The 56,076-nt window shown below is 68.6% G+C and carries 57 protein-coding genes; 41 read left to right on the top strand and 16 right to left on the bottom strand.

Annotation, left to right across the window (positions count from 1 at the left end):
* Nucleotides 1–246: 246 nt before the first annotated feature.
* The 5 genes from RX333_RS10245 to RX333_RS10225 all read right to left on the bottom strand — a co-directional run bounded on the left by RX333_RS10245 (nt 247) and on the right by RX333_RS10225 (nt 3,896).
* A complete protein-coding gene (locus tag RX333_RS10245) occupies nt 247–705 on the bottom strand; it encodes a carbon monoxide dehydrogenase subunit G (protein WP_316014843.1) in 459 nt (152 codons plus the stop codon).
* 60 nt (nt 706–765) lie between these two features.
* Nucleotides 766–2,145: a short-chain fatty acyl-CoA regulator family protein gene (locus RX333_RS10240; RefSeq protein ID WP_316014842.1), complete on the bottom strand. Its 1,380-nt coding sequence runs from the start codon at nt 2,143–2,145 to the stop codon at nt 766–768.
* 76 nt (nt 2,146–2,221) lie between these two features.
* Nucleotides 2,222–2,509 carry a hypothetical protein gene (locus RX333_RS10235; protein ID WP_316014841.1) on the bottom strand — a complete coding sequence of 96 codons (288 nt, stop codon included), beginning with the start codon at nt 2,507–2,509 and terminating at the stop codon, nt 2,222–2,224.
* Nucleotides 2,506–3,192, bottom strand: a complete 687-nt coding sequence (locus RX333_RS10230) for a PspA/IM30 family protein (RefSeq protein WP_316014840.1) — start codon at nt 3,190–3,192, stop codon at nt 2,506–2,508. Before RX333_RS10230 ends, RX333_RS10235 begins: the two co-directional genes overlap by 4 nt.
* A 104-nt stretch (nt 3,193–3,296) precedes the next feature.
* The gene (locus RX333_RS10225; RefSeq protein ID WP_316014839.1) at nt 3,297–3,896 is read right to left on the bottom strand and encodes a TetR/AcrR family transcriptional regulator; all 600 of its coding nucleotides are present in this window, start codon (nt 3,894–3,896) and stop codon (nt 3,297–3,299) included.
* Nucleotides 3,897–4,071: 175 nt separating this feature from the next.
* Here RX333_RS10225 and RX333_RS10220 point away from each other — a divergent pair, with 175 nt between their 5' ends.
* The 11 genes from RX333_RS10220 to RX333_RS10170 all read left to right on the top strand — a co-directional run bounded on the left by RX333_RS10220 (nt 4,072) and on the right by RX333_RS10170 (nt 11,933).
* Nucleotides 4,072–5,604 carry an acyl-CoA carboxylase subunit beta gene (locus tag RX333_RS10220; protein ID WP_316014838.1) on the top strand — a complete coding sequence of 511 codons (1,533 nt, stop codon included), beginning with the start codon at nt 4,072–4,074 and terminating at the stop codon, nt 5,602–5,604.
* Nucleotides 5,605–5,721: 117 nt separating this feature from the next.
* Nucleotides 5,722–6,513: a hypothetical protein gene (locus RX333_RS10215; RefSeq protein WP_316014837.1), complete on the top strand. Its 792-nt coding sequence runs from the start codon at nt 5,722–5,724 to the stop codon at nt 6,511–6,513.
* Entirely contained in the window at nt 6,510–6,881 is a 372-nt protein-coding gene (locus RX333_RS10210; RefSeq protein ID WP_316014836.1) for a hypothetical protein, read from the top strand. The genes RX333_RS10215 and RX333_RS10210 overlap by 4 nt, the downstream gene beginning before the upstream one ends.
* A complete protein-coding gene (locus RX333_RS10205; protein ID WP_316014835.1) occupies nt 6,878–7,126 on the top strand; it encodes a Rho termination factor N-terminal domain-containing protein in 249 nt (82 codons plus the stop codon). Before RX333_RS10210 ends, RX333_RS10205 begins: the two co-directional genes overlap by 4 nt.
* A gap of 63 nt (nt 7,127–7,189) precedes the next feature.
* Nucleotides 7,190–7,396 (top strand): hypothetical protein, encoded by a 207-nt coding sequence (locus tag RX333_RS10200; RefSeq protein WP_316014834.1) that lies wholly within the window; start codon nt 7,190–7,192, stop codon nt 7,394–7,396.
* 105 nt (nt 7,397–7,501) lie between these two features.
* Nucleotides 7,502–7,699, top strand: coding sequence for a hypothetical protein (locus tag RX333_RS10195; RefSeq protein ID WP_316014833.1), 198 nt, complete (start codon nt 7,502–7,504; stop codon nt 7,697–7,699).
* Between the two features lie 105 nt (nt 7,700–7,804).
* A complete protein-coding gene (locus tag RX333_RS10190; protein WP_316014832.1) occupies nt 7,805–7,981 on the top strand; it encodes a hypothetical protein in 177 nt (58 codons plus the stop codon).
* A 33-nt stretch (nt 7,982–8,014) separates the two neighbouring features.
* Nucleotides 8,015–8,359: a hypothetical protein gene (locus RX333_RS10185; protein ID WP_316014831.1), complete on the top strand. Its 345-nt coding sequence runs from the start codon at nt 8,015–8,017 to the stop codon at nt 8,357–8,359.
* The gene (locus RX333_RS10180; RefSeq protein ID WP_316014830.1) at nt 8,356–8,514 is read left to right on the top strand and encodes a hypothetical protein; all 159 of its coding nucleotides are present in this window, start codon (nt 8,356–8,358) and stop codon (nt 8,512–8,514) included. The genes RX333_RS10185 and RX333_RS10180 overlap by 4 nt, the downstream gene beginning before the upstream one ends.
* A 48-nt stretch (nt 8,515–8,562) precedes the next feature.
* A complete protein-coding gene (locus RX333_RS10175; protein ID WP_316014829.1) occupies nt 8,563–10,557 on the top strand; it encodes an acetyl/propionyl/methylcrotonyl-CoA carboxylase subunit alpha in 1,995 nt (664 codons plus the stop codon).
* A gap of 134 nt (nt 10,558–10,691) precedes the next feature.
* Nucleotides 10,692–11,933: a hypothetical protein gene (locus RX333_RS10170; protein ID WP_316014828.1), complete on the top strand. Its 1,242-nt coding sequence runs from the start codon at nt 10,692–10,694 to the stop codon at nt 11,931–11,933.
* Nucleotides 11,934–11,937: 4 nt separating this feature from the next.
* Here the strand turns inward: RX333_RS10170 and RX333_RS10165 are convergent, their stop codons facing one another.
* Nucleotides 11,938–12,375 (bottom strand): DUF4174 domain-containing protein, encoded by a 438-nt coding sequence (locus tag RX333_RS10165; RefSeq protein ID WP_316014827.1) that lies wholly within the window; start codon nt 12,373–12,375, stop codon nt 11,938–11,940.
* 57 nt (nt 12,376–12,432) lie between these two features.
* Between RX333_RS10165 and RX333_RS10160 the strand changes: the two genes are divergently transcribed.
* From RX333_RS10160 to upp, 22 genes are all read left to right on the top strand, one after another.
* Entirely contained in the window at nt 12,433–13,323 is an 891-nt protein-coding gene (locus RX333_RS10160; protein ID WP_316014826.1) for an aldo/keto reductase family oxidoreductase, read from the top strand.
* Nucleotides 13,324–13,334: 11 nt separating this feature from the next.
* Nucleotides 13,335–15,452, top strand: coding sequence for a methylmalonyl-CoA mutase (gene scpA, locus RX333_RS10155; protein ID WP_316014825.1), 2,118 nt, complete (start codon nt 13,335–13,337; stop codon nt 15,450–15,452).
* Entirely contained in the window at nt 15,452–15,745 is a 294-nt protein-coding gene (locus tag RX333_RS10150) for a hypothetical protein (RefSeq protein WP_316014824.1), read from the top strand. Before scpA ends, RX333_RS10150 begins: the two co-directional genes overlap by 1 nt.
* 11 nt (nt 15,746–15,756) lie before the next feature.
* Nucleotides 15,757–16,242 carry a GNAT family N-acetyltransferase gene (locus RX333_RS10145; RefSeq protein WP_316014823.1) on the top strand — a complete coding sequence of 162 codons (486 nt, stop codon included), beginning with the start codon at nt 15,757–15,759 and terminating at the stop codon, nt 16,240–16,242.
* 36 nt (nt 16,243–16,278) lie between these two features.
* Nucleotides 16,279–18,552 (top strand): NADP-dependent malic enzyme, encoded by a 2,274-nt coding sequence (locus RX333_RS10140; RefSeq protein ID WP_316014822.1) that lies wholly within the window; start codon nt 16,279–16,281, stop codon nt 18,550–18,552.
* 4 nt (nt 18,553–18,556) lie between these two features.
* Entirely contained in the window at nt 18,557–19,258 is a 702-nt protein-coding gene (locus tag RX333_RS10135; protein ID WP_316014821.1) for a hypothetical protein, read from the top strand.
* A 24-nt stretch (nt 19,259–19,282) separates the two neighbouring features.
* Nucleotides 19,283–21,166 carry a propionyl-CoA synthetase gene (locus RX333_RS10130; RefSeq protein ID WP_316014820.1) on the top strand — a complete coding sequence of 628 codons (1,884 nt, stop codon included), beginning with the start codon at nt 19,283–19,285 and terminating at the stop codon, nt 21,164–21,166.
* Nucleotides 21,163–21,501, top strand: coding sequence for an Hpt domain-containing protein (locus RX333_RS10125; protein WP_316014819.1), 339 nt, complete (start codon nt 21,163–21,165; stop codon nt 21,499–21,501). The genes RX333_RS10130 and RX333_RS10125 overlap by 4 nt, the downstream gene beginning before the upstream one ends.
* A 51-nt stretch (nt 21,502–21,552) precedes the next feature.
* Entirely contained in the window at nt 21,553–22,932 is a 1,380-nt protein-coding gene (locus RX333_RS10120; RefSeq protein ID WP_316014818.1) for a sigma-54 dependent transcriptional regulator, read from the top strand.
* 129 nt (nt 22,933–23,061) lie between these two features.
* Entirely contained in the window at nt 23,062–24,063 is a 1,002-nt protein-coding gene (locus RX333_RS10115) for a BMP family ABC transporter substrate-binding protein (RefSeq protein ID WP_316014817.1), read from the top strand.
* 217 nt (nt 24,064–24,280) lie between these two features.
* Nucleotides 24,281–25,267 carry a BMP family ABC transporter substrate-binding protein gene (locus RX333_RS10110; RefSeq protein ID WP_316014816.1) on the top strand — a complete coding sequence of 329 codons (987 nt, stop codon included), beginning with the start codon at nt 24,281–24,283 and terminating at the stop codon, nt 25,265–25,267.
* A 53-nt stretch (nt 25,268–25,320) separates the two neighbouring features.
* Nucleotides 25,321–25,770 carry a VOC family protein gene (locus tag RX333_RS10105; protein WP_316014815.1) on the top strand — a complete coding sequence of 150 codons (450 nt, stop codon included), beginning with the start codon at nt 25,321–25,323 and terminating at the stop codon, nt 25,768–25,770.
* The gene (locus tag RX333_RS10100) at nt 25,767–27,281 is read left to right on the top strand and encodes an ABC transporter ATP-binding protein (protein ID WP_316014814.1); all 1,515 of its coding nucleotides are present in this window, start codon (nt 25,767–25,769) and stop codon (nt 27,279–27,281) included. The genes RX333_RS10105 and RX333_RS10100 overlap by 4 nt, the downstream gene beginning before the upstream one ends.
* A 351-nt stretch (nt 27,282–27,632) precedes the next feature.
* Nucleotides 27,633–28,730 (top strand): ABC transporter permease, encoded by a 1,098-nt coding sequence (locus RX333_RS10095; protein ID WP_316014813.1) that lies wholly within the window; start codon nt 27,633–27,635, stop codon nt 28,728–28,730.
* Nucleotides 28,723–29,721 (top strand): ABC transporter permease, encoded by a 999-nt coding sequence (locus tag RX333_RS10090; protein ID WP_316014812.1) that lies wholly within the window; start codon nt 28,723–28,725, stop codon nt 29,719–29,721. Before RX333_RS10095 ends, RX333_RS10090 begins: the two co-directional genes overlap by 8 nt.
* On the top strand, nt 29,721–30,107 hold the full coding sequence (gene cdd / locus RX333_RS10085; protein ID WP_316014811.1) for a cytidine deaminase: 387 nt from the start codon (nt 29,721–29,723) through the stop codon (nt 30,105–30,107). The genes RX333_RS10090 and cdd overlap by 1 nt, the downstream gene beginning before the upstream one ends.
* Nucleotides 30,104–30,895: a purine-nucleoside phosphorylase gene (locus RX333_RS10080; RefSeq protein WP_316014810.1), complete on the top strand. Its 792-nt coding sequence runs from the start codon at nt 30,104–30,106 to the stop codon at nt 30,893–30,895. The genes cdd and RX333_RS10080 overlap by 4 nt, the downstream gene beginning before the upstream one ends.
* The gene (deoC, locus tag RX333_RS10075; protein ID WP_316014809.1) at nt 30,892–31,653 is read left to right on the top strand and encodes a deoxyribose-phosphate aldolase; all 762 of its coding nucleotides are present in this window, start codon (nt 30,892–30,894) and stop codon (nt 31,651–31,653) included. Before RX333_RS10080 ends, deoC begins: the two co-directional genes overlap by 4 nt.
* On the top strand, nt 31,653–32,960 hold the full coding sequence (gene deoA, locus RX333_RS10070; protein WP_316014808.1) for a thymidine phosphorylase: 1,308 nt from the start codon (nt 31,653–31,655) through the stop codon (nt 32,958–32,960). The genes deoC and deoA overlap by 1 nt, the downstream gene beginning before the upstream one ends.
* A complete protein-coding gene (locus RX333_RS10065) occupies nt 32,960–34,171 on the top strand; it encodes a phosphopentomutase (RefSeq protein WP_316014807.1) in 1,212 nt (403 codons plus the stop codon). Before deoA ends, RX333_RS10065 begins: the two co-directional genes overlap by 1 nt.
* Nucleotides 34,168–35,154: an adenosine deaminase gene (add, locus tag RX333_RS10060; protein WP_316014806.1), complete on the top strand. Its 987-nt coding sequence runs from the start codon at nt 34,168–34,170 to the stop codon at nt 35,152–35,154. Before RX333_RS10065 ends, add begins: the two co-directional genes overlap by 4 nt.
* The gene (gene upp, locus RX333_RS10055; protein ID WP_316014805.1) at nt 35,151–35,783 is read left to right on the top strand and encodes a uracil phosphoribosyltransferase; all 633 of its coding nucleotides are present in this window, start codon (nt 35,151–35,153) and stop codon (nt 35,781–35,783) included. The genes add and upp overlap by 4 nt, the downstream gene beginning before the upstream one ends.
* 36 nt (nt 35,784–35,819) lie before the next feature.
* Here upp and RX333_RS10050 read toward each other — a convergent pair whose 3' ends face one another.
* Entirely contained in the window at nt 35,820–36,269 is a 450-nt protein-coding gene (locus RX333_RS10050; RefSeq protein ID WP_316014804.1) for a nuclear transport factor 2 family protein, read from the bottom strand.
* 100 nt (nt 36,270–36,369) lie between these two features.
* On the opposite strand from RX333_RS10050, the gene RX333_RS10045 reads away from it, so the two are divergent.
* Nucleotides 36,370–37,311: a DUF5996 family protein gene (locus RX333_RS10045; protein WP_316014803.1), complete on the top strand. Its 942-nt coding sequence runs from the start codon at nt 36,370–36,372 to the stop codon at nt 37,309–37,311.
* Between the two features lie 7 nt (nt 37,312–37,318).
* Here the strand turns inward: RX333_RS10045 and RX333_RS10040 are convergent, their stop codons facing one another.
* The gene (locus RX333_RS10040; RefSeq protein WP_316014802.1) at nt 37,319–37,999 is read right to left on the bottom strand and encodes an NAD(P)-dependent oxidoreductase; all 681 of its coding nucleotides are present in this window, start codon (nt 37,997–37,999) and stop codon (nt 37,319–37,321) included.
* Between the two features lie 46 nt (nt 38,000–38,045).
* Complete coding sequence (rpoH, locus tag RX333_RS10035) at nt 38,046–38,945, bottom strand: RNA polymerase sigma factor RpoH (RefSeq protein WP_316014801.1); 900 nt, start codon at nt 38,943–38,945, stop codon at nt 38,046–38,048.
* A 182-nt stretch (nt 38,946–39,127) separates the two neighbouring features.
* Between rpoH and RX333_RS10030 the strand changes: the two genes are divergently transcribed.
* On the top strand, nt 39,128–41,302 hold the full coding sequence (locus tag RX333_RS10030) for a transglycosylase domain-containing protein (protein WP_316014800.1): 2,175 nt from the start codon (nt 39,128–39,130) through the stop codon (nt 41,300–41,302).
* Here the strand turns inward: RX333_RS10030 and RX333_RS10025 are convergent.
* Entirely contained in the window at nt 41,299–42,306 is a 1,008-nt protein-coding gene (locus tag RX333_RS10025) for an RluA family pseudouridine synthase (RefSeq protein WP_316014799.1), read from the bottom strand. The two genes, RX333_RS10030 and RX333_RS10025, sit on opposite strands and share 4 nt — an antisense overlap.
* Here RX333_RS10025 and RX333_RS10020 point away from each other — a divergent pair.
* Nucleotides 42,305–42,616, top strand: a complete 312-nt coding sequence (locus RX333_RS10020) for a DUF6476 family protein (protein ID WP_316014798.1) — start codon at nt 42,305–42,307, stop codon at nt 42,614–42,616. The two genes, RX333_RS10025 and RX333_RS10020, sit on opposite strands and share 2 nt — an antisense overlap.
* Before the next feature lie 6 nt (nt 42,617–42,622).
* Here RX333_RS10020 and RX333_RS10015 read toward each other — a convergent pair whose 3' ends face one another.
* Nucleotides 42,623–42,928, bottom strand: a complete 306-nt coding sequence (locus RX333_RS10015; protein WP_316014797.1) for a hypothetical protein — start codon at nt 42,926–42,928, stop codon at nt 42,623–42,625.
* 79 nt (nt 42,929–43,007) lie between these two features.
* Between RX333_RS10015 and RX333_RS10010 the strand changes: the two genes are divergently transcribed.
* The 5 genes from RX333_RS10010 to RX333_RS09990 all read left to right on the top strand — a co-directional run bounded on the left by RX333_RS10010 (nt 43,008) and on the right by RX333_RS09990 (nt 48,544).
* The gene (locus tag RX333_RS10010) at nt 43,008–44,810 is read left to right on the top strand and encodes an aminopeptidase P family protein (protein WP_316014796.1); all 1,803 of its coding nucleotides are present in this window, start codon (nt 43,008–43,010) and stop codon (nt 44,808–44,810) included.
* An 86-nt stretch (nt 44,811–44,896) separates the two neighbouring features.
* Entirely contained in the window at nt 44,897–45,241 is a 345-nt protein-coding gene (locus RX333_RS10005; protein WP_316014795.1) for a DUF427 domain-containing protein, read from the top strand.
* Nucleotides 45,238–45,861 (top strand): LysE family translocator, encoded by a 624-nt coding sequence (locus RX333_RS10000; RefSeq protein ID WP_316014794.1) that lies wholly within the window; start codon nt 45,238–45,240, stop codon nt 45,859–45,861. Before RX333_RS10005 ends, RX333_RS10000 begins: the two co-directional genes overlap by 4 nt.
* Before the next feature lie 65 nt (nt 45,862–45,926).
* Entirely contained in the window at nt 45,927–47,594 is a 1,668-nt protein-coding gene (locus RX333_RS09995; RefSeq protein ID WP_410056064.1) for a chloride channel protein, read from the top strand.
* Nucleotides 47,591–48,544: a Gfo/Idh/MocA family oxidoreductase gene (locus RX333_RS09990; protein WP_316014793.1), complete on the top strand. Its 954-nt coding sequence runs from the start codon at nt 47,591–47,593 to the stop codon at nt 48,542–48,544. The genes RX333_RS09995 and RX333_RS09990 overlap by 4 nt, the downstream gene beginning before the upstream one ends.
* 16 nt (nt 48,545–48,560) lie before the next feature.
* Here the strand turns inward: RX333_RS09990 and RX333_RS09985 are convergent, their stop codons facing one another.
* From RX333_RS09985 to RX333_RS09965, 5 genes are all read right to left on the bottom strand, one after another.
* Entirely contained in the window at nt 48,561–49,913 is a 1,353-nt protein-coding gene (locus tag RX333_RS09985; RefSeq protein ID WP_316014792.1) for a TrkH family potassium uptake protein, read from the bottom strand.
* A gap of 77 nt (nt 49,914–49,990) precedes the next feature.
* Nucleotides 49,991–51,829, bottom strand: coding sequence for a M3 family oligoendopeptidase (locus tag RX333_RS09980; RefSeq protein WP_316014791.1), 1,839 nt, complete (start codon nt 51,827–51,829; stop codon nt 49,991–49,993).
* A 206-nt stretch (nt 51,830–52,035) separates the two neighbouring features.
* Nucleotides 52,036–52,575, bottom strand: a complete 540-nt coding sequence (locus RX333_RS09975) for an OmpA family protein (RefSeq protein ID WP_316014790.1) — start codon at nt 52,573–52,575, stop codon at nt 52,036–52,038.
* Between the two features lie 235 nt (nt 52,576–52,810).
* Nucleotides 52,811–53,212, bottom strand: coding sequence for an OmpA family protein (locus tag RX333_RS09970; RefSeq protein ID WP_316014789.1), 402 nt, complete (start codon nt 53,210–53,212; stop codon nt 52,811–52,813).
* 146 nt (nt 53,213–53,358) lie between these two features.
* On the bottom strand, nt 53,359–54,045 hold the full coding sequence (locus tag RX333_RS09965; protein WP_316014788.1) for a molecular chaperone DjiA: 687 nt from the start codon (nt 54,043–54,045) through the stop codon (nt 53,359–53,361).
* Between the last annotated feature and the right edge of the window lie 2,031 nt (nt 54,046–56,076).

The raw sequence follows: 56,076 nt of genomic DNA, 5'->3' as shown, positions 1-56,076 counted from the left end.
GAGCGGAAAACGCGTAGCGGGCGGCGGCCATTAACCGGTCTCCCGCGAAATCTGGCGGAGCATTTGCTCAAGTCAATGATTTTAAACGGAAAACGACAAGGCAGCGAAGTCCGCCGCGTTAACCTTTTCCCGGCGGGGAAAGGGCAAACCTAGCCAACCCGCCAATCCGGAGCCTTCTCAGGGCTCCACCGGCTTTCCCCGCGGGGAAATGGTCAGTGCTCTTGCCCCATTCCCCGTGGGGAAGGGTCAGGCGGTTCCGCTTTCCGCCCCCTCGACCCGGTTCTTGAAGGTCTCGAAGAACTGGTCGGCCATCTTCTTGGCGAAGCCGTCGACGATCCGGCTGCCGAGCTGCGCCAGCTTGCCGCCCACCTTGGCATCGACCGTGTAGGCAAGTTCGGTCCCCTCGGGCACCTCCGCCAGCGCCACGTCCGCAGCACCCTTGGCGAAGCCCGCGGCCCCGCCCTTGCCCTCGCCCACGATGCGGTAACTGACGGGAGCCACGACATCTTCGAGCCGCACGGCACCCTTGAAGGTCGCCTTCACCGGCCCGACCTTCTGCACGACCGTCGCCTCGAACCCCTCCTCCGGCGATCCGGTCAGCTCCTGGCAGCCGGGGATGCAATCCTTCAGCACCTCGGGGTCGTTGAGCGCAGCCCAGACCGTGTTGCGATCCGCCGCGATGGTGCGCGTGCCGGTCAGTTCCATGATGCTCTCCCCGAATGTTTGCGGGGCGAATCTAGATGCGACGCCCGGTCGCGGCAAGCCTCAGCCGAGCGAGTAGGGCAGCACCCCGCGCGCGTCGGGGTCGATATGCACCTCCCGCTCCAGCGGCGGCACGGCCCGCTGGTGGCAGGCCTCGCGCGGGCAGATGCGGCACGATACGCCGATCGGCTCGAACGCCGAAGGGTCGCCCAGCGGCAGGCCGTCGGCGTAGACGAGCGCGCCCGCATGCTCGATCTCGCAGCCGAGCGCGATGGCCTGCCGCCGCACCGGCGCGCCGAAGGCGGCGGCCCCGCGCGACACGTCATGGGCCAGGCATAGATAACGAGACCCGTCCGGCGTCTCCGCCAACTGCCGCAGGAACCGGCCCGGTTGCTCGAATGCGCGATGGACGTTCCACAAGGGGCACGCCCCGCCGAACCGGGCGAATTGCAGCCGCGTGGCCGAATGCCGCTTGGTGATCGTGCCCGCCGGATCGACCTTGGCGAAGAAGAATGGCACGCCCCGCGCACCGGGCCGTTGGAGGGTCGAGAGCCGGTGCCCCACCTGCTCGACCGAAGCGCCGAAGCGGGCTGAGAGCCGTTGCAGGTCGTGCCGCATATCCCGCGCTGCTTCCGCGAACTGGGCATAGGGCATCAGCGCCGCCCCCGCGAAATAGTTGGCGAGCCCAACCCGAGCGATGGCCCGCGCGCTGTCCGAGGTGAAGCGGGCGAGGTCCAGCGTCGCGTCGATCAGCTCGCCATGCGCGATCAGCCCGATCTGGTGCAGTACCTGGAACAGCCGCGTCGCGGGGTCCGCCTCGGCCGCGATGGTCAGCGTGGTGCCGTCGAAGCGGCGCAGCGCGCCCCCCTCCAGCCGCAGCCCGATCCCGCGCCCCTCCAGCCAAGCGGCCGCGTCGGACAGCCGGTCGGCATGGGGCAGGTGGCGCGCGGCGAAGCCTTCCGCAGCCCGGTCGATCGCGTCGATATAGTTGTCGCAGTAATGAAAGAAATCGCGCACCTCTTCCCACGGCTGGGGGATCAGGCCGGTATGCGCGAGCTTTTCGTCCAGTGTCGCCAGACGTTCGGTTGCCTCGCGGTGCTGTCGGTGCAGGGCGAGGAAGGCGCGTGCGAGGTCCGGCGCGTTGCCCGCCACCAGCGACAGGTCCGCGGGCGCGACCTCGCCCAGGCCCGGATCGGCCAGCGCCTCGCGCATGTCGGTGGCGAGCCGGTCGGCCTCGCCCGCGTCGAGCGTGGCGATGTCGTAGGAGAACTCGCGCGCCAGCGACAGCAGCACGGTGGAGGCCACGGGGCGATGGTTGTTCTCCATCTGGTTGAGGTAGCTGAGCGAGACGCCGAGCCGCTGTGCGAACGCCTTCTGCGTCAGCCCCTCGCCCCGGCGGATGTCGCGCAGCGTGCCGCCCGCGTAGATCTTGGTTCGTGCCATCGGACAGCCTGCCGTCTGGGGGTTTGCAAAGCCCTTGATGCGCTTTGCAAACCCCGGTTTCAAGCGGCGCGTCGCGTCAGGCGCCGCGGTCCGAGCGGTCGGCGACGAACTCCTCCAGCATTCGGTCGTCGCGCGCCTCCTCCAGCCGGGTCAGGCGATCCTCGCGGATGCGTGCATCGATACGGTATTTCACGAGGTTGACGAGGCTGAGCGTCAGCAGGAACACCCCCATCCCCCAGAAACCCTTCGTCGACAGGTTTACCGGGGCAAGCCAGATCGAGAGGGCCAGCATGCCGTAGGCGGTTGCCACGCCTGCCATGTTGAACAAAGTCATCGCGTTGTTGCCGGTGTCGCGTTGTGTCATTTCTCATCTCCTTGCTTGGATTTCAGGCGGGCGAGCACGTCGCTGGCCCGGGTGGTGGAGGGCGCGCCGAACCCGGCCTCGCCCAGTCTGTCTGTGACTGTGCCGCCGTCGAGGTCGCGGTCGATCTCGTCGAGGATCTCGGCCTGCTCGAACGGGTCGTCCTGGCCCAGCACACGCGCGATGAGCTCCTCGGCCTCGGCGACATGCGGGGTGGTCGCACCGCGCCCGAGCTGCCGCTGCGCGCGGCGCTCACGGTCCACGGCGCGGGCGCCGATCGCGCCCTGCTTGAGGTCGATGATCCGGCGGTTGGCCTTGTCGAGACTATGCCGCAGCCGGGTGATCTGCCCGTCGAGCCGGTCGAGGGTGCGGGCGCGGACCGCGCGCTCGTTCTCCATGTCGGCGATGGCCCCGGCGGCCTGCGTGGCGAGGTCCTCGCGGTTCGCGGCCAGTGCCGCTTCGGCCCGCGTGGTCAGGTCCGCGATGCGGGCGTCGAGATCGTCGGCGGCGCGCGACTCGACCCGCTGACGCTGCACGAGGGTGGCGAGCGTGGTCCGGGCCGTGCGGAAACCCGCCTGTGCCTCGCGGATCTTCTGGTCGATCAGCTCGATGGCGTATTCGTCGGTCAGCCGCTCCTCCGCACGGGCGTTCGCCCCGCGCCAGAGCGTTTCAATCATCCTCAGCATATCTGCGCCTCCTGTTGAACGTTGTTCACAAAGCGCAGATGGGGAGGCTTGAACGCCGTTCAACCCGACGATTGAACAGCGTTCAAATGACGTGACGTCCGATGTCAGTCCGCGGCGGCCTCGCACCCGGCGCGGACGATGAAGGAGATCGCCTCCGGCAGATCGTCCCGCCGAACGCCCGAGATGCGGCCTTCCACCCCCAAGAGGACCAGCCCGTGAATGGAAGAGAAAAGGGCGCGGGTCAGCATCTCGATCCGGGTCGGGTCGGCGGACCTCGCCAGCTCGCGCAGCGGCAGCGCGATGAGATCGAACAGAGCTGCGAGAGCCGTGCCATAGGCGGGCGGCACATCGTCGTCGGCCCGCATCTCCACGTCGAACAGGGCGCGCCAGCGGCGCGGATTGGCGAGAGCGTAGTCTAGATAGGCTTCGGCCATCGTCACCATTCGGTCGGGCGGCGGTGCGTCGGCGACCGTGGTCACCGCGGCCTGGATCTGTGCGCCCATCGCGGTGAAGGTGCGCAGGTTCACGGCCAGCGCGAGGGCGTGGAGATCGGGAAAGATCGTGTAGATCGACCCGACCGCGCAGCCCGCGCTCTCGGCAAGATCGCGGGCCCGAAGGCTGGCGAGACCCTCGGCGGCGATCTGCGCCTCGGCGGCGTCGATCAGGCGGGTGCGCAACTCGGCGCGGCGGTCGCTGGTGGACATGAGCTCTCCTCCATGAGCGTCGTTCATAATCGGATCGAGCGTGCATGCAATGAGTTCGCAGTTTCGCAATTCGCGGATGGTGCGCTGCAAACACTCTGCAAATTCGCGCGATAGCCGTGGACGCGGGATGCCCGTGCTGTCTAGGCTGCCGCAAAGGTCAATTGCGGAGTCCGCCATGAAAGACATCCTCGAACAGCTCGAAGCCCGCCGGGACGAAGCGCGCTTGGGCGGCGGTCAGGCCCGCATCGACCGCCAGCACGCCAATGGCAAGCTGACCGCGCGCGAACGGCTGGACGTGCTGCTCGATCCGGGCAGTTTCGAGGAATACGACATGTTCGTCGCCCACCGCGCGACGGATTTCGGGATGGAAAAACAGAAATATCCCGGCGACGGGGTCGTGACCGGCTGGGGCACGATCAACGGGCGGCAGGTCTATGTCTTCAGCCAGGATTTCACGGTGCTGGGCGGCTCGCTCTCCGAAACCCACGCGCAGAAGATCTGCAAGATCATGGACATGGCGATGCAGAACGGCGCACCGGTGATCGGGCTGAACGATTCGGGCGGCGCGCGCATTCAGGAGGGCGTCGCCTCGCTCGCCGGCTATGCCGAAGTGTTCCAACGCAATATCGAGGCCTCCGGCGTCATTCCGCAGATTTCGGTCATCATGGGGCCCTGCGCGGGCGGGGCGGTCTATTCGCCCGCGATGACCGACTTCATCTTCATGGTCCGCGATTCGTCCTACATGTTCGTCACTGGCCCTGACGTCGTGAAGACGGTGACGAACGAGACCGTGACGGCCGAGGAGCTTGGCGGCGCGTCCACGCACACCGCCAAGTCCTCGGTCGCGGATGCCGCCTTCGAGAACGACGTGGAGGCGCTGGCCGAGGTGCGGCGGCTGGTCGACCTGCTTCCGCTGTCGAACCGGGAAAAGCCGCCCGTCCGGCCCAGCTTCGACGCGGCGGACCGGATCGACAGCAGCCTCGACACGCTGATCCCGGACAACGCGAACACGCCCTACGACATGACCGAGCTGATCGTGAAGCTGGCGGACGAGGGCGATTTCTTCGAGATGCAGGCGGCCTACGCCAAGAACATCCTGACCGGCTTCATCCGGCTGGAGGGGCGCACGGTCGGCGTGGTCGCCAACCAGCCGATGGTGCTGGCCGGCTGCCTCGACATCGCGGCGAGCCGCAAGGCCGCGCGCTTCGTCCGGTTCTGCGACTGTTTCGAGATCCCGCTGCTGACGCTGGTGGACGTGCCCGGCTTCCTGCCCGGCACCAGCCAGGAATGGAACGGCGTCATCAAACATGGGGCGAAGCTGCTCTACGCCTATGGCGAGGCGACGGTGCCCAAGGTCACGGTCATCACGCGCAAGGCCTATGGCGGGGCCTACGACGTGATGGCGTCCAAGCACATCAAGGCGGACGTCAACTACGCCTGGCCCACGGCGGAGATCGCTGTGATGGGCGCGAAGGGCGCGGCGGAGATCATCTACCGCTCCGAACGCGACGATGCCGAGAAGATCGCGCAGCGCACGACCGAATACGAGGCGGCCTTCGCCAACCCGTTCAAGGCGGCGGAGAAGGGCTTCATCGACGAGGTCATCATGCCGCACTCGACCCGGCGCCGCATCACGCGCGCCTTCGCGGCCCTGCGGGGCAAGCGCCAGTCGATGCCTTGGAAGAAGCACGACAACATCCCGCTTTGATCGCGGAATGCCGTGCCCGACCCTTCGGTCGGGCTGATCGCCGGGCGACCGGCTCAACCGCTCGCGTTCGGTCTTGATGGGGCGACGCGGCGCAGAGCAGAGACGAGGAGAGAGACCATGCGTCTTCACCGAACCTGCCTTGCGGGCCTCGCGCTCGCGGCTGCGCCGTGCGCTGGAGCTTTCGCGCAGACCTTCACCATTTCCGGTGGGCTGACCGCCGACTTGGAGGAGATCGTCTGGATCGAAAACCTGGAGGGTGGCGGCACACATGCGGAACTGCGCGTGACGCCGAATTTCGATCCCGAGCCGTTCGGCCCGCGCCCGCCTGCGGACGTGGTCGAGCCGCAGCAGGAACTGTGCGAGATCGTCTGGCCGCAGATCGCGGGCGAGGCGGGCGGCATGGGGATCACCCGGCTCGACGTGCGCTGGGGCTGGACGCCGGAACAGCAGGACGGGCCGTTCACCATCTCCCGCTCGCACACCAACCGCTTCGACGTGTCGGACGGCACCTGTCAGGCGCTGGAGCCGCGGGACCGGACGTTGGTTACGCCGCGGTCGGGGCCGGAAGTGCGCTGGCTACGATCGTCCGCCGCTCAGGACCGGCAGCTCGACGGGATCGGGCTCAACGTGTTCTACCGCCTGCCCGAACCGCTGTCGGCCTATTCGGACGATCAGCTCGACGCGATGGCGCAGGAGCTGTGTGTGACCGAGGCGACCGACATCGTCGCGCGCAGGCACGCGGGCTATGACAGCATCCGCTACGAATGGGCCGCGATCGCCTTCGAGGAGCAGCTCGCCCCGAACAGCACCGAGAGCCGTCGTTTCGTCTGGTTCCTGAACGAACAGTATGCCTGCGAAGCGTCCCTGTCAGAAAGCGAGATCGAAGAGATCCGGGCGGCGATGCGGTGACGCGGACGGGCTGGCATATGGAGCGGAGCGCGGATCGGCTGGTCCTGTCGCGCCGGGCGCAGGCCCGGTTCGACGTGGCGGCGACAGCCAGCTTCCCGTCCGCGCGGCGCGGGCGGCTCGCGCACCAGATCCGACAGGATCTGTGGCGGCGTCTGCGCGATCTTCGCGGCTTCGCGCCAGTCGTCGAGGTGACGGGACGCGGGCCGTTGACCGTGCGGGCCGGAGGCTCCGTCGCAGGGCGGGTGCCGCCGGGGACCGAGGCGACCATCGCCGACATGCTCACCGACCCGGCCCTGCGGGCGCGCTGGATGTCCCAGGCCGCGCCGCGCGCTACCTCTCCCTCACCCAGCGAAGGAGAGGGATCATGACCAAGGATCACGGGCCGTCCATCAAGGATGACGAGAAATACGAGGCGCTGCGCGACGAGGGCTATTCCAAAGGGAAGGCCGCGGCCATCGCCAATTCGGGGAAGGACGCGTCGGAGAAGGGCGGCAGCAACCCGCCCTACGAGGAGTGGACGAAGGACGAGCTCTACGACCGGGCGCAGGAGCTCGAGATCGAGGGGCGATCGAACATGAGTAAAGAAGAGTTGATCGATGCCCTGCGAAGCTGAGCGGAACGGCATGGGGGGCGCGGCGTTAACCCTGTTCAACGCCAGTTCCAAGGAGAGTTTCCCATGGCCATCATTCGCACCACAGCCATTCTGGGCATCGTCGCACTCGCCGCTGCCTGCACCCCGGATCAGCAGCGCGGCGCGCTGGGCGGCGCAGCCGTCGGCGCCGCGGTCGGCGCGGGCACCGCAGCCGTCACCGATCGCGACATCTCCGACGGGGCCGTCGGCGGCGCGGCCGTCGGTGCAGCCGTCGGTGCCGCATCCAACTGATGCGCTTCGGCCCGCGCGCGGACACGGCGCGCGGGCCATCGCGGCGAACCAAATCGCCACTTGTCCGTTGACTTGTCGTGACCTGACAACGCAACGGAGTTTCCAATGTCTGAATTCAATACCATTCGCGCCGCTGTCCTCGCGCTCGTCGCGGCAGCTGCCCTGTCGGCTTGCGAAGTCGCGGCGGGGGCCGCGGTCGGGGCCGGTGTCGGCGCCGTGGGTGCCGAAGCGACCGGCAACGATGTCGAAGATGGCGCCGCCGTCGGGGCGATCGTCGGCGGAACCGCTGGCGCGCTCAACTGACGTTGCGTCGTCCGCGCGCCCGGACGGCGCGCGGACGCATTTTGCGAACCAAGATCGCGCTCATCCGTTGCATTCTCGTCCGACGACAACGCAACGGAGTTATTCATGTCCAAATTCTACACCATCCGCGTGGGCGCGGTCGCCCTCATCTCGGCCTTCGTCCTGGCCGCGTGCGAGCCGACCCCGACCGCCGTGGTCGACCCCCAGCCCGTGGGCGACGATGTCGAAGATGCCGCCGATGCCGCGAGCGTCACGGGCGCGTCGACGGGCGTCACCAACTGATCGGAGCGGGGCCGCCCCGCAAGGAGCGGTCCCATGCTGAAACATCGTGGCTTCCCCGGACGTCTTCGGGGAACCGATTACCAGTTCGTCCTGCGCCGGGCCAATCCATCCGGCGCCACCGAACTCAAGGCCCGCGAACGCTATCGCGACCGCCGACCCGATGACCGGGCGGCGGACGAGGCGTTCCTCTCCGCCCTTTGGGATCATTTCGGCGACGCGCCGTTCGAGCGCGGCAACCTCGATGCCGGGCGGCTGTCCTGGCTGCTGGGGCGCGAGGTCGTGCCTGCCGAGGATGCGTTCGATCCCAAGTCCTACGATGCCCTTTTGCGTATCGACGAGGCCGTGGCCCGTCGCAGTTTTCCGGAGGTGTTCCAATGAGAGTGTACCTGTTTCTCGCCGCGCTGCTGGCGCTGCCCGCCTGCAACGATTTCGGTGCCGGTGTCGGTATCAGTTCGGGCGGCGGCGTGAGCGTCGGCGCCTCGGGCCGCAGCTCGAACGGCACCCGCGGCGCGATCTCCTTCCCCGTTAACTAACCGTCAATCCGGCCGCCACGCCGAATGCCCGCTGAAGAGGCCCGACCCATGTTCAAGAAGATCCTGATCGCCAACCGCGGTGAAATCGCCTGTCGCGTCATCAAGACGGCGCGCAAGATGGGGATCGCCACCGTGGCGGTCTATTCGGACGCGGATCGCGATGCGCTGCACGTCCAGATGGCCGACGAGGCGGTGCATATCGGCCCGCCGCCCGCCAACCAGTCCTATATCGTGATCGACAGGATCCTCGAGGCGATCCGCCAGACCGGGGCGGAGGCGGTGCATCCGGGCTACGGCTTCCTGTCGGAGCGCGCGGAGTTCGCCGAGGCGCTGGCCAAGGAGGGCGTCGCCTTCATCGGCCCGCCGCCGGGCGCGATCGAGGCGATGGGCGACAAGATCACCTCCAAGAAGCTGGCCGCCGAGGCCGGGGTCTCGACCGTTCCCGGCTATATGGGCCTGATCGACGATGCCGAGCATGCGGTGAAGATCGCGACCGAGATCGGCTATCCGGTCATGATCAAGGCCAGCGCGGGTGGCGGGGGCAAGGGAATGCGGATCGCCTGGAACGACGCGGAGGCGCGCGAGGGCTTCGAGCTGTCGAAATCGGAAGCGGCCAACAGCTTCGGCGACGACCGCATCTTCATCGAGAAGTTCGTGACCCAGCCGCGCCATATCGAGATTCAGGTCCTCGGCGACAAACACGGCAACTGCATCTACCTGGGCGAGCGGGAGTGCTCGATCCAGCGGCGCAACCAGAAGGTCATCGAGGAGGCGCCGAGCCCCTTCCTCGACGAGGCGACGCGCAAGGCGATGGGCGAGCAGTCGGTGGCACTCGCGAAGGCGGTCGACTACTGCTCCGTCGGAACGGTCGAGTTCATCGTGGACGGGGACCGCAATTTCTACTTCCTGGAGATGAACACCCGCCTTCAGGTGGAGCATCCGGTCACCGAACTGATCACCGGGGTCGATCTGGTCGAGCAGATGATCCGCGTCGCCAATGACGAGAAGCTAGCGATGAGCCAGGACGACGTGAAGCTCGACGGTTGGGCCATCGAAAGCCGCCTCTACGCCGAGGATCCGTTCCGCAACTTCCTGCCCTCGATCGGGCGGCTGACCCGCTATCGCCCGCCGCAGGAGGTCGAGCGGCAGGTCCGCAACGATACCGGCGTCTACGAAGGCGGCGAGATCTCGATGTATTACGACCCGATGATCGCGAAGCTCTGTTCCTGGGGCCCGACGCGGGACGCGGCGATCGAGACGATGCGCGGCGCGCTCGACCGGTTCGAGGTGGCGGGGATCGGGCACAACCTGCCCTTCCTGAGCGCGGTGATGGATCATCCCCGCTTCGTGTCGGGCAACATCACCACCGCCTTCATCGCCGAGGAATATCCCGAGGGGTTCGAGGGCGCGGCCCTCGCCCCCGCGGACGCTGTGAAGATGTCCGCCGTCGCCGCCGCCTGCCACCTGGTGCGCCAGCGGCGCGGCGCGCAGGTCTCGGGCGCGATGGAGGGGCGCGAATACGAGCCCGGCACCGATTGGGTCGTGCGCATGGGCGACGAGGCGCGCGAGGTGACGGTCGCGGATGCGGGCGACTGGCTGTTCGACGTGACCATCGGCGGCGCGGTACTGAAGGTGGATCTGAGCGGCTGGCGGCCCGGCGACGCGCTGATCGACGCGGTGGTGGACGGCGCGCCCATGCCGATCAAGGCGCGGCGCATCACCGATGGCTTCGCGATGGACTGGCGGGGTGCCTCACGCAAGGTCTTCGTGCGCACGCCCCGCGTGGCGGAGCTTGCTGCCCTGATGCCCGAGAAACTGCCGCCCGACACGTCGAAGATGCTGCTCTGCCCGATGCCGGGGCTGGTCGTCTCGATCGCGGTGGAGGAGGGCGACGAGGTGCAGGAAGGGCAGGCGCTTTGCACCGTCGAGGCCATGAAGATGGAGAACGTCCTGCGCGCCGAGCGCAAGGGCGTGGTGTCCAAGCTGAACGCGGCGCCGGGCGACAGCCTCGCCGTGGACGAGATCATCATGGAGTTCGAGTGAGGTGAACCCCGGCGCCGACCGTCTGGAAGCATGGCTTCGGCGCCGCGTGACCGGGGCGCCATCTGGATCTTGCGTCTCGGACTCGCGCATGTTCCCTGAATGTTCTATCTTTGTGACTTGCCCGAGTCGTTCGGATGGCCCTCATGGAACCGCAGGTCGCGACCCTGTTCTTCGACATGAACTCCTATTTCGCCTCCGTCTGGCAGGCGGAGGATCCTGCCTTGCGCGGGCGGCCCGTCGGCGTGGTCACGACCGATGCGCCGGGGGCCGCGATGATCGCCGCCTCGCGCGAGGCGAAGCGGATGGGCATCAACATGATGCGGGTCGCCGAGGCGCGGCGCATCTGCCCGGAGATCGCGATCCGCGAGGCGCGGCACGACTTGTTCGTGGACTACCACCACCGGATCCGGGCCGCCGTGGACACGGTGCTGCCGATCCGCATGGCCCATTCGGTGGACGAGTTCTCCTGCGACCTGACCGGCTCGCAATGCGGGCTTTCACGCGCGCTGGCACTCGGGCGCGCGGTGCAGGACGCGATCCATGCGCAGGTCAGCCCGGCGCTCGACTGCTCGGTCGGGGTGGCGCCGAACAAGCTGCTCGCCAAGATCGCCGCGGGCCTGCGCAAACCGGCTGTGGACTGGCTGCACCCGGACGTCATGCCGGGCAAGATCGCGCATCTGGCGCTGGGCGATATTCCAGGGGTGTCCAAAGGCATTTTCACGCGTCTGTCGCGCGCGGGCATCCGCGATGTGACACAGCTTCACGCCCTGTCGCCCAAGGCGGCGCGGCATCTATGGCGCAACGTGGAGGGCGAGCGCTTCATCCGGCAGCTGCAGGGGGAGCGGGTGGTCTACCCGGAGACGGAGCGGCACAGCCTGGGGCACGGGCAGGTGCTGACGCCCGCCAACCGCACGGGCGAGGGCGCGCGGCTGGTCGCGCGGCGCCTGCTGGTCAAAGCGGCCGCCCGGCTGCGGCGCGAGGGGATGCTGGCGGGCTCGCTGCATGTTTCGGTCAAATGCGCGGTCCGGGGCCGTGTCTCGGCGGAGCGGCGGATCGGGGCCACGCAGGACAGTTTCGACCTGCTGCGCAGCTTCTCGGACTGTTGGGGCCAGTTGCGGTTTGGCGAGCCGGTTTCGGTCAGCGTGATGCTGGGCGGGCTGGCGGAGATCGCGGAGCATTCGGGCGACCTGCTGGGCGCGCGGCAGGGCGGCACCCGAACCCCGCGCGAGGATCTGTGCGCGGCGATCGACGCGCTCAACAAGACCTTCGGGCAGGACACCATCCGCTACGGCGAGCTGCCGCCGCACAAGGTGGCCTATACCGGGGCGAAGATCGCCTTCCAGCGCATCCCCGACCGCGAGGAATTCCACGAATAGCGGCTCACTCCGCGCGGCGCAGCGCCTCCAACGCATCGCGGCGGGCGGCGCGTTCGGCGCGCAGCTCGATCTCGCGCGAGGTCATGTTGTCGACCCGCCGCACGAGTTCGCGCATCGTGATCGGCAGCCGGGTGCGGTATTCGACCGTGCCGTCGGTATCGACCAGCACCATAAGGAAGCCGCGCGGGCGGAACCGCTCCCGCAACGCCTCGTTGCCTTCGGTATCGACGATCAGCACGAGGCTGCGCTCCTCCAGATCGCGCTCGGCGGTTGCGAACTCCTCCATCTGTCGCAGGAAGCGGGGATCCTCCGGCGTGTCGGCGAAGACGATCACGGGCCGGGCGGTCCACAGGAATTCGGCGAGCGGGTCATCCGCCTCGACCTCCTGCGCGTGCAGGGGCAGGGCGAGGATCATCAGGAAGGTCAGCAATCTGGCGAGCATCCGGGCTCCTTTCGCCCCTCAACATAGGCATTTTCCAGCGACAGGGGAGGGGCGCGGATGACCGGGCATCTGCCAATTGGACGCACCCGCGGACTCGCGGGACGCGAGGTCGGGGCACTCGCCTATGGCTGCTGGCGCTTCGGCGACGCGGACGAAGCACAGGTCGTGGCGCTGCTAGGGGCGGCGCGAGTGGCCGGGATGGACGTGCTCGACACGGCGGCGATCTACGGTTTCGGCTCCCATGCGGGCTTCGGCGGGGCAGAGCGGCAGCTGGGCGCGGCCCTGCGCGCCGCGCCGTCGCTGGCGGAGGGCGCGGTTATCGTAACCAAGGGTGGGATCGAGCCGCCCTTGCCCTATGACAGCCGCGCCGAGGCGCTGACAGCCAGCCTCGACGCATCGCTGAAGCGGCTGGGCGTAGAGCGGGTGGATTTGTTCCTCGTGCACCGGCCCGACCTGTTGGCGGGCCATGCCGAGGTGGGCCGCGCGCTCGACGCGATGGTGGCCTCCGGCAAGGCCGGGGCGGTCGGCGTCTCGAACTACAGCCCCGCGCAGACCCGCGCGTTGCAGGCCGCGATGCAGACGCCGCTGGCGGTCACGCAGCCGGAGATTTCGGCCGCGACGGTGGATGCATTGAGCGACGGCACGCTCGATCTCGCGCAGGAACTTTCGCTGCTGCCGATGGCGTGGAGCCCGCTGGGCGGCGGCGAGTTGATGACCGGCTCGGGGCCGGTGCAGGACGCGCTCGACGCCATCGCGACCGCCAACGGCACCGACCGCGCGGCGGCGGCGCTCGGCTGGCTGCTCGCGCATCCCGCCGGGATCATGCCCATCGTGGGCTCGCAGACCCCCGCCCGCATCCGCGCCGCCGCCGACGCCTATCAGATCAAGATGACCCGCCGGGACTGGTACGCCGTACTCGAAGCGTCCCTCGGCCATCCCATGCCGTGAAGGAGACAGCAATGAACGACTGGAAGAAACTCGCCGAGAAGGAGCTGCGCGGCCGCCCGCTCGAAGACCTGACCTGGAACACGGCGGAAGGCATCGCGATCCAGCCGCTCTATACGGCGGAGGATCTGGAGGGGTTGGAGCATCTGGGCACCGTGCCCGGCCACGCGCCCTTCGTCCGGGGTCCGCGCGCGACGATGTATGCGGGCCGCCCCTGGACCATCCGGCAATATGCGGGCTTCTCCACGGCGGAGGAGTCCAATGCCTTCTACCGCCGCGCGCTCGAGGCCGGGCAGCAGGGCGTCTCGGTCGCCTTCGACCTCGCCACCCATCGCGGTTACGACAGCGACCACCCGCGGGTGGAAGGCGATGTCGGCAAGGCGGGCGTGGCCATCGACAGCGTGGAGGACATGAAGATCCTCTTCGACGGCATTCCGCTGAAGGACATCTCCGTCTCGATGACGATGAACGGCGCGGTCATTCCGGTGCTGGCGAGCTTCATCGTGGCGGGGGAGGAGCAGGGCTGCTCGGTCGCGGACCTCAGCGGCACCATCCAGAACGACATCCTCAAGGAGTTCATGGTCCGCAACACCTATATCTACCCGCCCGAGCCCTCGATGCGGATCGTGTCGGACATCATCGCCTACACGTCCGAGAACATGCCGCGCTTCAACTCCATCTCGATCTCCGGCTACCACATGCAGGAGGCGGGCGCGAACCTGGTGCAGGAGCTGGCCTTCACCCTCGCGGACGGGCGCGAATATGTGCGCGCGGCCATCGACGCGGGCATGGACGTCGACACGTTCGCGGGCCGGTTGAGCTTCTTCTTCGCCATCGGCATGAACTTCTTCATGGAAGCCGCCAAGCTGCGCGCCGCGCGCCTGCTGTGGCACCGGATCATGAGCGAGTTCGAGCCGAAGAAGCCCGGCTCGCTGATGTTGCGCACCCATTGCCAGACGAGCGGCGTGTCCCTGCAGGAGCAGGATCCCTACAACAACGTTGTGCGTACCGCCTACGAGGCGCTGGCCGCCGTATTGGGCGGAACGCAGAGCCTGCACACCAACTCTTTCGATGAGGCGATCGGCCTGCCGACTGCGCATTCCAGCCGCATCGCGCGCAACACGCAGCTGATCCTGCAGGAGGAGACAGGGATCACCAAAGTCGTCGATCCGCTGGCGGGCTCCTACTATGTCGAGAAGCTGACCGCCGACCTCGCCGATGCGGCCTGGGCGCTGATCGAGGAGGTCGAGGAGATGGGCGGCATGACCAAGGCCGTCGCCTCCGGCATGCCGAAGCTCAGGATCGAGGAGGCCGCCGCGCAGAAGCAGGCGCGCATCGACCGCGGCGAGGAGGTCATCGTCGGCGTCAACAAGTACCGTCGCGAGAAAGAGGAGGAAATCGAGGTCCTCGACATCGACAACGTTGCGGTGCGAGAGGCGCAGGTGAAGCGGCTGGAAAGCATCCGCGCGGCCCGCGATCAGGCCAAATGCGACGCGGCGCTGGCCGCGTTGGAAGAGGCGGCGCGCGGCAGCGGCAACCTGCTGGCCGCCGCGGTCGAGGCGGCGCGCGCGCGCGCGAGCGTGGGGGAGATTTCGGACGCGATGGAAAAGGTATTCGGACGGCACCGCGCCGAGGTGAAGACGCTGGCCGGAGTCTATGGCGCGGCCTACGAAGGCGACGAGGGCTTCGCCCGCATCCAGAAGGACGTGGAGAGCTTCGCCGAGGAGGAAGGCCGCCGCCCGCGCATGCTGGTGGTCAAGATGGGGCAGGACGGCCACGACCGGGGTGCGAAGGTCATCGCCACCGCCTTCGCCGATATCGGTTTCGACGTCGATGTCGGCCCGCTGTTCCAGACGCCCGAAGAGGCCGCGCAGGACGCGATCGACAACGACGTGCACGTGATCGGCATCTCCAGCCAGGCGGCGGGGCACAAGACGCTGGCCCCGCAACTGGTACGCGCACTGCGCGAGCAGGGGGCCGAGGACGTGCTGGTCGTGTGCGGCGGCGTGATCCCGCAGCAGGATTACGCCTTCCTCAAGGAGGCGGGGGTCAAGGCGATCTTCGGACCCGGCACCAACATCCCCGAGGCGGCGGCGGGCATCCTCGACCTGATCCGGGCGGCGCGCGACTGATGCGGGCCGGGGCGCTGGCACTGATCCTGCTGGCGGGGGCCGCGGCGGCGCAGGAGCCGCTGCGCCCCGCCCCGCGCCCCTGCGATCAGATGCCGTGCCTGCGCTCGCTGCGCACCCTGCCGGGCACCGTCCCCAACCTCATCGGCGACGCCGACGACCAGATCGAGGACCGCGGCGCGTTCGACCCGAACGCCGCCACGCCCTATGATCCGGAGGCAACCGGTCCCACGCGGGACCTCCTGCTGCAACGACTGGGCCGCGACCGGCCGCGAAACCGGATCGGCCACTACTGAAAGGCGCCGCGATGAAGATCTGCGAGACCGACCCCACCTCCCCCGAAGCGCGCGCCATCCTGGAGCAGAGCTGGCGCTACCTCCGGGCGAAGTTTCCCAGCGAGGAGCGGTTCCACCTCGACGTCGCCCGCCTGCGCGCGCGCAACGTCGATTTCTTCCTCGCGACCGAAGGCGGCATGGCCGTGGGCTGCGCCGCCTTCGTCCGGCAGGCGGAGCATTGGGGCGAGATCAAGTCGATGTACGTGATCCCCGGCGCGCGCGGCTCCGGCATCGCGCAGGGTCTGCTGGAGCACCTGGAAGCCACCGCGCGGCTGGCGGGCTGCCGGATGCTGCGGCTGGAAACGGTCGAGGATCTGGACGTTGCCGTCGACTTCTATGCCCGCCACGGGTTCGAGCGTCGGGCGACGGTGGCGGGAGACGCGATGGGCGGCGACACGATCTTCATGGAGAAGAATCTTGCGCCGGAAACGGATGACGCCGCGTCACGGGCGGGATAGTCCGGGCGGCAGACCCGGACAGGAGACAGCACGCAGATGACCGATACCAAGCAGGCCAACCGCCAGGCGGCACTCGACTACCACGAGTTTCCGCGCCCCGGTAAGCTGGAGATCCGCGCGACCAAGCCGCTCGCCAACCAGCGCGACCTCGCGCGCGCCTATTCCCCCGGCGTGGCGGAAGCCTGCACAGATATCCGCGACAACCCGGCCGAGGCCGCGCGCTACACCGCGCGCCAGAACCTCGTCGCGGTGGTGACGAACGGATCGGCGGTGCTGGGCCTCGGGAATATCGGCGCGCTCGCCTCCAAGCCGGTGATGGAGGGCAAGGCGGTCCTGTTCAAGAAATTCGCCAATATTGACTGCTTCGATATCGAGGTGAACGAAAGCGATCCCGAGAAGCTCGCCGATATCGTCACGGCGCTGGAGCCGACCTTCGGCGCGATCAATCTCGAGGACATCAAGGCGCCCGACTGCTTCGTGGTGGAAAAGCTGTGCCGCGAGCGGATGAACATCCCCGTCTTCCACGACGACCAGCACGGTACGGCCATCGTCGTGGGGGCCGCGGCGCTGAACGCGTTGCGCCTGACGGGCCGCAGGTTCGAGGACATCAAGGTCGTCTCCACCGGTGGCGGGGCGGCGGGGATCGCCTGCCTCAACATGCTGCTGACGCTGGGTGTGAAGCGGGAAAACGTGTTCCTGTGCGACCTCGCCGGTCTGGTCCACGAGGGGCGCGAGGCGGACATGACCCCGCAAAAGGCCGAGTACGCGCAGCCGGGCGGCCCGCGCGACCTGGCCGACGTGGTCGAGGGCGCGGACCTGTTCCTGGGCCTATCCGGCCCGAACGTGCTGAAGCCCGAGATGGTGGCGCAGATGGCGGATGCGCCGATCATCCTCGCGCTCGCCAACCCGAACCCCGAGATCGACCCCGACGCCGCGCGCGAGGTCAAGCCCGACGCGCTGATCGCGACGGGGCGCTCGGATTACCCCAACCAGGTCAATAACGTCCTGTGCTTCCCCTTCATCTTCCGCGGGGCGCTCGACGTCGGTGCGACCGAGATCAACGAGGCGATGAAGGTCGCCTGCGTCGAGGGCATCGCCGAACTCGCCCGCGCGGCGTCGAGCGCCGAGGCGGCTGCGGCCTATCACGGGGAACGTCTGGTCTTCGGCCCCGAATACCTGATCCCCAAACCCTTCGACCCGCGCCTGCTGGCCGTCGTCGCGGGCGCGGTGGCGAAGGCCGCGATGGAGAGCGGCGTGGCCACGCGTCCGCTGCCGGATCTCAAGGCCTACAAGGAGCATCTCGACGGTTCCGTCTACCGCTCCGCCCTGATCATGAAGCCGGTCTTCGAGGCATCCCGCAGCGGTGAGCGGCGCATCGTCTTCGCCGAGGGCGAGGATGAGCGGGTGCTGCGCGCCGCCCACGCCATGCTGGAGGAGACACCCGACGCCCCCGTCCTGATCGGTCGGCCCGAGGTCATCGCCAGCCGCGCGGCGCGCAACGGCATCCCGCTGCAACTCGACCGGTTCGAGATCGTGAACCCCGAAAGCGACCCGCGCTATCGCGACTATTGGGAGACCTATCACCGGATCATGGCGCGCAAGGGCGTGACCCCGGACCTCGCCCGCGCGATCATGCGCACCAACACCACCGCGATCGGCGCCGTCATGGTCCATCGCGGCGAGGCCGACAGCCTGATCTGCGGCACGTTCGGTCAGTATCTGTGGCACCTCAACTATATCGAGCAGGTGCTGGGCGGGCAGGGGCGCAAACCGGTGGGCGCGCTCAGCCTGATGATCCTCGAATCCGGGTCACTGTTCGTGGCGGACACGCATGTGCATCCCGAGCCCACGGCGGACGAGATCGCGGGCATCGTCATCGGCGCCGCGCGGCATGTGCGCCGCTTCGGGCTGGAGCCGAAGGTGGCGCTGTGCTCGCACTCGCAATTCGGCAATCTCGATACCGAAAGCGGGCGGCGGATGCGCGCGGCGCTGGGCCTGCTCGACGCGCAGGCGCTCGATTTCCAGTACGAGGGCGAGATGCACTCCGATGCCGCACTCGACCCCGAACTGCGCGCCCGCATCTTCCCCGACAGCCGTATGGAGGGGGCGGCCAACGTATTGGTCTTCGCCAATGCGGATGCGGCCTCGGGCGTGCGGAACATCCTCAAGATGAAGGCGGGCGGGCTGGAGGTCGGTCCCATTCTGATGGGCATGGGCAATCGCGCGCATATCGTGACGAGTTCGATCACCGCGCGCGGGCTCTTGAACATCTCCGCCCTCGCGGGGACGCCGGTGGCGAGCTACGGATAGAACCATGGCCTTCGTCCACATGCTGATCGCGCTGGTGCTGACCGCGCTCACGCAGGTGGGCGGGGTGGCCTGGCTCGCGGCCTTGGTGGCGCGCGGGACGGGACCGGCGCGGGCGCTGCGCTTCGCCGCCGCCTTCGTGACGCTCTATGCCGGGTTGTCCGTGACGGCCTGGGCGGTGGCACCGGCCTTCGGACGGGTCGCGCTGCCCTGCCTGCGCGGCGAGGTGCGGGCCTACCATCCGCTCTACTGTGCGGCCAATCGCAGCTATGCGAGCTTCGAGCTCGCCGCGCAGCTGGCCGCGGCCGGGGTGCCGCTGCGCACGCTCGATGCGGGATTTCCGTTGCCGATGCCGATGCTGCCGCATCTGAGCCACGGAGGAGGTCGGGCCGTCGATATCGCCCTGCCGCTGGAGCGGGGCGCGCTGCCCTGGGGCTACTGGGCCTTCGTCCAGCCGGGTGCCGACGATCCGCAGCCCTGTACGGGACAGGACGGGCCGCTGCGCTGGGACATGGCCGCGTTGCAGCCGCCCGAGGTGGTGCTCGACGCAGCCAGCTTCGCCCGGCAGGTCCGCGCGCTGCTCGACCAGGATCTGACCATCCTGATCGAACCGCATCTGGAGGCGGACCTGCCCTTCGAGAGCGATGCGCTCCGCTTTCAGGGCTGTTCCGCCGCACGACACGACGATCACATCCATGTAAGACTATAAGCACCACCGGGGAGAGAAACGACCATGCGCTACGCCGACATCCATGCCCGCTCGCTCAGCGATCCGACCGGCTTCTGGCTGGAGCAGGCGCAGGCGATCGACTGGCAGCACATGCCCGAGATCGGGTATGATCCCAAGACCAACACCTGGTTCCCCGACGCCATCGGCAACACCTGCCACAACTGTGTCGACCGGCATGTGGAGGCCGGGCGCGGGGATCAGGCGGCGATCATCTACGACAGCCCCGTTACCGGAAACAAGGCGACGATCACCTATGCCGAACTGCAGGATCGGGTCGCGCGCATGGCCGGCGTGCTGCACGGGCGCGGGGTGCTCAAGGGCGACCGGGTGATGATCTACATGCCGATGGTCCCCGATGCCGTGGTCGCGATGCTCGCCTGTGCCCGCATCGGCGCGGTGCACTCGGTGGTCTTCGGCGGGTTCGCGGCACGCGAACTGGCCGTGCGGATCGACGATTGCAGCCCGAAGGCGGTCATCGCGGCCTCCTGCGGGATCGAGCCGGGCCGCGTCGTGCCTTACAAGCCGATGTTGGACGAGGCCATCGACATGGCCGCAGAGAAGCCCGAGTTCTGCCTGATCCTGCAACGGGCCGAGGTCGAGGCGGAGCTGGCCGAGGGTCGCGATTTCGACCTCACCGACGAGATGAGCCGCGCCGAACCAGCGCCCTGCGTCCCGGTGAAGGGCTCGGACCCGGCCTATATCCTCTACACCTCCGGCACGACCGGGCAGCCCAAGGGCGTGGTCCGCGCGACGGCGGGGCACATGGTGGCGCTGCACTGGTCGATGAAGAACATCTACGGCGTCGAGACGGGCGACGTGTACTGGGCCGCGTCCGATGTCGGCTGGGTCGTGGGCCACTCCTACATCTGCTACGCGCCGCTGCTGGCGGGGTGCACCACCATCGTCTTCGAGGGCAAGCCGGTGGGCACCCCCGATGCGGGCACCTTCTGGCGCGTGATCGCGGAGCATGGGGTCAAGGTGTTCTTCACCGCGCCCACGGCGTTCCGCGCGATCAAGCGGGACGATCCCACGGGGTCGGAGGCCGCAAAATACGACATGAGCAGCCTGGAGGCCCTCTACTTCGCGGGCGAACGCGCCGATCCCGACACCGTGCAATGGGCCGAGAAAGTGCTGGGCGTCCCCGTCATCGACCACTGGTGGCAGACCGAGACCGGCTGGTCCATCGCCGCCAACCCGCGCGGGGTCGAGGCGATGCCGCTCAAATCCGGCTCCCCCTCCGTCGCCATGCCCGGCTACGACATCCGCATCCTGTCGCCCGAGGGCGAGGAGATGCCGGTAGGCGAGCTCGGCTCCGTCGCGATCCGTCTGCCGCTGCCGCCGGGCACGCTGCCGACGCTGTGGAACGCGCAGGAGCGGTTCGAGAAAGCCTATCTCGCCACCTTCCCGGGATATTACGAGACGGGCGACGCGGGCCGGATCGACGAGGACGGCTATCTCTACATCATGGCGCGCACCGACGACGTCATCAACGTGGCCGGGCATCGCCTTTCCACCGGCGCGATGGAGGAGGTGCTGGCGGGCCACCCGGACGTCGCCGAATGCGCGGTGATCGGCGCGGCTGATCCGCTGAAGGGCCAGATGCCCATCGGCTTCCTGTGCCTCAGCCGCGGCGTGACGCGGGACCATGACGAGATCGTCAAGGAATGCGTCGCGCGGGTGCGCCACGAGATCGGCCCGGTCGCCGCCTTCAAGTCGGCGGTGGTCGTGGAGCGTCTGCCCAAGACCCGCTCGGGCAAGATCCTGCGGGCCACGATGGCCAAGATCGCCGACGGGGAGGAGGTGAAGACCCCCGCCACCATCGACGATCCCGCGATCCTCGACGAAATCCGGGCCGATCTCGCGCGGATCGGCTATCCCAAGCCGTGAGCAGCCCGGTTCTCGACCCCGAGGTCTGGGGCGCGCTGCAAGCCGCGATGGGGCCGGACATGGTCCCGCGCCTCGTCGCCCAGCTGCGCGATGATCTCGATGCCTCGGCCGAGCGGTTGCAGGCCGCCGCCGGGCGGGGCGATCTCGACGCCGTCCGGGCCGAGGCGCACGCGATGGCCGGGATGGCCGGGTCGGTCGGGGCGGCCGAACTGTCGTTGGCGGTGGAGCGGCTGCGCAGCGCCGCCGTCGCGGGCGACCGCGACACGCTGCAGTTGCAGGTCTCGGCCGTTTGCCAAGCCATAAAACGCCTCCTGTCAACCTTGAATAGCGTATGATCCTAAGCGTTTTGCGGTGGCGGCCCGTATCGGTTGCGATATGATCGGAGCATGACAAGCAATCTCCTTCTGGTTGAGGATACGCCGTCCCTCTCCCTGATGTACGAAACGGTGCTGACCCGTGCGGGGCACCAGGTCGATTGCGTGTTCACGGCCAAGGATGCGCGCGCCGCCTTCGACCCAGGCCGCCATGCGGTCGTGCTACTGGACATGATGCTGCCCGATGGCCGCGGGGAAACGCTGCTCGGCTGGTTCAAGGAGCGCGCCCCCGGCGTCGAGATCGTCGTAATCACCTCCAACAGCTCGGTGAAGCTGGCGGTCGACGCGATGCGGATGGGGGCCGCGGATTTCCTCGTCAAACCCTTCGACGACGTGAGCCTGCGCAATGCGGTGGACTCCGCGCTCGCAGGGTCGGTCAAGGGCGATCCGGACCCGGTCGAAAGCCCGGTCGACGGCTTGATCGGCGACAGCGAGGCGATGGCTGACATCTACCAGACGATCCGCGTCGTCGGCCGATCGAGCGCCACCGTCTTCATCACCGGGGAAAGCGGCACGGGCAAGGAGGTCTGCGCCCATGCCATCCACGCGATGAGCAAGCGCGCCGACGGCCCCTTCGTGCCGCTCAACTGCGGCGCGATCCCGGCGAACCTGCTGGAATCGGAGGTGTTCGGCCATCTCAAGGGCTCCTTCACCGGCGCGATCTCGGACAAGACGGGGGCGGCGACGGCGGCGGATGGCGGCACGCTGTTCCTCGACGAGATCTGCGAGATGGACCTCAACCTGCAGACCAAGCTCCTGCGTTTCATCCAGAGCTCGACCGTCCAGCCCGTCGGCGCGACCAAGGCGCGAAAGGTCGATGTGCGCATCCTGTGCGCGACCAATCGCGACCCCGTGCGCGAGGTCGCGGAGGGGCGCTTCCGCGAGGACCTGTTCTACCGCCTGCACGTCGTGCCCATGCACCTGCCGCCGCTGCGCGAGCGGGGCAACGACGTCAACATGATCGCCGAGGCGATGCTGCGCCGCTTCGCCGCCGAGGAGGGCAAGCGCTTCGCCCGGATCGCGCCCGAGGTGCAGGACCTGTTCCGCACCCTCGAATGGCGCGGCAACGTGCGCCAGCTTCTCAACGTGCTGCGCAACGTGGTGGTGCTGCATGACGGCGACGCCGTGACGGCGGAGATGCTGCCCGCCGACCTCACGCGACGGACCGTCGGGCCCGAGGCGCGGGAGGCGCGCAGCCTCGATCCCGAGACGGCGCTGCGCGGCCTGGTGGGGCGCAACCTCGCCGATCTGGAGCGCGCCTTCATCGAGGCGACGATCTCCGAATGCGGCGGCTCGATCCCGCGCGCGGCCCGGATGCTGGAGATCTCGCCCTCCACCCTCTACCGCAAGCGGGAAGCCTGGCAGCGCGCCGCGCGCGTCGCGGCAGGTTGAGATTTGCCCTCTTGAAAGCCCCGGTGGAATCGGCTGCACTGCACCATGCCCCGGCGACCCCGCCGGTTTCGCTCTTCAAATGAGCGGCGCGACTCACGCGCCGCCACCCAACAGCAAACGAGGTTCATCATGAAGAAGACCCTGATCGGCGCGGCTGTCGCGTCTCTGGTCGCAGTGTCGGCGCATGCCGACGCCCATAGCGAGATCCAGCCCGCGGTCGTCTACGACCTGGGCGGCAAGTTCGACCAGTCGTTCAACCAGGCCGCCTATACCGGCGCCGAGCGGTTCACCGAAGAGACCGGCATCGAATACCGCGATTTCGAGATCCAGAACGACGCCCAGCGGGAGCAGGCGCTGCGCCGCTTCGCCCAGCAGGGCTACAACCCGATCATCGCCATCGGCTTCTCGCACGGCGCCGCGGTCGAGAAGGTCAGCCAGGAATTCCCCGAGACCGATTTCGCCATCGTCGACATGGTGGTCGAGCAGCCCAACGTCCGCTCCATCGTGTTCAAGGAGCATGAGGGCTCCTACCTCGCGGGTGTCGCGGCGGCGCTGGCTTCCGAATCGAACGCTGTCGGCTTCGTCGGCGGCATGGACATCCCGCTGATCCGCAAGTTCGAGTGCGGCTTCGTCGGTGGCGCCCGCTCGGTGAACCCCGAGATCGAGGTCTATGCCAACATGACCGGCACGGACGGGTCCGCCTGGAACAACCCGGTGCGCGGGGCGGAGCTTGCCCGCTCGCAGTTCGAGCGTGGAGCGGACGTGGTCTATCACGCGGCCGGCGGCACCGGCGTCGGCGTGCTGGGCGCCGCGGCGGATGAGGGCCTGCTGGGTATCGGCGTCGATTCGAACCAGAACGCGATGCACCCCGGCTCGGTCCTGACCTCGATGCTCAAGCGCGTGGACAACGCGGTCTTCGACACCTTCTCCGACGCGATGAACGGTGAGTTCTCCTACGGCTTCGACGTCAACGGCCTCGCCGAAGAGGGCGTCGGCCTTGCGATGGACGAGAACAACGAAGAGCTGATGACCGACGAGATCATGGCCGCGGTCGAGGAAGCACGCGCCGCGATCGTCGCGGGCGATGTCGAGGTGCACGACTACACCTCCGACGGTGCCTGCCCCTACTGATCGGGTCGGATTGAGAGATCGCGGGGCGTGCCATTGGCGCGCCCCGTTTGCGTTTCAGCGCCCCGTCGCAACGTCACTTCACGGGTCGCAGAAAAAATTTGACCGGATGGTCACAAATCCGATACGAGCCCGCGCAATGACTAGCGCGTTCCGTCGCCGCGAGCGCCGTCCGATCCCGGACGGGCGATCCGGCGACCTCTTGTTTTCGGAGATCCCCATGACCCGCCTGAGCCTCGGCCTCGCCATCGGCCTCATGTTCCCGACCGCGTCCCTCGCGGAGGGCCCCGTCCTCTTCTACGACGGCGGCGAGAAGATGGACGGCTCCTTCAACGAGAGTGCGTGGAACGGGGCGGAGCTGTTCGCCACCACCGAGGGCGGCACCTATGCCGAGGTCGTCCTGCCCGAAGGCGCGGACCGGGCCGAGCTGATGCGGCAATACGCGGCCGACGGCTACGACCCGATCGTCGCCATCGGTTTCCTCTACGGTGACGCGGTCGGCGCGGTCGCGCCCGAGTTCCCCGACACCGATTTCGCCATCGTCGACATGGTCGTGGACCAGCCGAACGTGCGGTCGGTCGTGTTCCGCGAGCACGAGGGCAGCTTCCTGATGGGTCTCGCCGCCGCCCTCGCGACGGAAAGCGACACGGTCGGCTTCGTCGGCGGCATGGACATTCCGCTGATCCACCGCTTCGCCTGTGGCTTCACCGGCGGCGTCAAATCGATCAATCCCACGGCGACCGTGCTGGTCGAAATGACTGGTGACACGCCCGCCGCCTTCAACGATCCCGAGCGCGGCGAGGAGATCGCCGAAGCTCAGATCGCCGCCGGCGCGGACGTGATCTACCACGCCTCGGGCGGCACCGGGGTCGGCGTGCTCGATGCCGCGGCGGATGCGGGCATCCTCGGCATCGGGGTGGACATGAACCAGAACGGGATGGAGCCGGGATCGGTCCTGACCTCCATGCTCAAGCAGGTGGACTACGCGGTCTACTTCGCGCTGAAGGACCATGCCGACGGCAACTATTCCTACGGCGTGCAGAGCCTGGGACTGGAGGATCGCGGCATCGGCTATGCCGTGGACGAGCACAACCAGTTCCTGCTCGACCGCATGATGATCGCCGAGGTCGAGCAGGCCTCCTACGAGATCATCTCGGGCGGCCTCTCGGTGCACGACTTCATGTCGGATGGCTCCTGCCCCTATTGAGGGGTTGCTAAAATTTACCGATTGGTCAAAAAATTGTGGCCATGACGAATGACATGACACAACGCCCTCTCTTCGCCATCGGCGGATTGGGCGAAATCGCGATCCGCTGCGCCGACCTTGGGTCGATGCGGCGCTTCTACGAGGGGGTGATCGGCCTGAAGACGCTTTCGGAGCGACCGGGCGGCATCATCTTCTTCGACCTGGGGGCCGGTGTGGGCGGCCATACCCAGGTGCTGGCCCTGTTCGCGGCAGACGCGGGCGGGGTGGGCGTGGCCGGTGAGCATGCGGGGGGCGTGCTCACCGGCACCCGCGCCTCGCTGCATCACATCGCGCTGGCGCTGACGGCGGACGACCAGCAGGCCGCGTGCGACTGGTTCGACCGGACCGGACGGCCATATCGTGTCGAGGAATTCGACTGGATCGGCTGGCGCGGGGTCTTTCTCTCCGACCCCGAAGGCAATACCGTCGAGCTTGTCGCCAAGGTTAAGGAGCCGCAGCCATGACCGCACCCGCCATCGAGCTGAAGGGCATTTCCAAGAGTTTCGGCGCCGTCCACGCCAATCGCGACATCGACCTCAAGGTCGAGAAGGGCACGATCCACGGCATCATCGGCGAGAACGGCGCGGGCAAGTCCACGCTGATGTCGATCCTCTACGGCTTCTATCAGGCCGATCGCGGCACCATCGCTGTGGACGGGCAACAGGTCGCGATCCCGGATTCGGATGCGGCCATCGGCTTGGGCATCGGCATGGTCCACCAGCACTTCATGCTGGTCGAGCCGTTCACCGTGCTCGAGAACGTCATGCTGGGCGCCGAGGGCGGGGCGCTGCTGAAGAACGGCATCGCCGAGGCGCGGGCCGAGCTGGATCGGCTGGAGCGCGAATATGAGCTGAACGTAGACCCCGACGCGGTGGTCGGCGACCTGCCCGTCGGCCTGCAACAGCGGGTCGAGATCCTAAAGGCGCTCTACCGCGGGGCCGAGATCCTGATCCTCGATGAGCCGACGGGCGTGCTGACCCCGGACGAGGCCGACCACCTGTTCCGCATCCTCGGCCAGCTGCGCGCGCAGGGAAAGACGGTCCTGCTCATCACCCACAAGCTGCGGGAGATCATGGCGATCACCGACGACGTGTCGGTGATGCGGCAGGGCCAGATGGTCGCGAGCCGCCACACCGCCGAGACGGGGGTGGAGGAACTGGCCGAGTTGATGGTCGGCCGCCGCGTCCTGCTGCGCGTGGACAAGGGACCCGCGAACCCCGGCAAGGTCAAACTGGAGGTCAAGAACCTCGACGTGACAGACGAACTGGGCGTGCGCCGCGTGAAGGATGCGAGCTTCACCGTCCGCGCGGGCGAGATCGTCGGCATCGCGGGCGTGTCGGGCAACGGCCAGTCGGAGCTGCTGGAGGCGATCGCGGGCATCGGCCCGATCTCCTCGGGCTCCGTCGAGCTGTTCGACATCGAGGGCGAGCCGACCCCCTGGCGCCCCCGGCACGGGCTGGGCCACGTGCCCGAGGACCGGCACCGCATGGGCCTCGTCACCAAGTTCACCGCGCGCGAGAACACGATCCTGGGCTACCAGCGCGACGCCGAGTTCGGCGACGGCCTGTTCCTCGACCGCAAGGCGGTGCTGGAGGCGTCGAAGGCGCAGATGGAGCGCTTCGACGTGCGCCCGCCCGACCCGCACCTCAAGGCCGCGAACTTCTCCGGCGGCAACCAGCAGAAGATCGTGCTGGCCCGCGAGATCGAGCAGGACCCCGACGTGCTCATCATCGGCCAGCCGACCCGCGGCGTCGACGTTGGCGCGATCGAGGCCATCCACCGCCGCCTGATCGAACTGCGCGACGAGGGCAAGGCGATCCTCCTGGTCTCGGTCGAACTCGACGAGATCCGCGCGCTCAGCGACCGCATCCTGGTGATGTTCGCAGGCGAGATCATGGGCGAGGTCGGCTCCGAGGCCACCGAGCGCGAGATCGGCCTGTTGATGTCCGGCGTCCGCGCGGAGGACGCGGCGTGAGGCGGGCCGAGGGAGCCTCCTGCGGGGATATTTGGACGAAGAAGAGGGGCGGTGCGTGAACGGTTCGGCAGTCTCCTTGATCGGAATAATGTCCTGTGTGTGCTGTTGGTGCTCACTGTCGGCGAAAGAAGCGGCCGTCAGAAGCTCTAACGATGTCGGAAGAGCCCTCATATTGAACCGAACAGGTCGGGCGCTCAGCGGCGCGAGCGCCGGGCTGTTTCTGATTCTGGCCTATTACAGGGCGCAGTATCCCGGGCTGACGGGGGGTCTGGCAGCGATTTTCGGCTGTCTTGTGGCGATCTTTGCCGTCTACGCCATTCTCATAGCGCCCAATCGTGAGGAGCTTTCGCGATGAACAAGGACCTTCCCGGCTGGGTGGATTTCGGGCTGCTGCCGTTGCTCAACCTTTTGACCGCGTTCCTGGTGGCGGGGCTGGTGGTGCTGGCCATTGGCGAGAACCCGATCGAGGCGGTGGGGCATATCCTCTACGGCGCGTTCGGCTATGGCAACGGCGTGGGCTACACGCTGTTCTACACCACCAACTTCATCTTCACCGGCCTCGCCGTGGCGGTCGCCTTCCACGCCAGCCAGTTCAATATCGGCGGCGAGGGGCAGGCCTATCTCGGCGGGCTCGGGGTCGGCATCGCCTGCCTGATGCTCGACCAGTACCTGCCCTGGTGGGGCATCCTGCCGGTGGCGATCCTGATGGGCGCGAGCTTCGGCGCGATCTGGGCGGCGATCCCCGGCATCCTCTACGCCAAGCGCGGCGCGCATGTCGTCATCACCACGATCATGTTCAACTTCATCAGCTATTCGCTGATGAACTACGTCATCAACAACTACCTGCGCGTGCCCGGCAACGCCTCGGTCCAGTCGCGCACCTTCGAGCAATCGGCCTGGATGCCGAAGCTCACCTTCCTCGACGGCTGGTTTCCCGGCATCGGGACCAGCCCCGGCAACCTGAGCTTCTTCATCGCCCTTCTCGCCTGCGTCTTCGTCTACATCCTGATCTGGCGCACCAAGTTCGGCTACGAGGTGCGCGTCTACGGCGCGAACCCCAACGCGGCGCGCTATGCGGGCATCTCCACCACGCGGGTCGTGGTGCTGACCATGGCGATCTCGGGGGCGCTGGCGGGGCTGATGGGGCTGAACCCGGTGATGGGCGACCAGAACCGCATCTTCCTCGACATCCCGCAACAGGCGGGCTTCGTCGGGATCGCGGTGGCGCTGATGGGCCGCTCGCATCCGCTATGGATCGTGTTCGCGGCGCTGCTGTTCGGGATGCTCTACCAGGGCGGGTCGGAGCTGGCTTTCGAGATGCCCAACATCACCCGCGACATGGTGGTGGTGATCCAGGGTCTCGTCATCCTGTTCGCGGGGGCGATGGAATTCATGTTCAGGCCGTGGGTCGCGCGCGCCTTTTCGATGCGGGAGCGGGCCGATGCTTGAGCTGCTGGGTGAGCTGATCTCGATCTCCAATCTCGACTCCACGCTGCGGCTGGCGACGCCGCTGCTGCTGGCCTGTCTCGCCGGGCTCTATTCCGAACGGTCGGGGGTGTTCGACATCGGTCTGGAGGGCAAGATCCTGATCGCGGCCTTTTCCGGGGCCGCTGCGGGCATCCTGCTGGCCCCCATGGTGCCTGCCTGGGCGCTCGCGTTCTGCGCGGTGCTGGTGGCGATCCTCGTTTCCACGATCTTTGCGCTGATCCACGGGGTCGCCTGCATCACCTTCCGCGGCAACCAGATCGTGTCGGGCGTGGCGATCAACTTCCTCGCCGCGGGTCTGTCCGCGGTGGTCGGCAACGCGCTGTTCTCGATGGGCGGACGCTCGCCGCAACTGCCACCGGATGCGCGGCTGCAGGGCGGCGACCGCGCGCTGACCTCCTGGGTGGAGGATCTGGGCGGCATCGGCGCGTCGGTGCACAACCTGTTCCTCGACCAGTCGATCTTCGTTTACCTCGCCTTCGGGGCGGTGCCCTTCACTTGGTGGGTGCTGCAACGCACCCGCTTCGGGATGCGCCTGCGCGCGGTGGGGGAGAATCCGGCGGCGGTGGACACTGCGGGCATCTCCGTGACCGCGCTGCGCTACAAGGCGGTGATGTGCGCGGGCCTGCTCTGCGGCCTGTCAGGGGCGACGCTGTCGATGGCGCTCAATTCCGGGTTCATCCCGAACATGAGCGCGGGCCGCGGCTTCATCGCGCTGGCTGCGTTGATCTTCGCCAAGTGGCGCCCGGTGCAGGCGATGCTGGCCTGCCTGCTCTTCGCCTTCCTCGACGCCTCCGAAAGCCGCCTTCAGGGGCGTGAGATCGGCGGCGTGGAGATTCCGGTGCAGCTCGTGCAGGCGCTGCCCTACATCCTCGTGGTGATCCTGCTCGCAGGCTTCATCGGCCAGGCCCGCGCGCCCAAGGCGGGCGGCGTGCCTTACGTGAAGGAACGGTGATGGACGATCTGATCGAGGCGGCACGCGCCGCCCGCGAAAACGCCTATGCCCGCTATTCCGGCTTCAAGGTCGGGGCGGCGCTGCGCACGCCCTCGGGCATCTATGCCGGCTGCAATGTCGAGAATGTCGCCTATCCCGAGGGCACCTGTGCCGAGGCCGGGGCCATCGCTGCCATGTGCGCGGCGGGGGAGCGGGAGGTGACGGAAGTCGTCGTCATCGCCGACAGCCCCGTGCCCATCACGCCCTGCGGCGGTTGCCGTCAGAAACTGGTGGAATTCGCGAAGCCCGACACCCCGCTGATCCTCGCGGGCCTCGACGGGGAGAAGGCGCGCATGACCGTGGGCGACCTTCTGCCCGGCACCTTCACGACGGAGCATATGGAATGAACCTCGACGCGGTGAAAGAACGGATCGGAGCGGACCCGGTCGCGCTCGGCCTCATCCTCGGCTCCGGCCTCGGCCAGATGGCGGAGGAGATGGAGGGCGCGGTCCGTATCCCCTTCGACGAGATCGACGGCATGCCGCAATCGGGCGTCTCGGGCCATGCGGGCGCGCTGGTCGTCGGCACGATCGAGGGCGTGCGCTGCGCGATCCTGTCGGGCCGCGTGCATTACTACGAGCAGGGCCAGGCCGACGCGATGCGCCCTGCGATCGAGCTGCTGGCCGCGATCGGCGCGCAATCGGTGCTGCTGACCAACTCGGCGGGCTCCACGCGCGAGGAGATGCCGCCGGGCAGCCTGATGGCGCTCAGCGACCACATCAACTTCTCGGGCCTCAACCCGCTGATCGGCGACGGGGGCGACGAACGCTTCGTCGGCATGGTGGATGCCTACGATCCCGCCTTGCGCATCCGGCTGCAAGAGGCCGCGATGTCCGAGCAGATCGAGTTGCACGAAGGCGTCTATGCCTGGTTCTCCGGCCCCAGCTTCGAGACCCCGGCCGAGATCCGCATGATCCGCACGCTGGGTGCGGACGCGGTCGGCATGTCCACCGTGCCCGAGACGATCCTCGCGCGGCGCATCGGCCTCGCGGTCGCGGCGATTTCGTGCATCACCAATCTCGGGGCCGGCATGGCCGACACCAACAATTCCCACGCGGAGACGCTGGAGGAGAGCGCCAAGGCCCGCGGCGCCTTCATCCGCCTCGTCCGCGCCTATATCCGGAGCTTCGCATGAGCGATCTGAAAGCGGCGGCGGCACGCGCGCTCGCCTGTCTCGACCTGACCAACCTGAACGAGGATTGCACCGAGGAGGACGTGCGCGCGCTCTGCGCCCGCGCGCAGACGCCCCACGGGCCGACCGGCGCCATCTGCATCTGGCCGCAATTCGTGAGCCTGGCCAAGCCGCTGCTGGCGGGCACCGGCATCCGCATCGCCACCGTGGTCAACTTCCCCTCGGGCATGGAGGACGCGGACACCGTCATCGGGATGACCGAGACCGCCGTCGCCGACGGCGCGGACGAGATCGACATGGTCATCCCCTGGCCCAAGCTGATCGAAGGCCATCCGCAGGAGGCGGCCGCGATGGTCCGCCGCGTGCGCAAGTCGGCGGACGGGGCCGAGGTCAAGGCGATCCTGGAGACCGGGATGCTCGCCGATCCCGGCCTGATCCGCTCCGCGGCCGAGCAGGCCATCGAGGGCGGCGCGCATTTCATCAAGACCTCCACCGGCAAGGTGCCGGTCAACGCGACGCTGACCTCCGCGCGCATCATGCTCGAGGCGATCCGCGACAGCGGCGAGGAGGTCGGCTTCAAGCCCGCGGGCGGCGTGAAGTCCACGCAGGACGCCGCCGACTACCTCGCGCTCTGCGACGAGATCATGGGCGAGGGCTGGGCCACGCCCGCCACCTTCCGCATCGGCGCCTCCGGCGTGCTCGACGCGCTGCTGGCCACGCTCGACGGTGCGGACGAACCGCAGACGGGGGAGGGCTACTGATGCTGCCGCAGGAAGTGATCGCGAAGAAGCGCGACGGCGACCACCTCAGCGAGGAGGAGATCCGCTTCTTCATCGAAGGGCTGAACGACGACAGCATCACCGAGGGCCAGGTCGGCGCGATGGCGATGGCGATCCTGCTCAACGGCATGGGCATGGCGGAGCGCGTGGCCCTGACGCAGGCCATGCGCGACAGCGGCACGGTCGTCAAATGGGATCTCGACGGTCCGGTGATCGACAAGCATTCCACCGGCGGCGTGGGCGACAACGTCTCCCTGATGCTGGCCCCGGCCCTCGCGGCCTGCGGGGCGTTCGTCCCGATGATCTCGGGCCGCGGCCTCGGCCACACCGGCGGCACGCTCGACAAGTTCGACGCGATCCCCGGCTACCGCACGCAGCCCGATCTCGACGAGCTGCGCCGCGTCACCGGCTCGGTCGGCTGCGCCATCATCGGCCAGACGCCGGACATCGCGCCCGCCGACAAGCGGCTCTACGGCATCCGCGACGTGACCGGCACGGTGGAGAGCATCGACCTCATCACCTCCTCGATCCTGTCGAAGAAGCTGGCCGCGGGCCTCGACGCGCTGGTCCTCGACGTCAAGGTCGGCACGGGCGCCTTCATGGCCACGGCGGAGGACGCGGACGCGCTCGCCCGCAGCCTCGTGGAGGTCGCCAACGGCGCAGGCTGCCGCACCTCGGCCATCATCACCGACATGAACGAGCCGCTGGCGAGCTGTGCGGGCAACGCCATCGAGGTCGTCAACGCAGTGCGCTTCCTGAAGATGGAGGAGATCGACAGCCGCCTGTGGGACGTGACCGTCGCGCTTGGCGGGCAGGCGCTCCACCTCGCGAACCTCGCCGAATCCGCGCAGAAGGGCGAGGCGAAGATGCGCCACGCCTTCGAAAGCGGCGAGGCCGCCGAACGGTTCGCCCGCATGGTGACGGAGCTGGGCGGCCCCGCCGATTTCATGGACCGCTACGAACACCACCTGCCCACCGCGAACGTGGTGCGCGAGGTGCTGCCCGACAGCCCCGGCTTCGTCTCGCGCATCGACACGAAGGCCGTCGGCTTCGCGGTGGTGGAACTGGGCGGCGGGCGTCGCCGCGCCGCCGATCCGATCGACTATTCCGTCGGGCTCGACATGCTGGCGGGCCGCGGCCTGCGCGTCGATGCCGAGCAGCCCATCGCCCGCATCCACGCCAAATCCGATGCCGATGCCGACCGGGCCGAGGCGCGGCTGCGCGCGGCCTACCGCATCACCGACGACGCCCCGCGCGAGCTGCCGCTCGAAAAAGGGCGGATCGACTGATGGCGCGCGCCTTCCTCCTCGTGCTCGACAGCGTCGGCATCGGCGGCGCGCCCGATGCCGCCGAGTTCGGCGAGGGGCCGGGGGGCGACAAGGGCTCCAACACGCTCGGCCACATCGCGCAGGCCTGTGCCGCGGGCCGGGCGGACGAGGGGCGGCTGGGGCACCTGCACATGCCCAATCTCGACCGGCTCGGCCTCGGCGCCGCGCTCAAGCTGGCAAGCGGCCTCGTCGCCCCCGGCCTCGGCGCGGAGCCGCAGGGCGCGTGGGGTGCTGCGACGGAAGTCAGCCGCGGCAAGGACACGCCCTCGGGCCACTGGGAACTGGCGGGCGTGCCGGTGCCGTGGGACTGGCATTATTTCCCCCAGACCCAGCCGACCTTCCCGCCCGAGCTGATCGAGACGCTCGTGACCCGCGCGGGCCTGCCCGGCATCCTGGGCGACAAGCACGCGAGCGGCGTGCCGATCATCGAGGAACTGGCCGCCGAGCATATCGAGAGCGGCAAGCCCATCTGCTACACCTCCGCCGACAGCGTGTTCCAGATTGCCGCCCACGAGGCGCATTTCGGCCTCGACCGTCTCTATGAGGTCTGCGAGATCGCCGCCGAGCTGGTGCACCCGATGAAGGTCGGCCGTGTCATCGCCCGCCCCTTCGTCGGTGCGGACGGGCAGTGGGAGCGGACGTCGAACCGCCGTGACTACGCCATCGCCCCGCCCGAGCCGACGATCCTCGACCGGGTGCAGGACGCGGGCGGCGCGACCCATGCCGTCGGCAAGATCGGCGACATCTTCGCCCATCGCGGCATCGACGAATTGCACAAGGGCCGCGACGACATGGCCCTCGTGGATCATACCGTCCGGCTGGTGCAGGAGGCGCCCGAGGGCAGCTTCACCTTCGCCAACTATGTCGAGTTCGACTCGAAATACGGCCACCGCCGCGACGTGGCGGGTTACGCCCGCGCGCTGGAGGCCTTCGACGCCCGCGTCCCCGAGCTTGTGTCGGGCCTGCGCGAGGGCGACCTGATGATCTTCACCGCCGATCACGGCAACGATCCCACCTGGCGCGGCACCGACCACACGCGCGAACGCGTGCCGGTGCTGATGGCCGGCCTCGGCGCCCGCGCGCTCGGCCTGCACGGCTTCGCCGATGTGGGCGAGACGGTGGCGGCGCATCTGGGGCTCGCCCCCGGCAACCATGGAAAGAGCCTGATTTGAACGATCCAACCGTCGCCGACCTCAAGAAGGTCGAACTGCACCTGCATCTCGAAGGGGCCGCACCGCCCGCCTTCATGCGCGACCTCGCGGCTGAAAAGGGGATGGACCTCTCCTCCGTCATCGACGGCGACACCTATGTCTATACCGACTTCCCCGCCTTCCTTGCCGCCTACGAGGCCGTGTGCGCGGCACTTGAAACCCCCGACGACTACCGCCGCCTGACCCGCGCGGTGCTGGAGCAATCGCGCGATCAGGGCGTCGTCTATACCGAGCTCTTCGTCGCCCCGACCATCACCGGCACCTCGACCGATGACTGGGCCGACTACCTCGCGGGCATGGAGGCGGGTGCTGACGAGGTGCCTGAGGTCGAGTGTCGCTTCATCTCCACCGCCGTGCGCCATCTTGGGCCGGAACTGGCCCGCCGCGCGGCCGAGGTGACGGTCGCCAATCTCTCCCCCCGCCTTACGGGCTGGGGCATGGGCGGCAACGAAAGCCTGTTCGCCCCTGCCGACTTCGCCCCCGCCTTCGACATCGCACGCGAGGCGGGGCTGGGCCTGACCACCCATGCGGGCGAGGTCGAGGGTCCCGACAGCGTCCGCGACAGTCTCGACGCGCTGCGCCCCGCCCGCATCGGCCACGGCGTGCGCGCCATCGAGGATCCCGCGCTGGTGGACCGCCTGGCCGAGGAGGGCATCGTGCTGGAGGTCAATCCCGGCTCGAACCTGCGGCTCGACGTGTACCCGACGCTCGACGACCACCCGATCGACCGGCTGCTGCGCGCGGGCGTGCCCGTGACCGTCTCGACCGACGATCCACCCTATTTCGCGACCACGATGCGCGACGAATATACCGAATTGAACCGGGTCTTCGGCTGGACGCGGGAGACCTTCGATGCGGTGAACCGGGTGGCGCTCAACGCCGCCTTCTGCGACGACGCGACCCGCAGCCGCCTGATGACCCATTTCGAGGAGACCGCACCATGAGCGACCACCTGACCATCGTCGATCACCCGCTCGTCCAGCACAAGCTGACCCTGATGCGGGAGAAATCGACCTCAACCGCCGTGTTCCGCCAGCTCCTGCGCGAGATCAGCCACCTGCTCGCCTACGAGGTGACGCGCGACCTGCCGATGACCACGACCAATATCGACACCCCCCTGGTCGAGATGGACGCGCCGGTCCTCAAGGGCAAGAAGCTGGCGCTGATCTCGATCCTGCGCGCGGGCAACGGCCTGCTCGACGGCGTGATGGACTTGATCCCGTCCGCGCGGGTCGGCTTCGTCGGCCTCTACCGCGACGAGGAGACCCTGAAGCCCGTGCAGTACTACTACAAGGTCCCAGCCGAGCTCGACAGCCGCGTCGTGATCGCCGTGGACCCGATGCTGGCCACCGGCAACTCCTCCGCCGCCGCGATCGACCTGCTCAAGCAATCGGGCGCGAAGGATGTCCGCTTCCTCTGCCTCCTCGCCGCTCCCGAGGGCGTCGCCCTGATGAAGGAGCGTCACCCCGACGTCCCCGTCATCACCGCCTCGCTCGACGAGCGGCTGAACGAGAAAGGCTACATCCTGCCCGGCCTCGGCGACGCCGGCGACCGGATGTTCGGCACGAAGTAAAGGCGTATTTGTGAGGAAGATGAAGGCGGATCGCCCTCATGGCAGCGCGGTGCCATAAGGCATCGCGTCGCCGGGAATGCGGGCGTCCGACAGCCAGAGGTAGTGATAGGTCCGCGACCGGAACAGCCAGACACCGCCCTCGCGCACATAGCTGTCCTCATAGATCGCGCGGTTGTCGTATCCGGTGCCATCCTGCATCGTCCCGGTCTCGATACAGGGCCAGCGGCCCGTGGCCGTGTCGGCATCGATGTCCAGCACGCCCGCGAAGCTGCCGCGAAACAGCCATTTCGTCGCGTCCACCATCTGCTGCCACGTCGCGACGATCTCGTCCCGGCCCGAGATGTCGAGCGGGTGCGGCTCCATGATCTGCCAGCGGCCGTCGGCGGTCCAGAGCGTGCGGAACGCCGCCTGATCGCGGCGGTTTACGGCGTCATCGAAACGGGCGACGAGGTTCTCGATCTCGGCGCGATCCTTCATGTCCTGCATGACCGGTCTCTCCCAATCGGCTATCGGTGCGTGGATTAAGGCGCTGGCGGTGCGACCTGTCCAGCGTGTACCGTCAGTCACGACACGCGAGGAGAGCCCGATGCCCAATCCCGACCTCTGGCCCGCAATCCCCTTCCCCGACTGGGAGGAGACCTGCACCGCCCTGCACCTGTGGTGTCAGATCGTCGGCAAGTACCGGCTGCGCCACACGCCGTGGCAGAACCACTCCTGGCACGCGACGCTCTATGTCACGGCGCGCGGGCTGACCACGGGGCCGATCCCGGATCGCGGCGGCCCGCTGACGGTCGAGTTCGATTTCTGCGCGCATCGCCTGATCGTCTCCGCCCCCGGCGGGCGGCAGACCGGCTTCGCGCTCGGGCCCACGAGCGTCGCCGGTTTTCGCCATGCCTTCGGCGCGGCGGTGGAGGAGCTGGGCGGCGATTGCGCCATCCACCACCGGCCCAACGAATTGCCCGAGCCTCTGCCCTTCCACGAGGACACCGCAGAGCGCCCCTACGATGCGGAGGCGGTCGCGCGGTTCCACCGGGCGCTCCTGAGCATCGAGCAGGTCTTCACCCGGTTCCGCAGCGGCTTTCATGGCAAGGTCTCGCCCGCGCACCTGTTCTGGGGGTCCTTCGACTTCGCCGTCACGCGGTTTTCCGGCCGCGCGGCGCCACCGCATCCGGGCGGCATCCCGAACCTCCCCGACAGCGTGACGCGCGAGGCCTATAGCCACGAGGTCTCCTCCGCCGGGTTCTGGCCGGGGGCGGGGGTGGGGGAACCGATGTTCTATTCCTACGCCTACCCGACCCCCGATGCGATGGCGGGGCGGGACATCGAGCCCGGCGCGGCCCGCTGGAATGCCGATCTCGGCGAGTTCCTGCTGCCCTACGAGGCCGTGCGTCAATCGGGCGATCCCGAGAAAACGCTCATGGCCTTCCTGCAATCGACCTACGCCGCCGCGGCCGAAACCGGCGACTGGGACCGCACGGCGCTGGAGCGGCCCCTCGGTCGCCCCGGCCTTCCCCCCGAAGGGGCCTGAGCGCGCGTCAGATCAGGTCGGGCGTCTTGCGCCGCGCGACCTTCTCGTCATCCTCCTGCACGAAACAGGGCATCCGACGCGACCAGTCGTCGCTCTCGACGCATGAGACCATGAAGCGCGCCAGATCTTCCCGCCGGGTCAGCCAGTGCCCCTGCGGCGGGCGGTCGGCATGGGCCTGCGGCGGCGGGCTCTCGATCGGATCGTCCTGCAGATAGCCCGCGCGCACGATGGTGTAGTCCACGCCGGGCCGGGCGCTGACCTGCCGTTCCATTCGGCGCATGTCAGAATAGACCCGCGTCAGCGCCATCACCGGCCCCAGCCGGAACCACAGCGGCCCGAACGCATTGTCGCGCGACCACAGCGCCGACACCGCGACGAAGCGCCTGACGCCATGCACCTCCATCGCGTCGAGCACGTTGGCATGCCCCTCGCTGTAGAGCGGCGGCGGGTTCAGCAACGTCCTGGGGTCGTTATTGACGCCGAGCGCGGAGATCACCGCGTCCAAACCGGCAAGGGCCTCGTCGAGGCCGGACGGCTCCAGCACGTCGACCGCCGCCGTCTCCACGTCGAAATCATGTTCCTGCGGGTCGCGCGCGGCGGCCACGACGTCGTGGCCCGCCTCCCGCGCGAGACGGACCACATGCCCGCCGGTGGCGCCCGAGGCGCCCAGAACCAGTATCCTGCTCATCAAAATCTCCTGCCTCGAATGGGGCAGGAGGTAGCGCGCCCCGCGCTCAGTTCACCGCCGGGATCATGCCCTGTTCCGCGGCAAGTTCGCGCATCCGCTTTTGCAGCTTCTCGAAGGCGCGCACCTCGATCTGGCGGATCCGCTCGCGGCTGACGCCGTATTCCTGGCTGAGATCCTCCAGCGTCAGCGGCTCGTCCTTCAGCTTGCGCTCGGTCAGGATGTGGCGCTCGCGCTCGTTGAGGTCTTCCATCGCCTCCATCAGCAGCGTGCGGCGGCTGTCGAGCTCGTCCTGCTCGGCATAGGCCTCCGCCTGATCGGCATCGTCGTCGGTCAGCCAGTCCTGCCATTCGGAGGCACCCTCGCCATCGGCCTTCAGCGGCGCGTTGAGCGAGGCGTCCCCGCCCGACAGGCGCCGGTTCATCGAGGTCACCTCGTCCTCGGTCACGCCCAGATCGGTGGCGATCTTCGCCACGTTCTCGGGCCGCAGGTCGCCTTCCTCCAGCGCGCCGATCTTGTTCTTCGCCTTGCGCAGGTTGAAGAACAGCTTCTTCTGCGCGGCGGTCGTGCCCATCTTCACCAGGCTCCAGGAGCGCAGGATGTATTCCTGGATGCTCGCCCGGATCCACCACATCGCATAGGTGGCGAGGCGGAAGCCCTTTTCGGGATCGAAGCGCTTGACCGCCTGCATCAGCCCGACATTGGCCTCGCTCACGACCTCCGCCGTGGGCAGGCCATAGCCGCGATAGCCCATCGCGATCTTCGCCGCGAGCCGCAGGTGGGAGGTCACGAGCCTGTGCGCGCTTTCGCTGTCCTGGTGGTCGACCCAGGCCTTGGCGAGCATGTACTCCTCCTCCGGCTCCAGCATCGGGAACTTGCGGATTTCCTGCATGTAGCGGCTCAACCCCTGTTCGGGGGACGGTGCCGGAAGATTTGCGTAACTGGCCATGTTCTCATCCCTTAACGGTGCTGATGGTCATTTAAGGATTATCTCGGTCCAAACAAGTAATCCGGGCGCAAAGTTCCGATTGTTCACGCCGGCGTGTCGCGCGGTCGCGGGACTGAAACATTCGCCTTTCCCGCCACGTGGCCCGTGTTATCTCGCAGGCCAGACAGGCTCGGAGGATTTTCGTGGAAGACGGCAGGGACGAGACGCGGCAGGCGGACGGGGACACCCCCCGCACGGGATCGGAGACGGGGGCCGCGATCTCCTCGCTCGGCGCGGCGCTTCGGCGCGATGCCGCGCGGGGCTGGAAGGGCACCGAAGGCTTCCGCGCCCGCGTCGGCGCGGGCGTGCGCGGCGGGGCAGGGCGGATCGGCGGAGTTGCCCGGCGTGCCGTGTCGCGCCGTCCCGACGGTCGCCGCCCGCGCTGGCCGCTCTACACCCTCGGGGCGCTGGCAGGCCTCGCCGTCCTCGCCGTGGTGTTCCTGACCGCGCTTACCGTCTGGGCAATCCGTGACCTCCCGCTCAGCCAGGTCCTGCCCGCGGCGGAGGAGCCCGCGCTGGTGCTGGAGACCGCAGACGGCACGGCCCTACTGCGCCGCGGCGGCAACCGCGCGCCCTATGCCGCGCTCGACGAGTTCCCCCAGCATCTGCAGGACGCCGTCCTCGCCGTGGAGGATCGCCGCTTCTACGAGCATTCCGGCGTCGATCCGCGCGGCATCCTGCGCGCGGCGGTACGCAACTGGCGCGCGGGCGGCGTGGTGGAGGGCGGCTCGACCCTGACGCAACAGCTCGTCAAGGTGCTCTACCTCGACGACACCCGCACCCTGCGCCGCAAGGCACAGGAGGCGGTGATCGCCCGCAACCTCGATCGGCAGCTGGGCAAGGAGCGGATCCTCGAACTCTATCTCAATTCCATTTATCTCGGCGCCGGGGCCTCGGGCGTGCCCGCCGCCTCCGAAGTGCTGTTCGGCATCCCGCATAGCGAGCTGACGCTGCCGCAATCGGCCCTGCTCGCTGCCTCGATATCCGCCCCGTCGCGCCTGAACCTGCGCACCGATCCCGAGGCCGCGCGCGAACGCGCCGCCCTCGTCCTGCGCCTGATGGCCGACCAGGGCCGGATCGACGAGGCGACGGCCCGGCAGGCGACCGATGCGCTCGCAGGCATCACCGCGCGTCCCCGCGCCGCGACCACCAGCGAGGGCGACTGGCAGGGCGCGTGGTTCGCCGACTGGATGCTCCCGCAGGCCGAGGCCATCGCCGAGGAGATCGCCGCCGACGTCACCGTCACCGCCACGCTCGACCCGCGCATCCAGGCACTCGCGCAGACCGCGCTGACCGAGGGGCTGGCCGAGTTGCCCGAGGCGGACGGCGCCATCGTCGTCATGGATGCCGAGGGTCGCGTGCGTGCGATGGTCGGCGGGCGCGACCCGGCGGGCGAGTTCAACCGCGCGACCCAGGCGCAGCGCCAGCCGGGCTCGACCTTCAAGCTCTTCACTTACGCGGTCGCGCTGGGCGCGGGCGTCGCCCCCGACGACCGCGTGCGCGACCAGCGCGTCGAGGTGGACGGCTGGGCGCCCCAGAACTTCTCCGGCGAGTTTCGCGGCGTCGTCACCCTGCGCGAGGCCTTCGCCGCCTCCCTGAACGGCGCGGCGGCGGGGCTGGCGCTCGAACTCGGCCTCGACAACGTGGCCGAGACCGCCCGCGCCTTCGGCTTCGAGGGCGAGCTGCCCGAGGTGCCGGCCCTCTCCCTCGGCACGTCCGAGACCACGCTGCTCGACATGACCGAAGCCTATGCCGCCGTGCTTGCCGGTCGCGCCCCGATCGAGGCGACGGGCATCGCCCGCATCGCGCTGGGCGAGGGCGGCCCGGCCTACGAGATCGCGACCGGCCCCGGCGGCACGCTTCAGCCGGAGGTCCGCGACGGCCTTGCCGACCTGCTCGCCGCCGTGGTGTCGCAGGGCACGGGCCGCAACGCCGCCTGGGGCGGGCCGGTGGCGGGCAAGACCGGCACCAGCCAGGACTCGCGCGACGCGTGGTTCATCGGCTTCTCCGACCAGCTCGTCATCGGCGTGTGGATCGGGCGCGACGACAACGCGCCGCTGGGCGATGCCAGCACCGGCGGCGGTCGACCCGCGCAGATCTTCTCGGCGTTGATGACCGGGGCCAGCGAGGGGCTGACCCCCGACGGCCCCGCCGCGCGTGCCGCGGCCCTCGCGTTGCCCGATGCGCAGGCCGCGGCGGCTGCCGCTGCCGCCCCGCAATGCAACGTGCGGGCCTGTTCGCGCTTCTACCGCAGCTTCCGCGCGTCCGACTGCACGTTCCAGCCCTATTCAGGACCGCGCCGCCGCTGCACGCGCTAGGCGGTCAGCCGCCGCAGATCGTCGAGCAGCCCGCCCATATCGGCGGGCAGCGCCGCCTCGAAGCGCAGCGCCTCGCCCGTCAGCGGATGGGCGAAGCCCAGCGTCGCCGCATGCAACGCCTGCCGGGGGAAGCGGCGCAGCACCTCCGCTCCCGGCGGCACGGTCCGGTGCCCGCCATAGACCGGATCGCCGATCAGGGCGTGCCCCGCATGGGTCATGTGCACCCGGATCTGGTGCGTGCGCCCCGTCTCCAGCCAGCATTCCACCAGCGCCGCCAGGGGCCGGGCGAGGTCGAATTCCTCCACCACCCGCACCCGCGTCACCGCGCGTCGCCCGCCCGCGCGGATCGCCATCTTCTTGCGGTCGCCCGGATGCCGGTCGATCGCCCCTTCGATGAGCAGCACGTTGCCCGGCTCGAACCCGACGCCCGCGAGCCCGCGCAGCCTCGGGTCGCCCGGATCGGGCACGCCGTGGCACAGCGCCAGATAGCGCCGTTCGATATCGTGCGCTGCGAAGGCGGCGGCGAGTGGCTGATGTGCCGCGTCCGACTTCGCCACGACCAGGAGGCCCGAGGTGTCCTTGTCGATCCGGTGCACGATGCCGGGCCGACGCTCGCCCCCGATGCCCGACAGGCTGTCCCCGCAATGATGTAGCAGCGCGTTGACCAGCGTCCCGTCCGGCGCGCCGGGGGCGGGGTGCACGACCATGCCCGCGGGCTTGTTCACCACGATCAGCGCCTCGTCCTCGAACACGACGTCGAGCGGGATGTCCTGCGCCGCGGGCGCCGCCTCGACCGGGGCAGGGGGCACGACCTCGAACCGCTCGCCCTCCGCCACCTTGCGGCGGATGTCGCGCTCGATCCCGTTCGGCCCGCGCACCGCACCGCCCTCGACCAGCGCCCGCAGGCGCGAACGGCTCAGCCCGCTGCCCTCTGGCGCGGCGTCCGCCAGCACCTTATCAAGACGGCCCGAGGCCAGCGCCACGATTTGCAAGGGTTCCGCCATGACCACTCCCGACAACCTGCCACCCGAGCCCGCATCGCTGCGGCTGCTGCGGCGGCTCGTCACCACGCTGACCGTGGTGATGATCCTCGGCGTCATAGCGGTGGTCGGGCTGCTTGTCATCCGGCTGCAACCGGCGGACGCACCGCCCCTTCCCTCCGGGATCACCCTGCCCGCGGGGGAGCGCGCGCTCGCCATCACGCAGGGCACCGACTGGTTCGCCGTTGTCACGACCGACGGAGCGGCGGAGCGGATCCACATCCTCGCCCCCGACGGCACGTTGCGCCAGACGGTCGAGATCCTGCCGGACTGACGTAGCTCAGCGCAGCTTCGGCGACCCGGCCCCGGCGATCAGGAACAGGATCGCGAAGATCAGGACGATCGGCGCCAGCGGCGTCTGCAGCACCGGGAAGATCGCGTTCTCCCAGATCGCGGGCGACAGGTAGCGCTCCACCCCCGGCTGCAACGCCAGCAGGCTCTCGCGGTGCATGTTGGCCCAGACCTGCCCGACCTCCGCCATGCGGAAGTCGCGATCCTCCAGCACCGTGCCCGCGAAATCGAAATAGATGCGGACGAGGAAGCCCAGCACCAGCAGCCATCCCAGCACACGGAAGAATTTGCGCATCTTGATCTTTCCAAACGTTCCGGCGCAGCCTGACCGCGCATTTTCAATGCCGATACGGCACCATTGCTTGCGAGACCAGATGTATCAATCCTTCGATAAGACCACCTCCCCCGATACCGCGGCCCCGCGCCTCGCCGCCCTGCGCGCCGAGATGGCCGCGCAGGGTCTCGACGGCGTCCTCGTGCCGCGCGCGGATGCCCATCAGGGGGAGAACGTGGCCCCGCGCGACGAGCGTCTGGCCTGGCTGACCGGCTTCACCGGCTCGGCGGGCTTCGCGGTGGCCCTGGCGGAGGAGGCCGCGATCTTCGTCGACGGGCGCTATACGCTGCAGGTGCGTGCGCAGACCGATACCGACGCGTTCGCCCCGCAGGACTGGACGGGCAAGGAGGTCGGTCCCTGGATCGCCGAGCGTCTGAGCGAGGGCACGATCGGCTTCGACCCCTGGCTGCACACCCCGCGCGAGATCGCGCGCCTGACAAAGGACCTGCCCAAGGGGGTGGAGCTGCGCCCGCTCGACGCGAACCCGCTCGACGCCGCGTGGTCCGACCAGCCCGCGCCGCCTGCCGCCCCGCTCGTCATCCACCCGCTCGATTTCGCGGGCGAGGCCCATGCCGACAAGCGCGCGCGCCTCGCGGAGGATCTTCGCGCCAAGGGGGCCGGGGCCGCCGTCCTCAGCCTGCCCGACAGCATCGCATGGCTCCTGAACATCCGCGGCGCCGATATCGCCCGCACCCCCGTGGCCCTGCTCTTCGCCATCCTGCATGGCGACGCCACCGTCGATCTCTTCGGCGCCGAAGGCCGCACCCCGGACGAGGTCGCCGACCACCTCGGGCCGGATGTCCGCATCCACCCTGCCGATGCCCTGCTGCCCGCGCTCGCGGCGCTCGATGGACCCGTCGCGCTGCACCGCGCCTCCGCCCCCGTAGCGCTGGCCGACGCGCTGTCGCATGTCGAGCTGATCGACTTCGAGCCGGTCCACCGCCCCAAGGCGCGCAAGAACGACGCGGAGATCGCCGGATCGCGTGCGGCGCATCGTCGCGACGGCGCGGCGATGGCGGGCTTCCTGCACTGGCTGGCCGAGGAAGGCCCGACCGGCCGCCTCACCGAGATCGCCATCGCCAAGGAGCTCGAATCCCGCCGCCGCACCGCCAACGAGCTGCGCGACATCTCCTTCGAGACCATCTCCGGCTCCGGCCCCAACGGCGCCATCGTCCACTACCGCGTGACCGAGGAGACCGACCGCACCCTGACTACGGGCGAGCTGATGCTGGTCGATTCGGGCGGGCAGTATCTCGACGGCACCACCGACATCACCCGCACCATCGCCATCGCCATCGGCGAGGTGGACCCGGACGCCGCGCGCGCCTTCACGCTGGTCCTCAAGGGCATGATCGCCGTGTCGCGCCTGCGCTTCCCGCCGGGCCTCGCCGGCCAGCATCTCGACGCCGTGGCGCGCGTGCCGCTGTGGGAGGCGGGTTTCGACTACGCCCACGGCACCGGCCACGGGGTCGGCGCCTATCTGGGCGTGCACGAGGGACCGCAGGGCCTCGCCCGCCGCTATACCGAGCCCTTCGAGACCGGCAACATCCTGTCCAACGAACCGGGCTACTACCGCGAGGGCGCCTTCGGCATCCGGCTGGAGAACCTCGTCGTCGTCGAGGCGCCGACCGTGCCCGAGGGCGGCGACCTGCCCATGCACGGGTTCGAGACGCTGACCCTCGCCCCTATTGACCGCGCGCTCATCCTCCCGCACCTTCTGACCCGCGACGAGCGGGAGTGGCTCGACGCCTACCACGCGAGGGTGCTGGCCGAGATCGGCGACCTCGTTCCCCCCGCGACGCGCGACTGGCTGACCGCCGCCTGCGCGCCGCTGTCCGCATAGACCGGCTCAGCGTCACGGCGCCGTCATGTTCCACATGGCAGGCTTGCGCCCCGACGCCGCCCAATGACAAGAGAGGAGACCCGCGAATGGTCGAGAAACACATTTCCATTCACCGGGCCGACGGCACCTGGGTCGTCCGCGCCGCCGGTGCCGTGATCGCCGAAAGCAGCAACGCACTGGAACTGGTGGAGGGCGACTACCCGCCCGTCATCTACTTCCCCAAGGACGACATCGCGATGGCCTTCCTCGAGCCGTCCGAGCGCACCTCGCATTGCCCGCACAAGGGCGACGCCACCTATTTCTCGGTCGTGGCCAAGAGCCGAACGCTCGAAGACGTCGCCTGGACCTACGAGGACCCCAAGGAGGCCGCGGCCCGCATCGCCGGTCACATCGCCTTCTACCGCGACCAGGTGGCGGTCGAGCAGCTTTGAGCACGGAGGCCGCCCTCCTTCTCGCGGGCTTCTGGGCGACCCATCTCATCGCCGTGGCCAGCCCCGGCCCGTCCTTCGTGATCGTCAGCCGGATGGCGGCGGGCGGGTCGGCACGGGCAGGGGTGATGGTGGCCGTCGGCCTGACGCTGGGCACTCTGGTCTGGGCGCTCGCCGCATGGTTCGGGCTGGGCGCGCTCTTCGCGGCCGTGCCCGCGCTCTACGGGGTGGTGAAGGGGCTGGCCGCGCTGTTCCTGCTCTACCTCGCCTGGCAGACGCTGCGCCACGCGCACGATCCGCTGCCCCTTGCCGATGCACCATCGCGGCACGGGGACGCGGCCGCGCTGCGCCTCGGGCTGCTGACCCAGCTCGCCAACCCCAAGGTCGCGGTCTTCTTCGGCTCGATCTTCGTGGCGATCCTGCCCCCCGATCCGGGGGTCGGGATGCTGCTCGCCATCTTCGCCATCGTCTGTCTCAACGAGTTCGCCTGGTACGCCGCCGTCGCCCTCGTCTTGTCGCGCCCCGCGATCCGGGCGCGCTACATCCGCGCCAAGGCCGCGATCGACCGGGGCAGCGCCGCCGTGCTCGCGGGGCTGGGTATCGGCATCCTCCTGCGCGAGTGACCCGCGCCCGCCTTCCCATGCCCCGCCCGCGATGCTAGGCAGGACCTCGGGGGCAGGAGGGCCACTTGCCAGAGAGCATCGCATCGCTCTACGCGCGCCAGCGCGGCATCGTCGTCTCGGCGGTCAGACGCATGCGCACCCGCGGGCCGGACCAGATCCAGTTCTGGTTGATCGCGCTGGTTCTCGGCACGCTTGCGGGCATCGCCGCCGTCGCCTTCCGCGAGGGCATCGCCTTCCTGCAGGAGGCGATCTACGGCGAGACCGACGCACAGCTCCATTCCCACCTCTCGACGCTGCCCTGGTACTGGGTGCTCGGCATCCCCGTCGCGGGCGGATTCGTCGTCGGGCTGATCCTTTGGCGCTTCACGCCGGACGGGCGCGGCCGCTCCGTCGCGCATGTGATCGAGGGCGCGGCGCTGGGTCATGGCCGGGTGGAGAAGGAGGCCGGCCTCGCCTCCGCCGCCGCCTCGCTCATCACGCTTTCGACCGGTGGCTCCACGGGGCGGGAGGGGCCGGTGGTGCACATCGCGGCGCTGATCTCCTCGGCGATCTCCAACTGGCTGCGCGCCGCCGACATCACCGCGCGCGACCTTCTGGGCTGCGCGGTGGCGGGCGCGGTCTCCGCCAGCTTCAACGCACCGATCGCCGGCGCCCTCTTCGCGCTGGAAGTCATCCTGCGCCATTTCGCGATCCACGCCTTCGCACCGATCGTCGTGGCCTCCGTCGCGGGCACCGTGGTCAGCCGCATGTGGTCGGGGGACCTGTCGGAATTCGACCTGCCCGCGCGCACTCTCGCCTTTTATATCGAGCTGCCCGCCTTCATGGTGCTCGGCCTCGTCTGCGGGCTGGTGGCCGTGGTGATGATGCGCGCGATCTTCTGGGCCGAGGATGCGGGCGACTGGATCGCGGGCAAGCTGCGGCTGTGGACGCCGCTGCGCCCGGCGCTGGCGGGCCTCCTGCTCGGCCTCATCGCCATCTGGTTCCCGCACATCATCGGTGTGGGCTACGAGACGACGAACCGCGCGCTGGCGGGCGATATGGTGCTGTGGACCGCGATCACCTTCGCCGTGGTCAAGGTGGTCGCCGTCGCGCTGACGATGGCGGGCCGCATGGGCGGCGGGGTGTTTTCCCCCTCGCTGATGCTGGGCGCGCTGACCGGGCTTGCCTTCGGCTATGTCGCGACCGCGCTGGTGCCCGAGTTCTCGGGCGCGCAGTCGCTCTATGCGCTCGCGGGGATGGGGGCGGTGGCCGCTGCGGTGCTCGGCGCGCCCATCTCGACCACGCTGATCGTGTTCGAGCTGGTGGGCGACTGGCAGGCGGGCCTCGCCGTGATGATGAGCGTCTCGCTCGCCTCCGCCGTCTCGGTCAAGCTCGTCGACCGCTCCTTCTTCCTCACGCAGTTGGAGCGTACGGGACGCCATGTCGCGGCAGGCCCGCAGGAATATCTGCTATGCACCATTCCCGTGGGCACGCTGATGCGCCCGCGCGGGGCCGAGAACGGCGCGTCCGACACCCAAAGCTGGAGCCTGGTCGAGCAGGGCGCCTACCTGACCCGCGGCCAGACGCTCGAACACGCCATGCCGCTCTTCGACCAGTTGGGGGGCAACATGATCCCCGTGGTGGAGGAGCGTGACGACGGCCCGCCCGAACTTCTGGGCGCGCTGTTCCAGGTCGATGCGCTCAAGGCCTATAACCGCGCGCTCGTCGAAATCGCCAAGGAGGAACATTCATGACCCGTCCGCTTCGCTGGGGCATCCTGGGGATGGCCAAGATCGCCATCGAACAGCTGATCCCGGCCATCCAGCTCAGCCGCCACGCCACGCTCGCCGCCGTCGCCACCCGCTCGGGCACCCGCCCCGAGGGCGTGGGCGACGTCACCGTGCATGACAGCTACGAGGCGCTGCTGGCGGATGCGGACGTGGACGCGATCTACATCCCGCTGCCCAACAACCTCCACGTCGAATGGACCGAAAAGGCGCTGGAGGCGGGCAAGCATGTCCTGTGCGAGAAACCGCTCGCCTGGGACGTCGCGGGCATCGACCGCCTGATCGCGGCGCGCAACCGCACGGGCCGGTTCGCGGCGGAGGCGTTCATGGTCGCCCACCACCCGCAATGGGACCATGTCAGCGACCTGATCGCCGAAGGGCGCATCGGCACGCTCGTCCATGTCGAGGGCGCCTTCACCTTCTTCGACGACACGCCCGACAACATCCGCAACCAGGCCGCGCTCGAGGGCGGGGCGCTGGGCGATATCGGCGTCTATCCCATCGTGACCACGCGGCTCGCGACCGGGGCCGAGCCGGTGGCCGCGCGGGCCGAGCAGGTCATCGAGAACGGCATCGACGCGACCACCCGCGCCTGGCTCGATTTCGGCGATTTCACCATGAGCTTCTACTGCTCGATGCGGATGGTCCGGCACCAGTCGATGCGCTTCCACGGCACCGAGGGGGTGATCGAGCTGTCGGCCCCGTTCAACCCGCCCGACTTCGCCGCCGCCGAGGTCACGCTGATCCGCGGCGCCCGGCGCGAGGTGCGGTATTTCCCCGCCGCCGCGCAATATGTCGACCAGCTCGACGCCTTCGCGGCCAAGGTCCGCCGGGGCGAGACCTACCCCTTCCCGCTGGAGGCGTCCCGCGCCAACCAGGCGGTGCTCGACATGATCCGCAAGGCGGCGCGGGAATAGGCGCCCCGCGCCGCGCTCACAGCACCAGGTCGTTGTCGGCTTCCTCAGCCCGGCTCTCGTCATGGCTCGCCACCGCGATGCCGAAGGTCAGGATGCCGACACGGCCCGCCGTCATCAGGACGACCACCACCAGCTTGCCCAGATCGCTCAGGCCCCCGGTCAGCCCCATGCTCAGGCCGACCGTTCCCATTGCCGAGATCACCTCGAACATCACCACCTCGAAGGCCGCACCCGCCTCCGTCAGCAGCAGCAGGAACATCGCCGCCCCGGCCAGCGCGAAGTAGTAGGCGAGCGAGGCCGTCGCCAGTTGCAGCCTGTCGGGCGGCACCTCCCGCTTGAGATAGCGCACCCGGTCGCGCCCCTTCAGCGTCGAGCGCACCAGCCCCACCAGCGCCGCGAAGGACGTGGTCTTCAGCCCGCCGCCCGTACCCGCGGGCGACGCGCCGATCACCATCAGGAAGAACAGCACCATCAGGCTCGCCCCGCCGATCCCGCCGATCGGCACGGTGTTGAAGCCCACCGTCGTGGTCGCCGTCATGGTCTGGAAGAACGCGTCCATCAGCCGATCCTCGGGGCTGAGCCCCCGCAACGACGGCTCGACCACGAACAGGATCAGCGTGCCGACCGCCAGGAACAGCAGCGTCATGCGCACGATCACCTTGGACGAGAAGCCCAGGAACCGCGCCTGTCCCGTCAGCGTGCGCCAGCCATCCACCACGATCAGGAACCCCATCGCCCCCAGGATCGACAGCACCGACAGCACCAGCTTCAGCGCGAAATGCCCCTCGTAGCCCTCGAAGCTGGCCGGAAACAGGCTGAACCCCGCCGTGCAGAACGCCGAGACCGAATGGAAGATCCCCATCCACAGCGCGTCGGGCGTCCCGTCCGCCGCGAACAACGCCCACAGCGCCAGCGCGCCGGCCACCTCCACCACCAGCGTGAACGCCACGACCGACACGATGAACTGCCGCGGCCGGATGCTGTCGGGCAGGTTGAACGCATGCTTCGTCGCCCGCGCGCGCATCCCCGGCAGCTTGCCCATGATGGCGAGCGTGGCGAAGGAGCCGATGGTCATGTAGCCCAGGCCCCCCGCCTGGATCAGCAGCAGGATCACCACCTCGCCGAAGAAGGTGAAACTCCCGCCGGGATCGACGCTGACCAGCCCGGTTGTCGACACGGCGGAGGTCGCGATGAACAGCGTGTCGATGGCGCGCACCGCCTCCACCTGCGCGACCGGCAGGCTCAGCAGCATCCAGCCGACCAGCATGTAGCTGACATAGCCCGTCAGCAGCAGCTTGGCGGGCGGCATGTTGAACAGCGCGATCCGAAACCGGGCCATCGCGCGCAGTCGTTGAGATCGTTCGGTCATGCCGGGCAACCGTGATGAACGCGAAAGGCCGCGCGCCCGTCACATAGTCTTCCCCCGACCCGCTGCAATGGCGGGGGTCAGTCCTCCATCGCCTCCAGCTCGTCGATCAGCCCCTCGATGACCCCGAGCCCCTTCTCCCAGAATTTCGGGTCCGAGGCGTCGAGGCCGAACGGCGCCAGCAGCTCCTTGTGATGCTTCGAGCCTCCGGCCTCCAGCATCTCGAAATACTTCGCCTGAAAGTCGGGATCGCCCTCGCGGTAGACGGCGTAGAGCGCGTTCACCAGCCCGTCGCCGAACGCATAGGCGTAGACGTAGAAGGGCGAGTGGATGAAATGCGGGATATAGGTCCAGAACACCTCGTACCCGTCCACGAACTCGAAGACGGGGCCGAGGCTCTCGGCCTGCACGCTCATCCAGATCGCGTTGATGTCGTCGGGCGTCAGCTCGCCCTCGCGCCGCGCGGCGTGCAGCTTGCACTCGAAATCGTAGAAGGCGATCTGCCGCACGACCGTGTTGATCATGTCCTCGACCTTCGAGGCGATCAGCGCCTTGCGTTTCGCAGGATCGGTCGTGCCGTCCAGCAACTTCTGGAAGGTCAGCATCTCCCCGAACACGCTCGCCGTCTCCGCCAGCGTCAGCGGGGTGGAGGACAGCAGCTCCCCCTGCTTGGCCGCCAACCGCTGATGCACGCCGTGGCCCAGCTCATGCGCCAGCGTCATCACGTCGCGCTGCTTGCCCAGATAGTTCAGCATCACGAACGGATGCGCGTCCGTCACGGTGGGATGGGCGAAGGCACCGGGCGCCTTGCCCGGCTTCACCGGCGCGTCGATCCACCCTTCGGTGAAGAAGGGCTCGGCCAGCTCCGCCATCTTCGGATCGAATCCCGCATAGGCGTCCGTGACCATCTGGCGCGCCTCGTCCCAGCCGATCCTGCGATCGTCCGCGGTCGGCAGCGGCGCGTTGCGGTCCCAGACCTGCATCGTGTCGAGGCCCAGCCATTTCGCCTTCAGCGCGTAATAGCGGTGGCTCAGCCGCGGATAGGCCGCGACCACCGCGTTGCGCAGCGCCTCCACCACCTCCGGCTCGACATGGTTCGACAGGTGCCGCCCGGTCTGCGGGGTCGGCAGCTTGCGCCAGCGATCCTCGATCTCCTTTTCCTTGGCGAGCGTGTTGGTGATCCGCGCGAACAGCGGCAGGTTCTCGCGGAACACCGCGATCAGCGCGTGGGTCGCCGCCTCCCGCTTCGCGCGGTCGCTATCGGTCAGCAGGTTCAGCGTCGCCTCCAGCGGCAGCTCCTCGCCCTCCACGTCGAAGGTCAGCCCCGCCATCGTCTCGTCGAACAGCCGGTTCCAGGCCGAGCTGCCCACGACCGACTGGTCGTGCAGGAACTTCTCCAGCTCGTCCGACAGCTGGTAGGGCTTCATCGCCCGCATCCGGTCGAGCACCGGCTTGTAGCGCGCCAGCGTCGTGTCGGACGCGATCAGGTCCTCGTAATGCGCGTCCTCGATCCGGTTCATCTCCAGCCCGAAGAACACCAGATGCGCCGAGATGTTGGTGATCCGGTCCTGCATGTCGGACATGAACTTCGCCCGGCCCGCATCGGTGGTGTTCTGGTAATAGCGCAGCCCCGCGAAGGACATGATGCGCCCCATCACGCTTTGCATCTGCTCGTAGCGCTGGATGCAGGTGGCGAGCCCCGCGCCGGTCTTGTCGGCCAGATGCCCCTCGTAGTCCGCCTGGAAGCTCGTGGCCGCATCCTCCAGCCATTTCAGGTCGCTCTCGATCTTCGGGTCGTCCTGACCGGCATAGAGGGCGGAGAAATCCCATTCGGGCAGATCGCCCAGGCCATCGGGCCCGGCGCCCTCCTCGCCGGGTTGCAGGCGGACGGGGAAGGGCAGGGCAAGGGGGTCGGTCATGGAAGAAGGCTCCGGCTCGAAGTTCGGTTGGTTGTCCCTGAACCTATGCCGCGTCCGCGGCGGAACAATGGGGACCCGCGGGAACAATTCGGCGTCCGGGGCGATCCGTCGGCCTGTCGGCCCGGTGCGCAAAACGAAACGCCCCGGACCGCTTGGGTCCGGGGCGTTCCTGAAAGTCTATCGGGCCGGGCGAACCCGGCGCGCGATCAGTTGTGCTCGACGTAGCCGACGTCGGAGCTGGACGCCTCGCACAGGCCGTCGGAGGCGACGATCACGCAGTTCAGCGCGACTTCTTCCTCGACCACGGCGACGCCGTCGACCGAGATCTCGACGCGGCGGTTTGCCTGCTCACGAACGCCATCGGCGGTCGGAACGGCCAGGTCCAGCTCCGAACGGCCGGAAGCGGTGATCACGGCGGGGTTCACGCCGTTGCCGACCATTGCGCCGACGACGGTTGCCGCACGCGCTTCGGACAGGCCCTGGTTGTAGGCGACCGAACCGACGGTGTCGGTGTGGCCGACGACGGACACGGAGGTCGCGCCGTTCGCGGCGGTGGACGCCTCGGCGACGGTCTGTGCGCCCTGCGCGGTCAGGTCCGCGCGGTCGAAGGCGAAGAACACGGTGTAGTCGGTCGGAGCTGCGACGACGGTGGGCTCGACGGCGACGACGCCCATCGGAGCTTCGTTACCGCCGCATGCTGCCAGGAAGGCAGCCGCGCCGAACATCATGACGGAAGCAGTTTTCATCCCTCTCTCCATTCTTTCGTTAGAGGTGATCCTTATCGACCAAGCCGAAGGGCAAGGCCGTCCCGGGTAGGACGCTGCACAAATCGATTCAAGTACAGCGTCACGCAATCGCGCGGCTTAGATTGTTTTGGAGTGATGCAATTTCGCATCGCGAACCGTCCCAATGCCGTGATGGCGCTTCGAAAAAAAGCCCCCGGCGCCGTTGCGTGCACCGGGGGCCCTTTCTGATCCTAGATCAGTTGGCCGAGATTTCGACCCGGCGGTTGCGCGGCTCGCGCACACCGTCCGCGGTCGGGACGGCCAGGTCCAGCTCCGAGCGGCCGGAGGCGGTGATGATGGCCGGGTTCACGCCGTTGCCGATCATCGCGCCGACGACCGTCGCCGCGCGGGCTTCGGACAGCGCCTGGTTGTAGGCGACCGAGCCGACGGTGTCGGTGTGACCGACGACGGACACGGAGTTTGCGCCGATCGCGTTGGCGGTGCCGGACGCGTCTGCCACGGTCTGCTGGCCTTCGGCGGTCAGGTCCGCGCGGTCGAAGCCGAAGTAGACGGTGTAGTCGGTCGCGACCACATCCACCACGGGCTCGGTCACGATGACTTCATCCTCGCCACCACAGGCCGCGAGAGCGACTGCCATGCCGCCGATCAGTGCAACAGATGCGAATTTCATAGGTGTCTCCAATTCTTCGGGTGCAATAACCACAGTGCTGCACCAACGGCGGCTGCGACAAATGGTTCCGACGATCGGCGATTTTTTGCGCATCACCGTCATTTTTTCGTGAATCAGGCCGCCGAACGGGCCTCCAGGACCTCTTCCCAAGCCCGATTTATCGCGGCAAGTCTGCGGGTTGCCAGTTTTACGGCCTCCTCGGGCACACCGCGCGCGATCATGCGATCGGGATGGGTCTCACGCACCAGCGCGCGCCACCGCGCGCGCATCTCGTCGAGCGTCATCTCCGGCGAGACGCCCAGCACGTCGTAGGGATCGGGCGCCGCGTCGGGCACATGGCGCGCGCGCAGGACACGGAAGCACCGCTCGCCCAGCCCGAACATTTCCGCCACGCGGGCGAGGAAGGTATCCTCGTCGGGATGGTAGACCCCGTCCGCCACCGCGATGTGGAACAGGCCCTCCATCAGGTCTTCCAGCACCGACCGGTCGCCACCGAACATGCGGGCGATCTGGGCGGCATAGGACTCGAACCCCGCCGCGTCCTGCCGCGCGAGGTTGAAGACCCGCGCCGCCTTCGCCTCGTCGCGCGGCGAGATGGCGAAGACCTCGCGGAAGGCAGTGACCTCGTCGCGCGTGACCTGCCCGTCGGCCTTGGCCATCTTCGCGCCCAGCGCGATCACCGCGATGGTGAACGCCACCGAGCGCTCGGGCGGCGCGCTCAACCGATCGAACACCGCCGACAGCCCCTCGCCTTGGCGAAGGGCCGACACAGCGTCCGTGATGCGGGTCCAGATCGACATGGCCACATCTTAACAGATCGGGCCGCCTGCGCCAGATGCCGCACCGCCGCATTCGCATTCGCGCGGGCAGGCCTGCCCGCAGATGGCGGGCCCGGTCCTGCGCACCCCGACAGCCACACGCAACCAGTGCGAAGCGTGGAGCCGGACGCAACGATCGACCGCCGGAAGGACGGCACCCGAGCCCCCCGGCGATCGCCCGACCGCCCCCCGCACGAGCGTTTCCCCCGTTGCACGGCCCCGCCGCCGCTGGCGCGCATCCGACATCCCGAACCGTCTCCGCCCCGTCCCCGAAGCCTCGCGCCGCGTGCCCGGGATCGGCCCATCCCATCGCGGCCGCACCCAGCGTCCTTCAGGGCGCTCCGCCATCGAAGCGCTCCGAGATACGCCCCAGATCGGCGTTTCCCCGATGCTCACCTCCGCATCGTAGACACACCCGGCACATCGTTCGGAAGACAACGGGCACCGCATCACCATCGGCGCGAACCAGCCGTGCCCCGACGAGCCGAAAGCAGGACGCCCGGATTGCGACATCCTGTCCAGGACTGCCCCTTCCGAAGACACAGACAGCGCGACATCGAGACGCGAAGGACCTGCTTCGCGCCATCTCCACCGCCCGCAGGGTGCCCCGAAGGTCGGAGGCCACGCGCCTCTTCATGCGCCGCTGCGAGATGACGTTTCGCGGCAGCACGGGACCGGAATGTGCGGGCCGATGGCCGTCGTCTCGCCGCCGTGCGGGGCGCAACTTCAACCCCCTGTTACACTTCGTCAGCGGCAAACGCGCGGCGGAACTGCCCGTCATCTGTCGCCGCGAACCATCCGCCCGCCCCTCCCGGATAGACGCAGCGATCCTCATAAAGCCCTCAGGACAGCGCCAGACGCCGCGCCGCCCTGTGCGATGGGCGTCAGACCCGAGCGGGATGCTCACCACGCGTCCCACGCCGCCTCTTGCGCCAGGCATCGATTGCAAAGGCCAGCCACCGCACCGGCGCCGATGGGGCGCGTCGAGCCTCGATCGAAGCTCGCCACGCGCCTGGCTTCGCTTCGTGCACCGAGCAAAGTCTCGAGCGCAGCTGTAACGGGTCTGCACCCCGCCTGAGCGCCGCTGAAGATGCGTCGTACTCTGCGCGGCACTCCCCACGCGCCCAGCGTTGCTTCGTGCGTCCGAACGCCGATATCACAGGCGCACCACCGCCCATGCGCTGACGCGACTGAAACGGGCAAGGGGGGCGTTCTCTGCACAACCTGGCCCGATCGATGCACTGAGCGAAACCAAGCGCAGATATGACGCATCTGCCCCGACAGCATAGCTGCAAAGTAGGCGTCAGGCCAGTCGCGGCCTGGCTTCGCGTGCAACTCCGCTTCACGCGCCCCGCTCCGCCCGCGCGCCGATGTCATAGGTGCGCCTGCACCCACGCGCCGCACGAAATGGACCGGGCCAGGTCAGTGTTCGCAACCAAAACAGCGACACTCGATGAGCCAAACAATGCCCGAACGTAGGCGTCACCTGTCTGCCCCGACCGCATCGCCACCAAGGAGGCGTCAGGCCGGTCAAGGCTCACCTCGCGTCCAGCGTTGCTTCGTAGGTCGAAGCAACATCCGCACGCCGATGTCACAGGCGTACCACCGCCCATGCGCTGCGAGGAACAGTCCGGGCCGGGCGGGCCGCGTGCAACGTCTACAAGTCCACTTCGTGGGCTTGGCAATTTCCGGGCATCGTCGTCACAAACCTGCCCCGGCATGAACGCGGTGGGACGCGCCCGGCCGGGCGCTCGCGTCGAAGGGCGTGGCCGAGGGGCGCCGCAGCGCCGCGAGACGCCAGGCCCGGACTGCGCCGGGCGGGCGGGACGCCGAAACCGGTCCCCCGGTTTCCTGTCCGCCCGCGAGAGTGCCCCCGACACCGCCGTCATATCTCGCGGCTCCGGTCACACCGCGGCGCGGGCTTCGGGTTCCGCGCGACCCTCGATGCGCCGCACGTGGCCCGCGACGCGGACGCCCGCGCCCGGTCCGGGTTGCGCCTCCACGCGCAGGCGG

The sequence above is a fragment of the Roseobacter sp. HKCCA0434 genome (assembly GCF_032464675.1).
Lineage (GTDB): Bacteria > Pseudomonadota > Alphaproteobacteria > Rhodobacterales > Rhodobacteraceae > Pontivivens.
Note: the sequence above shows the minus strand (reverse complement) of the source record. Positions and strands in the feature narration are given on the sequence as shown.

Bases quoted from the DNA above. Each gene is read 5' to 3' on its own strand.
- RX333_RS09965 (WP_316014788.1), bottom strand. From the start codon at position 54,045: ATGTCGATCTGGACCCGCATCACGGACGCTGTGTCGGCCCTTCGCCAA.
- RX333_RS10130 (WP_316014820.1), top strand. From the start codon at position 19,283: ATGCGCTACGCCGACATCCATGCCCGCTCGCTCAGCGATCCGACCGGC.
- RX333_RS10225 (WP_316014839.1), bottom strand. From the start codon at position 3,896: ATGTCCACCAGCGACCGCCGCGCCGAGTTGCGCACCCGCCTGATCGAC.
- RX333_RS10150 (WP_316014824.1), top strand. From the start codon at position 15,452: ATGCGGGCCGGGGCGCTGGCACTGATCCTGCTGGCGGGGGCCGCGGCG.
- RX333_RS10005 (WP_316014795.1), top strand. From the start codon at position 44,897: ATGGTCGAGAAACACATTTCCATTCACCGGGCCGACGGCACCTGGGTC.
- RX333_RS10195 (WP_316014833.1), top strand. From the start codon at position 7,502: ATGTCTGAATTCAATACCATTCGCGCCGCTGTCCTCGCGCTCGTCGCG.
- RX333_RS10045 (WP_316014803.1), top strand. From the start codon at position 36,370: ATGCCCAATCCCGACCTCTGGCCCGCAATCCCCTTCCCCGACTGGGAG.
- RX333_RS10220 (WP_316014838.1), top strand. From the start codon at position 4,072: ATGAAAGACATCCTCGAACAGCTCGAAGCCCGCCGGGACGAAGCGCGC.
- RX333_RS10065 (WP_316014807.1), top strand. From the start codon at position 32,960: ATGGCGCGCGCCTTCCTCCTCGTGCTCGACAGCGTCGGCATCGGCGGC.
- RX333_RS10165 (WP_316014827.1), bottom strand. From the start codon at position 12,375: ATGCTCGCCAGATTGCTGACCTTCCTGATGATCCTCGCCCTGCCCCTG.
- RX333_RS10080 (WP_316014810.1), top strand. From the start codon at position 30,104: ATGAACCTCGACGCGGTGAAAGAACGGATCGGAGCGGACCCGGTCGCG.
- scpA (WP_316014825.1), top strand. From the start codon at position 13,335: ATGAACGACTGGAAGAAACTCGCCGAGAAGGAGCTGCGCGGCCGCCCG.
- RX333_RS09990 (WP_316014793.1), top strand. From the start codon at position 47,591: ATGACCCGTCCGCTTCGCTGGGGCATCCTGGGGATGGCCAAGATCGCC.
- rpoH (WP_316014801.1), bottom strand. From the start codon at position 38,945: ATGGCCAGTTACGCAAATCTTCCGGCACCGTCCCCCGAACAGGGGTTG.
- RX333_RS10010 (WP_316014796.1), top strand. From the start codon at position 43,008: ATGTATCAATCCTTCGATAAGACCACCTCCCCCGATACCGCGGCCCCG.
- RX333_RS10135 (WP_316014821.1), top strand. From the start codon at position 18,557: ATGGCCTTCGTCCACATGCTGATCGCGCTGGTGCTGACCGCGCTCACG.
- RX333_RS10230 (WP_316014840.1), bottom strand. From the start codon at position 3,192: ATGCTGAGGATGATTGAAACGCTCTGGCGCGGGGCGAACGCCCGTGCG.
- RX333_RS10120 (WP_316014818.1), top strand. From the start codon at position 21,553: ATGACAAGCAATCTCCTTCTGGTTGAGGATACGCCGTCCCTCTCCCTG.
- cdd (WP_316014811.1), top strand. From the start codon at position 29,721: ATGGACGATCTGATCGAGGCGGCACGCGCCGCCCGCGAAAACGCCTAT.
- RX333_RS10145 (WP_316014823.1), top strand. From the start codon at position 15,757: ATGAAGATCTGCGAGACCGACCCCACCTCCCCCGAAGCGCGCGCCATC.
- RX333_RS10100 (WP_316014814.1), top strand. From the start codon at position 25,767: ATGACCGCACCCGCCATCGAGCTGAAGGGCATTTCCAAGAGTTTCGGC.
- RX333_RS10175 (WP_316014829.1), top strand. From the start codon at position 8,563: ATGTTCAAGAAGATCCTGATCGCCAACCGCGGTGAAATCGCCTGTCGC.
- RX333_RS10015 (WP_316014797.1), bottom strand. From the start codon at position 42,928: ATGCGCAAATTCTTCCGTGTGCTGGGATGGCTGCTGGTGCTGGGCTTC.
- RX333_RS10215 (WP_316014837.1), top strand. From the start codon at position 5,722: ATGCGTCTTCACCGAACCTGCCTTGCGGGCCTCGCGCTCGCGGCTGCG.
- RX333_RS10110 (WP_316014816.1), top strand. From the start codon at position 24,281: ATGACCCGCCTGAGCCTCGGCCTCGCCATCGGCCTCATGTTCCCGACC.
- RX333_RS10235 (WP_316014841.1), bottom strand. From the start codon at position 2,509: ATGACACAACGCGACACCGGCAACAACGCGATGACTTTGTTCAACATG.
- deoC (WP_316014809.1), top strand. From the start codon at position 30,892: ATGAGCGATCTGAAAGCGGCGGCGGCACGCGCGCTCGCCTGTCTCGAC.
- RX333_RS09980 (WP_316014791.1), bottom strand. From the start codon at position 51,829: ATGACCGACCCCCTTGCCCTGCCCTTCCCCGTCCGCCTGCAACCCGGC.
- RX333_RS09970 (WP_316014789.1), bottom strand. From the start codon at position 53,212: ATGGCAGTCGCTCTCGCGGCCTGTGGTGGCGAGGATGAAGTCATCGTG.
- RX333_RS10160 (WP_316014826.1), top strand. From the start codon at position 12,433: ATGACCGGGCATCTGCCAATTGGACGCACCCGCGGACTCGCGGGACGC.
- RX333_RS10190 (WP_316014832.1), top strand. From the start codon at position 7,805: ATGTCCAAATTCTACACCATCCGCGTGGGCGCGGTCGCCCTCATCTCG.
- RX333_RS10240 (WP_316014842.1), bottom strand. From the start codon at position 2,145: ATGGCACGAACCAAGATCTACGCGGGCGGCACGCTGCGCGACATCCGC.
- RX333_RS10040 (WP_316014802.1), bottom strand. From the start codon at position 37,999: ATGAGCAGGATACTGGTTCTGGGCGCCTCGGGCGCCACCGGCGGGCAT.
- RX333_RS10025 (WP_316014799.1), bottom strand. From the start codon at position 42,306: ATGGCGGAACCCTTGCAAATCGTGGCGCTGGCCTCGGGCCGTCTTGAT.
- RX333_RS10185 (WP_316014831.1), top strand. From the start codon at position 8,015: ATGCTGAAACATCGTGGCTTCCCCGGACGTCTTCGGGGAACCGATTAC.
- RX333_RS10205 (WP_316014835.1), top strand. From the start codon at position 6,878: ATGACCAAGGATCACGGGCCGTCCATCAAGGATGACGAGAAATACGAG.
- RX333_RS09975 (WP_316014790.1), bottom strand. From the start codon at position 52,575: ATGAAAACTGCTTCCGTCATGATGTTCGGCGCGGCTGCCTTCCTGGCA.
- RX333_RS09985 (WP_316014792.1), bottom strand. From the start codon at position 49,913: ATGACCGAACGATCTCAACGACTGCGCGCGATGGCCCGGTTTCGGATC.
- RX333_RS10105 (WP_316014815.1), top strand. From the start codon at position 25,321: ATGACACAACGCCCTCTCTTCGCCATCGGCGGATTGGGCGAAATCGCG.
- RX333_RS10170 (WP_316014828.1), top strand. From the start codon at position 10,692: ATGGCCCTCATGGAACCGCAGGTCGCGACCCTGTTCTTCGACATGAAC.
- deoA (WP_316014808.1), top strand. From the start codon at position 31,653: ATGCTGCCGCAGGAAGTGATCGCGAAGAAGCGCGACGGCGACCACCTC.
- RX333_RS10200 (WP_316014834.1), top strand. From the start codon at position 7,190: ATGGCCATCATTCGCACCACAGCCATTCTGGGCATCGTCGCACTCGCC.
- RX333_RS10180 (WP_316014830.1), top strand. From the start codon at position 8,356: ATGAGAGTGTACCTGTTTCTCGCCGCGCTGCTGGCGCTGCCCGCCTGC.
- RX333_RS10245 (WP_316014843.1), bottom strand. From the start codon at position 705: ATGGAACTGACCGGCACGCGCACCATCGCGGCGGATCGCAACACGGTC.
- RX333_RS10020 (WP_316014798.1), top strand. From the start codon at position 42,305: ATGACCACTCCCGACAACCTGCCACCCGAGCCCGCATCGCTGCGGCTG.
- RX333_RS10050 (WP_316014804.1), bottom strand. From the start codon at position 36,269: ATGCAGGACATGAAGGATCGCGCCGAGATCGAGAACCTCGTCGCCCGT.
- upp (WP_316014805.1), top strand. From the start codon at position 35,151: ATGAGCGACCACCTGACCATCGTCGATCACCCGCTCGTCCAGCACAAG.
- RX333_RS10095 (WP_316014813.1), top strand. From the start codon at position 27,633: ATGAACAAGGACCTTCCCGGCTGGGTGGATTTCGGGCTGCTGCCGTTG.
- RX333_RS10140 (WP_316014822.1), top strand. From the start codon at position 16,279: ATGACCGATACCAAGCAGGCCAACCGCCAGGCGGCACTCGACTACCAC.
- RX333_RS10090 (WP_316014812.1), top strand. From the start codon at position 28,723: ATGCTTGAGCTGCTGGGTGAGCTGATCTCGATCTCCAATCTCGACTCC.
- RX333_RS10115 (WP_316014817.1), top strand. From the start codon at position 23,062: ATGAAGAAGACCCTGATCGGCGCGGCTGTCGCGTCTCTGGTCGCAGTG.